We start from the raw sequence: 57,671 nt of genomic DNA, 5'->3' as shown, positions 1-57,671 counted from the left end.
GTCGAGCACCAGGGCGCGCCGACCGTCATCCTGGCGCAGACCGTCAAGGGCTACACCCTCGGCACGGGCTTCGAGTCCCGTAACGCCAACCACCAGATGAAGAAGCTCACCATGGCGGAGTTCCGCACCATGCGTGACGTCCTCGAACTCCCCATCCCGGACAGCGCGCTGGAGGGCGGCCAGGTGCCGTACTGGCGCCCGGCCGACGACTCCCCCGAGATGGTCTACCTGCGCGAGCGGCGCGCGGCCCTGGACGGCCCGGCCCCCGCCCGCAAGGTCGTCCCCAAGCCGCTGCCGATGCCCGCCGACAAGGCCTTCGACGCGCTGAAGAAGGGCTCCGGCAGCCAGGAGATCGCCACCACCATGGCGTTCGTCCGGCTGATCAAGGACCTGATGCGGGACAAGGAGACCGGCAAGCGCTGGGTCCCCATCGTCCCCGACGAGGCCCGCACCTTCGGCATGGAGTCGCTCTTCCCGACGGCCGGCCTCTACTCCCCCAAGGGCGCGACGTACGACCCGGTCGACCGCGATCAGCTGCTCTGGTACAAGGAAGCCAAGGACGGCCAGATCCTCAACGAGGGCATCACCGAGGCCGGTTCGCTCGCCGACTTCACCGCCGCCGCGACCTCGTACGCGACGCACGGCGAGCCGATGATCCCCTTCTACATCTTCTACTCGATGTTCGGCTGGCAGCGCACCGCCGACCAGTTCTGGGCGCTGGCCGACCAGTTGGGCCGCGGCTTCGTCATCGGCGCGACCGCCGGCCGTACGACGATGACCGGCGAGGGCCTCCAGCACGCCGACGGCCACTCGCACCTGATCGCCTCCACCAACCCGGCGGCGCTCTCCTACGACCCGGCCTTCGCCTACGAGGTCGCGGTCATCGTCAAGGAAGGTCTGCGCCGTATGTACGGCCCGGACGCCGAGGACGTCTTCTACTACCTCACGGTCTACAACGAGACCAAGGTCCAGCCGGCCATGCCGGAGGGCGTCGAAGAGGGCATCCTCAAGGGCCTCTACCGCTTCAACGAGGGCGCCAGGCCCGAGGCCGACAGCCCGCAGCTCCAGCTGCTGGCGTCCGGCACCGCCATCCACTGGGCCCTGGAGGCGCAGCAGCTGCTGGCCGCCGACTGGGGTGTGGCGGCGGACGTGTGGTCGGCGCCGTCCTGGACGGAGCTGCGCCGGGACGCCCTGGAGTGCGATGCCGCCCGTCTGGACGGCGAGGACCGCATCCCGTACGTCACCCGTGCCCTGGCCGGTGCCCCCGGCCCGGTCGTCGCGGTCAGCGACTGGATGCGCGCGGTCCCCGACCAGATCGCCCCCTGGGTCGAGCAGGACTGGACCTCCATCGGCACCGACGGCTTCGGCCTGTCCGACACCCGCGAGGCGGCCCGCCGGCACTTCGGTGTCGACCCGCAGTCGGTCGTCGTCCAGGCGCTGGCCGCGCTCGCCCGCCGCGGCCAGGTCAAGCCGGAGACCGTCAAGGAGGCCAAGGAGCGCTACGGCCTCTGATTCACGGGCCGCGCCGCGGCCTGTGACACGCGGGCGGTGGCAGACCGCCCCTCGCCCCTCAGGGGCACCCCGATCTCCCGTGCGGAGGCCACCTTCCCGCGCCCGGGGCCTCCGCACGGGAACCCACCACCGGCCCGGCCGACCATGCCCTGGCTACGGCCGGGCCGGGCTTTATCGTTCGCGGTTTGCCGTTCGCCGTTCGCCGTTCGCGGTTTGCGGTTTGCGGTGGGCTGGGGCCGGTGCGCCTACGGGGTGTGGGTGGGGGGCCGGAGGGGACGCCCGGTAATCCGTCCTCGGCGCGGGCGGCCCTGGTCCCAGAGGTTGGGAGCCCCGTTGTTCGCTCCGGTCCTGCGGGCGGCTCACCGGACATCCCCTCCGACCGCCGTACGTGGGCGGCTCTCCCGCCGTACCGATCACCGTCACCAACCCATGCGGCACCCCTTGGCAGGGGGCAGCCCGCAGATTGGTCGCGGGCCGAGGTAGGTCTTGACGGACGGTGTCACCGGGCCGCAGTCGGCAACGCTGAACGGTTGGAGGGGATGTACCGGGGCCCGCCCGCAGGACCGGAGCGAACGCCGGGGCAATCAATCGCACGCAGCCGCGTCGCCCGCGCCGAGGACGGGTCCCGGTGCGTCCCCTCCGACCCCCGCGGCAACCACGCAACCCGCAACACCCCAGCCCCCACCAACCCGCACAGCCCCCGAAGCAAGTGACGGATCGGCCGCGCCACGAAGGGGCGCGGGGAACGGCGCGCCCAGCCACAACCGCACCCGCGGACGCAGACAACCCATTGTCAGTGCCCCCCGGCATGATGGGGACATGCGTGCTGCGCGGCTGATCAAGATGGTGCTGCTGCTCCAGGCGCGGCCGTCGATGACGGGGGCCGAGCTGGCGCGGGAGTTGGAGGTTTCCGAGCGGACGGTCGCCCGGGACGTCCTCTCGCTCTCCGAAGCGGGGGTGCCCGTTTACGCGGACCGTGGCCGGGCGGGCGGCTACCGCCTCATAGGCGGCTACCGCACCCGCCTCACCGGCCTCGGCCGCAGCGAGGCGGAAGCGCTCTTCCTGTCCGGCGTGCCCTCCGCCCTGCGCGAGATGGGGCTCGCGGACGCCGCCTCCGCCGCCCGGCTGAAGGTTTCCGCCGCCCTGTTGCCCGAGCTGCGGGACGCCGCGACGGGCGTCGCCCAGCGCTTCCATCTCGACGCACCCGCCTGGTATCAGGAGCCCGAGACCCCCGCCCTGCTGCCCGAGATCGCCGACGCCGTCTGGGACGACCGCCGGGTCACCGCCCGCTACCGCCGCAAGGACACCGAGGTGGAGCGGGAGTTGGAGCCGTACGGCCTCGTGCTGAAGGCGGGGGTCTGGTATCTGGCGGCGCGTACGGAGGGGGATTTCCGCGTCTACCGGGTCGACCGGTTCGCCGCCGTGGCGCTCGCGGAGCGTGACCGGGCCTCCGGAGCCGAGACAGCCGGGGAGCGGTTCACCCGTGATGCGTCCTTCGACCTCCCGGCGTTCTGGGCGGAGCGGGCGGCGCAGTTCGCCCGGTCGATCCTGCACGAGGAGGTGGTGCTGCGGCTCTCCGCGCGCGGCGTCCGCCAGCTGCCGTACGTTACCGAACGCGCGGCGGCCCGCGAGGCGATCGCCCGGGCGCAGAGCGCGGGCGGCCCCGACGAGCGGGGCCGGCTGACGGTCACCCTTGCCGTGGAGTCCGCCGACGTCGCCTACGCCCAGCTGCTGGGGCTCGGCCCGGAGGGCGAGATACTCGCGCCCCCCGGACTGCGTGCCCAGTTCGCCGCGGCCGCCCGGCGGACGGCCGCGCTGTACACGTGACCGGGGGGCCGAGCGGCCTCGCCGAAGCCCGGTGCGGCTGCGCCCCAAAGGGGCGCGGGGAACCGCGCGACCAGCCACAACACACCCGCGGACGCCGGCCGGCACCTCTTGGCTCGGCACCTCCCGCGGAACACGCAGGTCCCAAGGGCCCAAGACCGTCGCCGCACCCCGCAGGGGTTAGCGGTAGTCGGCCGCGCTCCCGTCCTTCCCGCCGAAGACCACGTCCGCGAAGTAGCCGAAGGCGTCGGGCCGGGAGCCATCGGTGTCGGTGAAGTCGTACTCCTCCGCCAGCTGTCCGCTGGAGAGCGACTGACCGCTCCAGCGTGCCTTGTCCGGGTCGGCGGCCAGCGCGCGGACTCCGCGGCCGATCAGGGCCGGCGACTCGGCGATGGCGAAGTGCGGTTCCTTGGCCACCGCGTCGCGCCAGGTTTCCTCCGTCACCCCGAAGTGGTCCAGCATCTCCTCGGACCGCAGAAAGCCGGGGGTGAGCGAGACCGCCGTGCCGCCGTACTCCTTCAGCTCGGCGGCGAGGCCGAAGGCCATGCGGTGCGGGGCGTTCTTGGTGAGGTCGAAGCAGAGGTTCTCGCGGTAGGTGCGGTTGAAGGTGTCGGTGCCGTCGGTGACTTCGATGACCAGGCCGCCGGGCCGCCGGATCAGCAGCGGCAGTGCGTAGTGGCTGGTGATGACGTGGGTGTCGATGCCGAGACGGAACATCCGCAGCCCGTTCTCCAGGTCGAGGTCCCACAGCTTGGTGTTGAACTCGAGCAGCCGGTCACCGCCCCAGACACTGTTGACCAGCACATCCAGCCGTCCCTGCTCCCGGTCGATGCGCTCGGTCAGCCCCTTGACCTGCGCCGGGTCCAGATGGTCGGTCGGTACGGCGATGCCGATGCCGCCCGCGGCGGTCACCAGCTCCGCGGTCTGCTCGATCGTCTCCGTGGGCCGGCCGACCTCGCTGGTCCGCTCCCGGGTCGTCCGCCCCGTCACATAGACCAGGGCCCCGGCCCGGCCCAGCTCCACCGCCATCGCCCGCCCGGCGCCCCGGGTCGCCCCGGCGACCAGCGCCACCCGTCCCGCCAGTTCTTTCTGTCCGGTCACGTACGCCACTCCTCGCTGTCAGGTGCCTTGCCTCTGCACGGCGACCCTGACAGCGATACCCGACACCTTCTGTCCGGATTCAGCGCGCACTGCACGGCAATCCGTCCACCGGTTACGGATGCGGCGCCCGTACGCTCCCCCCGCTCCGCAGCCGCCCGATGACCTCCGCCGGGGTGTCCGGCCCGGCCGGCGCGGCGAGAGTGCCCTCCGCGGCGGTGGCGCGGACCCCGCCCGTGGCGTCGAGTCCGCCGACGTCCTGGCTGCCGGCCGCGAGCAGATACCACCTGCCGGACTTCGCCCGCCAGTGGATGTCCCCCACCACATCGGGCCCGAAGCGGCCGCAGGCAGCGGTGTTCACGGCCCGTCCGGCGATCCGGCCGGGGTCGGCCGGGCGCGCGGCGGGCGGTACGAACCGCAGGGTCGCGCTGCCGGGCCCGCGCCAGGTGTCGGCGCGGGTGCACACCCAGGTCGCGCTGCCGCCGTCCTCGGGGAGCCGCTGTTGCGCGAACTCCCAGGTGTTGATGGTCCGTACGCCGGTGCCCCGCAGCGACCCGAGCGAGCAGGCCGTACGGGCCCAGCTCCGCAGCGCGGGAGCGCCGGTCGCCTCGCCCGGCGCACCGGCCGGTGCGCCGGGCGAGGGCGGGGGCCCGGAGGTGAGAGAGACGGGGGCGAGATCGTCGAGGTCGGCCACCAGGAAGGCGGCGTTCCGGCCGGGCGCCACGATCCGCGTCGAGGGCCGGAGCTGGGCCACCGGCCAGCGCCCGCAGCCGGCGCCCGCGGGGGGCGGGATCGGGATCCGGTCGGTGACCCCGTCGGGGGCGACGTGCAGCCCGTGCGGCGGGGCGGCCGGCGCCAGCAGATCGCGGGTGGTGATCTCGGAGATCCACGGCGCGAGCAGATAACGCATCCAGCCGTTGCCGCGCCCGATCACCAGCGCGGCAGCGGTCGTCAGATCCGCGCCGTCGACCCGGGCGAAGTGCAGTGTGGGCGTGGCGTCTTCGGGCTCGGCGTAGCGCACCAGCCGCTCCCCGTCGTGGAGGACCACCACCATGACGTTGTCGATCAGGCCCGCGTACAGCAGCTGCGGCGGATGGCCGGGCGGCCGGGTGGAGGTGTCCGCGGCCGCCGTGATCCGGGTGTCGGGGGGCGGCGTCGCCCAGACCCGCAGCGCCCGTGCCAGCAGTTTCCGGTCACCGGCCTGCCGGCCGCGGACGGGCCAGGCGGTGAAGTCGACCCGGGAGGTGTCCGTCCACTGCTCGTTGGGGGTGCGCAGCAGCCGGCCCGGGTCCAGCGCCTGCAGCGCGGCGGTCTCGGCGCGCCCCGCCCGGTCCGCCGTGCCGGGCCAGGCTCCGGCCACCGCCGCGCCGATCGCGAGCACGGCCGCCACCGCGGCCACCACCCGCACCCGCTGCCGGCGGCGCAGCAGATCCGTCGGCCGGGTCTGCACCATGCACGGGTCGAACTCCCCGGAGCTGAGCAGGGCCGCCGCCCCGGCGCCGGTCTCGCGGTCCAGCTGCGCGGCCGCCCGCTGCGCCGCGTCCGGGTCCTCGGCCCCGGCCCGCGCCAGCACGGCGCGCGCGGCGTCCTCGTCCAGGCCTTCCAGGTGCCACAGCCCGAGGGCGGCCCGTACCGCTGCCGGGGCGGCGGACAGCGCCTGGTCCAGGGCGAGTTCATCGGCGCCGCCGGCCCGCGGGAAGAGCCGCAGCCCCCAGACGAGGGGCAGGGCCGGCAGTCCCCGGACCGGCTGTGCCTCGTACGCCAGCGCCAGTCGCAGGGCCCGTTGCCGCACCAGGTCGTAGCCGGACTCGGGAGCCGGGCCGCGCTGCGCCGGCAGCCCGCCGTCCGGGCGGCGCAGCCGGGTCCGGGGCAGCGCGCGCTGGACCAGACCGTGTGCGGTCAGGACCCGGCGGTGGCGGCCCGTCGACGGGGGCAGTACGAGGTAGGTGAGGCGGACGAGCCGTGGATAGTGCTCGACGATGGCCGCCTCGGCCCGTTCGACATCGGCCCGGGTGCGTTCGTCCATGGGCATGGCCTGGAACAGCCCTTCGCGAAATGGGGGATATACGGTCGTTTGCCGTTGCACGCCTTCCAACGAGTGATTCTTGGGACGGTCACAAGACGGATCACCGACCGGGGTGCGCGAGCGGCGATCCGAACACCCCGTCACCCTTCCGGACGGCCCGTCATCATTCCGGATAACGACCCCCTCGCATCCGGGGTACTCCGCATGCGCCGGGCGCCGGCAGGGCAGATGCTGGAGCGGTGATGGACGAGACGGAGTTCTGGGAGCTGATCGACGGCTCCCGCGAGGCCGCTGAGGGCGACCCCGAGGAGCAGGCCGACGCACTGGTCGAGCGGCTGCTCGGGCTCGACCCGGACGCCGTCGTGGACTTCGCCCGCCACTTCGAGGCCCGCTACAACCGGGCGTACTCCTGGGATCTGTGGGCCGCCGCCTCCGTGATGCTGGGCGGCGCCAGCGATGACGCCTTCGACTACTTCCGCTGCTGGCTGATCGGCCAGGGCCGGGAGGTCTTCGAGGGCACGCTGCACGACCCGGACCAGCTCGCCGAGCTGGTGGACGACTTCGACGAGACGGTGGACGGCGACGCCGAGGAGCTGGGCTACGCGGCCGACGAGGCGTACGAGCAGATGACCGGCGGGGTGATGCCGGACCTGGAACTGCCCCCGCCGCCCCGCGAACCGCTCGGCACCTACCTCGACTTCGACGACGACCAGACCATGGCGGAGCGCTTCCCCACCCTCTGGGACCGCTTCAAGCCGTAGGGGCGTGTCGCGGGCCGGTGGCGGCATCCGGCCAGGGGTGCCGCCACCGGCCCGCCGCTGCGGGCAGTATGGCTCCATGCGGATCGCGATCACCGGCTCGACCGGACTCATCGGCACGGCGCTCGTACGGTCCCTGCGCAGCGGGGACACCTCCCGGGCCGGGGGCCCAGGGGGAGGCCATGACGTCGTCCGGCTCGTACGGCGTGCGCCCACGGCCCCCGGTGAAGTGCGCTGGGACCCCAAGCGGCAGGAGGTCGACACGGCGGGGCTGGCCGGCTGCGAGGCGGTGGTCCATCTGGCCGGCGCCGGGGTCGGCGACCACCGCTGGACGGCCGCCTACAAGCAGGAGATCCGCGACAGCCGGGTACTGGGCACCCGGGCCATCGCCTCTGCCCTCGCCGCCATGGACACCCCGCCGCGGGTCTTCGTGTGCGGCAGCGCGATCGGCTACTACGGCGACACCGGCGACCGGCGTACGGACGAGAGCGCGCCGGCCGGCCACGGGTTCCTGCCGGAGGTCTGTACGGCCTGGGAGGACGCCGCGAAGCCGGCCCAGGACGCGGGTATCCGTACCGTCTTCGCCCGCACCGGTCTGGTCGTGGCGCGCTCGGGCGGCGCCTGGGGCCGGCTCTTCCCGGTCTTCCGGCTCGGCCTGGGCGGGCGGCTCGGCGACGGCAGCCAGTACTGGAGCTTCATCTCCCTGGACGACCACATCGCGGCGCTCCGCCATCTCCTCGACACCGAGGACCTGGCCGGGCCGGTCAACCTCACGGCACCGGAACCGGTCACCAACCGCGAGGTGACCGCCGTGATGGGCAAGGTGCTGAACCGCCCCACGCTGTTCTCCGTCCCGGCGCCGGTGCTGCGGACCGTCCTCGGCGAGTTCGCCGGTGACGTGCTGGGCAGCCAGCGGGTCATCCCGCAGCGGCTGCTGGACTCCGGTTTCTCCTTCCGCCACCCCCGCATCATGGAAGCGGTCCGGGCCGCCGCCTAGACGTCCAGGGCGAGACCCGCCCGGCCGCCACCGCAAGCTGTGACCAAGGGCCCTCCGGCACGCCCCGGAAACCCCTGTCGCACGGGCCGCCCCCTCCCTGCCCGTCACCTCACACACTCGACTCGGCATCTCTCGCAGCTGTACCGGGCATGACACTCGGTGCCGCCATTTGGGACCGACCTCGGGAGGGGCAAGTGCTGCGCACCGCATCGGCCGTGGACGTCGTCATCGTGGGAGCCGGCCCGGCCGGACTCGCCGCCGCCCGCCATCTGACCGGCGTAGGAGTGTCGGTCACCGTTCTGGAGGCCGCGCCACGGATCGGTGGCCGCTCCGTCACCGACCCTCTCGACGGCTTCCGGCTGGACCGCTGCGCGCGGCCGCTGGCCGTCTCCGCAGCCGAGCTGCGCCGTACGCCGGGGCTCGGCGAGCTGACACTGCGTCCGTTCGCACCCGGTCCAATCCTCCACAACGGCCAACGGGCGCAACGCATCAGCGCACCCCGGAGCACCAGGGGCGCCCTCGCCGCGGCACGCGCCCTCTCGCGCGCCGACCGTCGTACGGAGCGCCGGACGGACCGTCAGGCGGGCCGTCACGCGGGCCGCCAGACAGGCCGTCTCACCGACCGGTGGGGCGAGCAGGACACGGACCGGCGTACGGACCGCCGCGCCGACCGCGCCGCCGTCACCTCCGTCACTCCCCCGGCCTCCGCCACCCACGCCCCGCCCGCCGACCGCCCGATCCGCGACGCCCTGGCGGGCCGCCCCGCCTTCCCGCCGCGCGCCCATGACGCGCTGCTGCGGCCCCTGCTGGGCGCGCTGCTGTGCGATCCGCAGCTGCGCGGCTCCAGCCGGGGTGCCGCGGCGGCGCTGCGCGCCTACGCCGAGGGCCGGTTGTGGCTGCCGGCCGGCGGCGCCGCAGCCGTCCCCGAACTGCTCGCCGCCGCGCTGCCACCCGGCACGGTCCGTACGTCCGTGCAGGTCACCGCCGTCTCCACCACCGGCGTCAGCACCGCGGAGCACGGCCATATCCCGTGCCGGGCGGTACTGGTGGCGACCGGCGCACGCGAGGCGGCCGAGCTGCTGCCGGGACTGCGGGTGCCCGCCTTCCACTCGGTGACCGTCCTGCACCACACCGCGACGGTGGCCCCCGGAAGCCGCGGCGCGGCGCTGCGCGACACGGCGCTGATCCTGCCTACCGACGGCCCGGTCGCCTACACCTACGTCGCCGGCGCGATCGACCCGTCCCGTACGCCGCCGGGCCGGTCCCTGATCACCACGGCCGTGCACGGGGCCGCGGCGGCGCTGCCGGTGTCCGTGCTCGACCGGACGGTCCGGCCGCAGCTCGACCGGATCTACGGCGCGCACACCGCGGACCGGCAGCTGCTGACCGCCCATCACGACCCGTACGCGGTCCCCGCGATGCCCGCACCGTACGACCCGGAGCGCCCGGTGCGGGTGCTCGCCGGTCTCTATGTGTGCGGCGACCACCGCGACACCAGCACGCTCCAGGGCGCCCTGAACTCGGGACGGCGCGCGGCCCGCGCCGTCCTCCAGGACTTCGGCCTGCCCGCCCTCACGACGGAACCGGACACCCTGCCCACGGCGGCCTGACCTCCGGGCCCTGGGGTGCCCCGGGGCCCGGCCGGGGGTCACCCCAGCGCCGCCACCCGTTCCCGATACCCCCGGACCGCCGCCGCGTCCCGGTACGGCTCCAGGCGGCGCTCGAACTCCCGGACGTACTCGTGGGCCCGTACGGACCGCATCTCGGAGGCCTGGAGCGCGGCCTCGGCGCCCAGCGTGCAGGCCTGCTCCAGCTCCCCCAGGCCCAGCCGCGCGGTCGCCAGCACCACCCGGCAGAAGAGCCGGCTGCGGGCGAAGCCGGCCGCGCGCAGCTGGAGGGAGCGTTCGGCGTGCTGGGAGGCCGCGCGGTACTGCTGGAGATCGCGGTGGCAGTGCGCCAGTTCGTCGGCCAGCTGCGCCTCGTCGAAGAAGCGCGCCCAGTACGGGGTGTCGTCGCCGGGGCGGGCGGTCTCCAGCGCCCGCTCGGCGCGGGCCAGCGCCGCCGTACAGGCCCGGACCTCGCCCAGGACGCCATGTCCGCGGGCCTCCGCGGAGTGCAGCAGCGCCTGCACCGTGGGCGGCGCACTGCTGCCGATGCCCTGCTGGGCGACGCGCGCCAGCTGGACGGCCTCCCTGCCGTGCCCCAGATAGACGGCCTGCCGGCTCATCGTCACCAGGACGTAGGACCCGTACGCCCGGTCGCCGGCCGCCTGGGCCAGCCGCAGGGCCTGGACGAAGTACCGCTGCGCCAGACCGTGGGCCGCGATGTCGTACGAGGTCCAGCCCGCCAGCCGGGTCAGATCGGCGGCGGCGGCGAACAGCCGGCGGCCGGTGGCCTCGCCGTAGGTGCCGCGCAGCATCGGCTCGGCCTCGTGCTCCAGATAGCGCACCAGGGCCTGCCGGGCGTGGCCGCCGCCGTAGGCGTGGTCCAGCGCCCGGAACAGCTCGCCGACCGAGCGCAGCGCCGCGATGTCACCGGAGGTGACCCGGGAGCCCTGGGTGCGGTCGACCCGGTCGTTGCGGCGCTGGCGCGGCACCGTGACCCGGCCCTGTGCGGGCACCCGGCCCGCGCCCTCGGGCTGGGCCGCCTCACCGCGGGCGACGCGTTCGTCGGCGCGGCCGATCAGCCAGTCCCGGCTGGGCACCACGAGCCCGGCCGGGGTGAAGGCGATCTTGCGGAGCTCCGCGTGGCTGCCGGAGTCCTTGCGCCACAGGCCGCTGACGATGTCCACCGCCTCGCTGGGGGTCGCGGCGAATTCCAGTCCGGCGTACACCGGCGCGCAGGCGTCCAGGCCGAGGTCCTGTGCGGACAGCCGGCGCCCCAGCCGGCGGGTGAACACCTCCGCGATGAGCGCGGGGGTGGTGCCTCTGGGCTGCTGGCCGCGCAGCCAGCGGGTCACCGACGTCTTGTCGTAACGGAGGTCGAGGCCGTGCTCGATACCCAGCTGATCGACGCGTCTGGCCAGCCCGGCATTGGAGAATCCGGCCTCGGCGATGAGCGCGGCGAGCTGGCGGTTGGGCGTGTGGTGCGGGGGTCGTTCCGTCATCAGCTTTACCGGTCTCCTGCCTTCCGGGCCGCACTGCCGGGTTCGGCGGACCCTGTCCGGCATGCTCATCGCCCTTGTGGAACGGCGTGAATGTAACGGCCTTCGGCGGCCCATTCGCGGCCCTGTGACCCGCGTTCATCCGATCGTGTGAGCAGGGACGCACCGGCCGGGACAGCGGCCGCCTGCGGGGACCGGGCACGGCGGCCGTACAGTGGCATGGGCGCGAAGTGGCATCAACGTTGCAGCAAAGTGCAACAGAGGTTCGAAGAGGAGCTGCCGTGACTGCGATCTCTCGGGGGGAGACCCCCGCACCCGAGGGGCTGCGCTTTGTGCATCTGGGCTTCGGCGCCGACGCCGTGGAGTACACATCTGCCTGGCAGGAGCAGCGCCGGGTGCATACCGCCCGGTTCGCCGACGAGGTGCCCGACACCTGTCTGCTGCTGGAGCACCAGGCCGTCTACACCGCCGGACGGCGTACCTCCGACGACGAGCGCCCGCTGGACGGGACCCCGGTTGTCGACGTGGACCGCGGCGGGAAGATCACCTGGCACGGGCCGGGCCAGCTGGTGGGCTACCCCATCCAGAAGCTGCCGCGCCCGGTTGACGTCGTGGCCCATGTCCGCCGCCTCGAAGAGGCACTGATCCGGGTCTGCGCCGAGTTCGGCGTCACGGGCACCCGGGTCGAGGGCCGCAGCGGTGTGTGGGTGCTGGGCGACCCGGTCGAGGAGCGGGCGGCCCTGGGCGGGCTGAATCTCGACTTCGACCCGCGGGTCACGGACGAGCTGTTCGACCCGCGGCTGAACGGCCCGGAGTACGCGCCGTCCAACGCCGGCCAGCGCCGTGAGGACCGCAAGCTCGCCGCGATCGGCATCCGCGTCGCCAAGGGCGTCACGATGCACGGCTTCGCGCTCAACGTGAACCCCGACAACACCTCGTTCGACAAGATCGTGCCGTGCGGCATCCGGGACGCCGGTGTCGCCTCCCTGGCCAACGAGCTCGGCCGCGAGATCACCATCGCCGATGTACTGCCCGTCGCCGAGAAGCATCTGCGGGACGTCCTCGAGGGCGCCGAGCTGCTCCCCCGCGCGGTCTGACCGGACGGCCGCCGACCATGCACCCCGGAGACCACCGGGAATGCAACCCCGCCATACGGGGTTGCACCGCACGTAAAGACGTGCGAATCAACGGGCGTACCCTGGTGTACGCCGAAGAAACGAAGTCGTAGGGAGCCGGACGTGTCCGCAGTCGCACCCGACGGACGCAAGATGTTGCGCCTGGAGGTCCGGAACAGCCAGACCCCCATCGAGCGCAAGCCCGAGTGGATCAAGACCCGGGCGAAAATGGGTCCCGAGTACAACCACCTCCAGGGCCTGGTCAAGAGCGAGGGTCTGCACACGGTCTGCCAGGAGGCGGGCTGTCCCAACATCTTCGAATGCTGGGAGGACCGCGAGGCCACGTTCCTCATCGGCGGCGAGCAGTGCACCCGCCGTTGCGACTTCTGTCTGATCGACACCGGGAAGCCGCAGCCCCTGGACCGCGACGAGCCCCGCCGGGTCGCCGAGTCCGTGCAGACCATGGGCCTGAAGTACGCCACGATCACCGGCGTCGCGCGCGACGACCTGGACGACGGCGGCGCCTGGCTCTACGCCGAGACGGTCCGGCAGATCCACGCCGCGATGCCCGACACCGGCGTCGAGCTGCTGATCCCCGACTTCAACGCGGTCCCCGAGCAGCTCGCCGAGGTCTTCTCCTCCCGCCCGGAGGTGCTGGCCCACAACGTCGAGACGGTCCCGCGGATCTTCAAGCGGATCCGCCCCGGCTTCCGTTACGAGCGCTCGCTGGAGGTCATCTCCAAGTCCCGCGAGGCCGGTCTGGTCACCAAGTCCAACCTCATCCTGGGCATGGGCGAGGAGCGCGAGGAGATCAGCCAGGCGCTGCAGGACCTCTACGACGCGGGCTGCGAGCTGATCACGATCACCCAGTACCTGCGACCGACCGTGCGCCACCACCCCATCGACCGCTGGGTCAAGCCCGCCGAGTTCGTGGAGCTGAAGGAAGAGGCCGAGGAGATCGGCTACGCGGGTGTCATGTCCGGCCCGCTGGTCCGCTCCTCCTACCGCGCCGGCCGCCTTTACCAGCAGGCCGTCGAGCGGCGCGAGGTCGAGGCGTCCAGTCAGGCGGTTTGACGCTCCCGGCGCGCCGTCTTGTGAAACGTGGCACATGCTGAGGACGCGGCCCGCACTCCCCCAGGACGGGGGGCGTGGGGGCCGCGTCAACGTTTCATTGGTGTTTGACCGGCAGGTCATCCGTTGGTAACACCTTTCGGTGACGATGGATGCACGCACCGCTCCCGCACCTCACTCCTGCTTCTCCGAACAGATCAGAGGGAGTCACCCACCATGCAGGCCGCGCCGCTCCGCGCCACACCCGCCAGCCCCGCTCTCCCGCTCCCCTCGGTCACCGGCGCCCTGCGTGCCGTCGAGGCCGTCCTGATGCGTGGCGGGCAGCGCACCGCCCGCCGTAACGCCTGGACGTCCGTCCTGGAGGACCGCCGCCGCGCCAAGGACCGCCACGAGGCCGAGTACGTACTGGAGGCCGCGGCGACCCGGCGCCCGCACGCCACGTAAACTTCGCTGTATGGCGAGGAAGGCAAACTCAGACGGCGCTGCCGGCGCTGAGAACACCGGGCGGCTGAAGCAGATCGCCCTGACCTACAAGATGACCCGTCGGGTCGACTCCAAGGTCGGTCTTGTCGTCGCTGGTGTAGGCATCGTCGTATTCGGCGTTCTCCTTGCCATCGGCTTCGCGATCGGCCACCCCATCTACGCGGGGATCCTGGGCTTCGTCCTGGCCTTCCTCGCGATGGCGATCGTCTTCGGACGGCGCGCCGAGCGAGCTGCCTTCGGGCAGATGGAAGGCCAGCCCGGTGCGGCCGCCGCCGTGCTGGACAACGTCGGCCGCGGCTGGACGGTCACCCCCGCGGTGGCCATGAACCGCAGCCAGGACGTGGTCCACCGTGCCGTCGGCAAGGCCGGCATCGTGCTGGTCGGCGAGGGCAACCCGAACCGTCTCCGTGGCCTGCTGGCCGCCGAGAAGAAGCGGATGGCGCGTACCGTCGCCGACGCCCCGGTCCACGACATCATCGTGGGCGACGACGAGGGCCAGGTGTCGCTGAAGAAGCTCCGTACGACGCTGCTGAAGCTGCCGCGGGTGCTGCCCGGCGCGCAGGTGACGGCCGTCAACGACCGGCTCAAGGCGCTGGGCGACCTGATGAGCAACATGCCGGTCCCGAAGGGCCCGATGCCGAAGGGCATGCGGATGCCCAAGGGCGGCGGCAAGATGCGCTGACCGCCCGCCGGCCGCACCTACACCGGCCGCCGGACCGACACCTGACCGCACGACGACGCCCCGGGCCCTTGGGCTCCGGGGCGTTTCGTATGCGGTCGGTGGGCGGCAGGCCCGCAGGCGGTGCGAATGCGGCGAGGGGTGCGCGCGGCCGGGGGCTGGTGCGCGCTGATGGGGGCTGAGGCGGGGCCCTCGTAGAGCTCTACGGGAGCTCTTCGGGCTCTACGGCCACGCCACCGGGCCCACGACGAGCCATCGGCTTCCCCGGTACGGCTACGGCGTCCCGCCCCTCACAGACGGACCTGTACGGCACGTGCGAGGCGATCGTGCAGCCCCCGCCCGTCCCGGTCCCACACCACCGCCGGAATGACCACCACCAGCAGCACCGTGCGCAGCACGACCCGCGGCAGCGAGATCCGGCCACCGCCCTCGGCGATCACCCGCAGGCCCAGCAGCCGCTTGCCCGGGGTGAAGCCGACCGTGCCGACCGTCAGGACGCTGAGCACCGCGAAGACCACCAGCGCCCAGTTGCTCGCCGCCTGCGCCCTACCGCCGCTGAGCAGGCCGTACGCGATGAGCAGGCACAGCGCCCAGTCGATGAAGAGCGCGGCGAAACGCCGCCCGGGGCGCGCGATCGAGCCCGGCCCCTCCTCCGGCAGCCCGAGCTGCTGCCCGCGGTGTCCGAACTCGACACCCATGTCCTCGGCTGCCGCGCGGGGCCCGGAGATCCACGATCCGATTGCTCGCCTGTTGTCCACCCGACCACGGTACTGCGACCGCATACGTTCCCTTCCCGGAGGGCCGGTCGGGGCGGGGGCGGCGGGCCGCACGGACCGCGCGCGAGGGGCCGTCCGGGAGGCGCGGTCCAGAAGGGGGCAGGACGGCTCGGCGGGCCACCGGCCGGGACGGCGGCAGCGGCCGCCCGGAACGCCCCTCTTTGGCGCACACTGGGAGGTAAGGGCGGCCGCTGCCGGTTAACCTCGGCGAAACAAATGGGTCATGCTTGGGAAATCCCGCCTGCCTATGGTCGGGCATCGCGCCACCGCACATGGTCGCGTTCCGAGTAGCAATCCCGCGTCCGCCGACCGGTGACCGGGCTAGGAGGAGTTGGATGTTCCAGAACGCCGACGAGGCCAAGAAGTTCATCGCGGACGAGGACGTGAAGTTCGTCGACGTCAGGTTCTGCGACCTGCCCGGTGTGATGCAGCACTTCACCATCCCGGCAAAGGCGTTCGACCCGGCCGAGGAACTCGCCTTCGACGGCTCCTCGATCCGCGGCTTCCAGGCCATTCACGAGTCCGACATGGCGCTGCGCGCGGACCTGTCGACGGCTCGCGTGGACCCGTTCCGCCGCGACAAGACCGTCAACATCAACTTCTTCATCCACGACCCGATCACGGGCGAGCAGTACAGCCGTGACCCGCGCAACATCGCCAAGAAGGCCGAGGCCTACCTCGCCTCCACCGGCATCGCGGACACCGCGTTCTTCGGCCCCGAGGCCGAGTTCTACGTCTTCGACAGCGTGCGCTTCGAGACCGGCGCGAACCAGTCCTTCTACCACATCGACTCCGAGGCCGGCGCCTGGAACACCGGCTCGGAGGAGAACAACCGCGGCTACAAGGTCCGGTACAAGGGCGGCTACTTCCCGGCCCCGCCGGTCGACCACTTCGCCGACCTGCGCGCCGAGATCTCCCTGGAGCTGGACAAGGCCGGCCTGGAGGTCGAGCGCCAGCACCACGAGGTCGGCACGGCCGGCCAGGCGGAGATCAACTACAAGTTCAACACGCTGCTCGCCGCCGCCGACGACCTGATGCTCTTCAAGTACATCGTGAAGAACGTCGCCTGGCGCAACGGCAAGACCGCGACCTTCATGCCCAAGCCGATCTTCGGTGACAACGGCTCCGGTATGCACGTCCACCAGTCCCTGTGGCAGGGTGGCGCGCCCCTCTTCTACGACGAGCAGGGCTACGCGGGCCTCTCGGACACCGCCCGCTACTACATCGGCGGCATCCTCAAGCACGCCCCGTCGCTGCTGGCCTTCACCAACCCGACGGTGAACTCCTACCACCGCCTGGTCCCCGGCTTCGAGGCCCCGGTCAACCTGGTCTACTCGCAGCGCAACCGCTCCGCGGCCATGCGTATCCCGATCACGGGCTCGAACCCCAAGGCCAAGCGCGTCGAGTTCCGCGCCCCGGACCCGTCCTCGAACCCGTACCTCGCCTTCTCCGCCCTCCTCCTCGCGGGCCTGGACGGCGTCAAGAACAAGATCGAGCCGGCCGAGCCGATCGACAAGGACCTCTACGAGCTCGCCCCCGAGGAGCACGCGGGCGTCCCCCAGGTCCCGACCTCCCTCCCGGCCGTCCTCGACGCCCTCGAGGCCGACAACGAGTACCTCCAGCAGGGCGGCGTCTTCACCTCCGACCTGATCGAGACCTGGATCGACTACAAGCGCACCAACGAGATCGCCCCGATCCAGCTGCGGCCGCACCCGCACGAGTTCGAGCTTTACTTCGACATCTAAAAAGCAGGGTTGAGTAACCCGGAGCCAGGCACCGGAAACCTGCTGTGAGCTGGGAGAACGCTGCTCAGTGGTTCCCACTTTTCCTGGCTGGTTTCCAGGTGCTGGTGCACCGGGTGTGCACCAACAGTTTCAATTCCTGACCGACAATCAGATGCGAGAGTGAGGGCCGCCGCCTCCGGCAAGGAGGTGGCGGCCCTCACTTGCGTGTGGAGTCATCAGCGTCCACTCAGAGGACCTCTTGGTCTCCTGGCAATGGGCCGGGTCGCTGATCTGGCCTCGGCTGACCGTTAGCGGACGCGTGCACCGCCGCTACGAGCGCTGCCTGATCGCGGCAGGGGCGCCGCTGAGCTGAGTCGACGGGACTTGTCCAGGGTCTTGTTCATCGCCTGGAAAGCCGCACTCCTGGCATCGGGTGGCACCCGCGGGTGCGTGTCGAGGCGACGGTCGTGGCGTGATGACACAGGCCGGGGCCGGGACGTCATTTCCGAGCCGAAGCCCAACTCCCGCGGCAGCCACTCCCACTGGGTCCCCGTGAGCGGCACGAACAAGATCCCTGCAGACACGCACGAGCGTCCAGCGGCCATCGGCCGGGTTCCTGGTCCGTTGCTGCCGGGACCGGCGGCAACGGCCCCCCTCGCGACATGAACGCCCACGGGATGTGCGCTTCGGTGTGGGAGCTTGCGCACGGGCCGAGGTGGGTGTGTGAGGCAGCTCACGCCCGGGGGCTGCATAGCGGGACGTGGGTCAGTGCCTTTGTAGGGGTGTAGGCGAGTGATCGAGGCGAGGGACGGCGTTGATGGGGCAGTTGCGGGCCGATGCGTTCGACCGGTTCGTCGCGGCTCGTTGGTCGGCACTGCTTCACCTGGCGCATCTGCTCACCGGTGGAGATCGGCATCGGGCCGAGGATCTGCTGCAGGAGGCGCTGGTCAAGCTGTGGTTCGCGTGGCCGAGGGTGGCAGAGCAGGCGCCGGAGGCGTATGTGCGCCGGGTGCTGGCACGTGCGGCGGCGCGCTCGGCGCGACGTCGCTGGTGGGGCGAGCGTCCGGTGGAACGGTTGCCGGAGCTTCCCGAGGCCGGCGATGTGGCCGCTGCCGTGGAGGAACGGACTCGGTTGGAGGCGGCGTTGGCATTGCTGCCGGTGCGACAGCGCGCCGCGGTGGTGCTGCGCTATTACCAGGACTTGTCCGAGGTGCAGGTTGCCGAGGCGCTGGGGTGCCCGGTGGGCACCGTCCGGTCCCTTACGTCACGGGGCGTGGCGCGGCTGCGGCAGCTCCTGGGTGACGCCATCGAGCCGGTGAAGTGAAAGGAGACATCATGGAAGACTTCGAACACGAACTCGCGCGGATGATGCGCGATACCCAGGCAAACACCCCCTTTGAGGATCAGCACCGGCAGCGGCTGCAAGCTGGGGTCCGTGCCCGTCGGCGTGCCCGGACGGTCTGGGTGGCCACCGGCTCGGCGCTGACGATCGCCGGGCTCGGCGTCGGGTTGGAAGTCCTGCCGAGCGCTTCCGCTCAAGGCGGGCCCACCGTTCCTCATCACCAACCCACCTCCACGACCGCGCCGGTCCCCCTTCCGACCCGCACCTGCACGACCGTGCCGGTCCACATTCCGACCCACACATCGACGACCGTGCCGGTCCCGATGCCCACCCGCACCTGCACGACCGCGCCGGCCCCGATCCCGACTCACACCTCAAAGGCCAAGTAGCGCCGGCCACGGTTCGGACCATGGCGGTTGAGGAGCGGACGGTAACGGCGGGAACCGAGACCAAGGCGGGGGGATCTTGGAGCGGCGGGCATCGACCCGCTGGCGGAACAGCCTGACGCCAAACTGACAGCGCGCCCGGGATGGAGGAGATGGAGCGGGAGCGTCGTCAGTACGCTTCGAAACTCGCCGCTCACCTGCGCGGCTCCGTTCGGCGGCGGCACCGGGTCGAGGAGCGCCTCGCCCCATGCGAGCGCTGCGCCGCACTGCTGCTGGAGCTTCGAGTCGACCACCACCGACCGCCCGCCGACCGGCAGACCCGCGAGCCGACACCGGTGAGATCCGCGTACCCGCCGGGTCGGCTGCCCACGCCGCGACCAGGCCACCGGGCCGCAGCGGGTCAGGGCATTACCCGAACCAACTCGCCGTCGACATCCACATGCCGGGCACCTGCGGAAGCAACTATCTGACGGAAGACGATCTCCAGAATCTCCACATCAGCAACAACGACGCTGCCAGAGTGCCTGTTGGCCCCACCGCAATCGGGCAGAGCCGTTATTTCACAGACAACCAGCCATTGAGCGGGTCCCGCCGGCGAAGGCGCCAACCAAGAGATCGCCATGCGATGCCGCTACCAAAGACGTGCCGGCGCACGAGCTCCATGACTTCACGTCAGTCTTTGCTGCACTCAGAAAGCTACTCCTGGCCAGCGATGACAGCTGCCTGCAACTGGAATGTTGAGGCGCATTCAGATCGACAGAGGTGATTGATGTCAGCCCGCGAAGATAACCGCGGTCGACCCAACTCCTACCCATGCGCCTTACCTGACCGATTGCTTCGGAAGCTGAATGACTGCACCTCAGCGAGCCGTCACCAACGGGTGTTCCGACCACTGGGGTGGCAGCAACTCGGCGGGCAAGGGAAGCCGGGAATCAGTGCAAACACCTATCAACTCGAGAGATTAAGGACGACTTGAAAAGTGCCTGCCGTATTCGTGAGGGTATTCAAAGAACCCGGCCTTCGCAAAAAGATACTCTTCACGCTTGGAATCTTGCTTCTCTATCGGTTGGGGCAGAACGTTCCAGTCCCTGGGGTGGATTATCGGAGCGTTACGCAGTGCATCAAGGCGGGCGGCGGCAACGACGGCCTCTTCAGCCTGATCAACATGTTCAGCGGTGGTGCGCTACTGCAGCTCACCATCTTCGCCCTGGGGATCACGCCGTACATCACGGCGAGCATCATTCTTCAGCTGCTGACGGTGGTCATTCCGCGCCTGGAGGCGCTGAAGAAGGAGGGCCAGTCGGGCACCGCGAAGATCACCCAGTACACCCGGTACCTGACGCTGGGCCTGGCGGTGCTTCAGGGCGCCGCCCTTGTAGCCAAAGCCCAAAGCGGTGGGCTCTTCCCCACCTGCCAGGTCCGCAACCAGATCGTCCCGGACACCTCGGTCTTCCAGACCTCCGTCATGGTCATCACCATGACCGGCGGCACCGCCCTGGTGATGTGGCTCGGAGAGCTCATCACCGACCGCGGCATCGGCAACGGCATGTCAATCCTGATGTTCACCTCCCTCGCCGCCAGCTTCCCGGCCAACCTGTGGGGGATCAAGAAGTCGGGTGAAATCCTGGGCGGCTGGGGCGAGTTCGCCATCGTGATCGCGGTCGGCCTCTGCATGGTTTGCCTCGTGGTCTTCGTCGAGCAGGCGCAGCGCCGGATCCCGGTCCAGTATGCAAAACGAATGATCGGCCGCCGTTCCTATGGCGGCACTTCGACCTACATCCCGCTGAAGGTGAACCAGGCGGGTGTAGTTCCCGTCATCTTCGCCTCATCGCTACTTTCCATCCCCAGTTTGATCGATCTCGGCGGTAACTCATCGTCAGGGTGGGCCCGGTGGATCGCCACCAATCTCGCCAGGGGTGACCAACCGATCTATCTGACGCTTTACTTCCTGCTGATCGTTTTCTTCGCATTCTTCTACGTCGCCATCTCCTTTACCCCCAAAGAAGTTGCCGACAACATGAAGAAGCATGGCGGGTTCATCCCCGGTATCCGGGCTGGACGACCCACGGCTGACTACCTGGGCTACGTGCTCAACCGGATCACCTGGCCGGGAGCGCTCTACCTTGGGCTGATCGCCCTTGTGCCCACAGCGGCACTGGTGCTGTTCCACAGCAGCGATTTCCCGTTCGGCGGCACAAGCATCCTCATCATCGTGAGTGTCGGATTGGAGACCGTGAAGCAGATCGAGAGTCAGCTCCAGCAACGCAATTACGAAGGGTTTCTGCGCTGACTCGGATTGCCCTGGCCGCAATGGCCACCGCAGCCAGTCGCACTTCGGCCTTGGAAGCAGCGGAGTTCTCGAGGTTCCGAGGAAATCCGGTGGGCTGCCCGGCTTGCTCCAGTCATGATCTGTTCATGGATACCTATCTGGAGACCGATCGCCTGGTCCTGCGGCGCTTCACTGCCGATGACGCCGACCTGCTGATCGAGCTGGACAGCGACCCAGCGGTGATGCGCTACCTGACCGGCGGCCGGCCCACCGCGCCGCAGGTCGTCCGAGAGCAATACCTGCCGCGCATCCTCGCCGGCTACGAGCGGTGGGACGGCGCACTGGGGCTCTTCGCCGCGCACGAAAAGGACGGCGGTGCATTTATCGGCTGGTTCCACTCCCGTCCACAACCAGAGGGCCCGCTGGACGAAGTCGAACTCGGCTACCGGCTGCGACAGGCGGCATGGGGCAAGGGCTATGCGACCGAGGGCTCGCGAGCCTTGCTGGCGAAGGCATTCACTGAGCTCGGTGTGCGCATGATCTGGGCCGAGACGATGTCCGTGAACCACGGTTCGCGCAACATCATGGAAAAGCTCAAGATGACGCTCACGGACAACATCCCCACCCCCTCCGACATGGAGATGATCGAGGGCTCCGTGCACGGGGGCGTCCGGTACGAGATCACCAGGGAGCAGTGGAAGCAGTAGTAGCCCTGGTTTGCGCGGCATCGAGTCATCAGGCAGTCAGCCGCCGCCGGGTGCCGGTCTCACCGGCCAACGGCCGAGACTTCCCGAGCGGTTGCCTCCCCCTGGGGCGAAGGCAACCGCTCGTTGTGCGTCTCTGTGGGGGCAGTCTGCGGAACCGGTCACTTCCCGCTGGCCCGGATCGCCGTCAGTCCTTTATCCGTAGGTCCGTAGACCTGGTCGTTGTCGGCCCAGAAGGCTACGGGGGAGGTCCATGAGGCGGTGCTGCCGCTGAATTCGTAGGTCCAGTGGGCTTTTCCGTTGTCGGTGTCGAGGGCCCAGAGTTGGGCCTGGGCCCAGAGGTAGAGCTTGTCGGCGGTGCACTGGAGGGCGAGGACTCCGGAGCGGAGGGTCGGGAGGGAGCCTGCCCAGCGTACGGTGCCGGTTTTGGCGTGGAAGGCGTAGACGAAGAGGTGGCCCTGGTAGTCGGGGCCGGCGGCGTAGACGGTGGCGCCGTCGGGTGCGGCCGCCACGGCGTGGAAGATCCTGCGGTCGGGGGAGTGCCAGGCCTCCTGGCCGTTTGTCGCGTCGACGGCATAGAGGCGGTCGGACAGGTAGAGGAAGTTGCCGCCGGCTGAGCAGTGCGGGCCATCGTGCCAGGAGACGCTGAAGATGTCGTTGCCGTGGCCGGAGGTCTGGCCGCCTCCTGGGACGGGCTGTTGCCACTGGGGCTTGCCGCGGGCGTTGATGTCCAGTCCGGAGAGCTTCGGGGCGCTCCCGTCGGGGTTGCTGCTCGTCCACAGCAGGCGGGTACCGGACGACGGGACTTTCAGGGAGTTCTGTCCCAGGGTGGCGCTCGCGACGGTGGTCTCCCAGCGGATCTTTCCGGTCGCCTGGTCCACGGCCCAGATGAAGCTCTTTTGGGAGAACGGGTCCAATCCCTTCGACTGGCCGGAGCGCAGCTTTTCGAGTTGGGAGCGCAGCTTCTTCATGTCGGAGGAGAGGTTGCTGCGCGACATCGTGCCGGTGACGTAGACCGTGTCGTCGAGCGTCCCGGGCAACCACGCGGTGGCCACTTCGGTGTCCGGCCCGCCGGTGGTCCAGGCGACCTTGCCGGTGGCGAGGTCCACGGCCCGCAGTACATGGGCCGGTTCAAGCACCCAGCCCGTCCGGCCGCGCATCTTCGTCTGCCCCACGGCGAACGCCCTGCCGTGGCCGACGGCGACGGGGCAGCCGCCCATACCGGCGGTCATCTGGGTCGAGAGGTTGTCCAGCGGCCCCCACTTGGGGCGGCCTGCCCGGTCGAAGGCCCAGAGGTGCTTGCCGCTGACGGCGACGACCGTCCCGTCCCCGCCCGTCACCTGGGTCAGCGGTTCGGTGAGGGGCGCCGTCCACAGCGGGGTCGCGGCGGTGCGGGTGGCGAGCGAGCGCGAGGGGTCCTTGAGGGAGCGGGCGGCCGACGGTTTCCCGTCGGCGCGGCCGTCCCACAGCGACAGGGCGAGCGTCGTGCCGCCGCCGGCCAGCGCCACGGTCCCGCCGGCCAGGCCGAGCAGAAGCTTGCGGCGGGTGGGCCGCGGGGCCGGGTCCGGAGCCGGTGGCGCGTCCGGGAAGCCCGGGACGGGTGCGTACGAGGGTTGCGGCCACCCCGGCGCGGGCGTCTGTCCGGCGGCCGGGGAGGGCCAGGCCCCGGGGACGGACAGGAGTTGTGTGGCCGGGGTCGGTGCGGCGTCAGCATCGTCGGGCAGCGCGGGCAGGCGTTGCGTCGGGCCCGGAGCGGACGGCTGGGCGGGCGCCATGACCGCGGACGCCTCTTCGATCGCGGCGATCAGGACCGGGGGCAGCCAGCCTCCCGGTGCCGCCGACTCCGCTTCCCGCTCGATGAATTGGACGACCTGTCGCGGCGTCGGACGATCGGTGGGGTCCTTCGCGAGGCAGGCCGCGACCATCAGGCGCAGCCCGTCCGGTACCGCGGACAGATCCGGCTCGTCGTCCACCACCCGTTTCAGGACGTCCGGGACGCGGCCCGTGCCGAACGGACTCGACCCGAGCGCGGCGAAGGCGAGGGTCGCACCCAGCGAGAACATATCGCTCGCCGGGGAGAGCGGTTCCCCTTTTCCCTGCTCGGGCGACATGTACGCGGGTGTGCCGAGGACCACTCCGGTGGTGGTCAGCGCGGTCCCCTCGGCGGCTCGCGCGATGCCGAAGTCGATGACGTACGGCCCGTCGAGAGCCAGCAGCACGTTCGCGGGTTTCAGGTCCCGGTGCGTCAGTCCCGCGGCGTGGATGGTCACCAGCGCCTCGGCGATGCCGGCCGTCAGGGCCCGTAACGCCGTCTCGGGCAGCGGGCCGCCGATCGTCACCGCGCGGTGCAGGGAGATCCCCGGTACGAAGGCCGTCGCCATCCACGGCACGGCGGCGTCCGGGTCCGCGTCGACCACCGGGGCGGTGAAGGCACCGGACGCGGCCCGCGCGGCCGACACCTCGGCACGGAACCGGGCGCGGAACTTGGGGTCGCCGGCGAGTTCCGGGCGGATCAGTTTCACTGCGACGGTGCGGCCACCGGCCGACCGTCCGAGGTAGACCGATCCCATGCCGCCCGATCCCAGGCGGCCCAGCAGTGTGTAGGGGCCGACCCGGGGCGGGTCCGAGGGGTCCAACGGCTCCATTCTCAGGCTCCGTTCGCATGCAGTGCGGCGACTGTCGTGGCCGTCGGGTCCGAGAGGCAGAGGCGGCCGTCACCGGCTGTCCACGCCAGTTTCGAGGGATCGGTTCCCTTCATGCCGGTGTACTTCCAGCGGGGTTTGCCGTTCGACGGGTCAAATGCCCACACGACGGAGTCCGCACCCATCCGGTACAGGTTTCCGTCGGCACACAGGAGGCGGGCGCCGAGGGACCGGGAGTCCTTGGAGTCGGCGGGGATCGGCACCTTCCACCGCGTCCGGCCGGTCCCGCTGTCCAGGGCGCCCAGTGAGTAGCCGTGGTCCTTGTCCTGCCAGAGGGCGTACAGGACGCTTCCGTCCTTGTCGGTGGCGATGCCGTCGCCCCGGAGGGACATCGGGACGGCGTCCGGAACCTCCCACACGCTCTTTCCGGTCGCCGCGTCCAGCGCCGACATCCGGCCGCCGCCGTCGACGAGGACGAAGTGCCGCCCGGCGGCGTCGACGGTGTGCGGCTCCACCTTCTTCGACCACGCGACCTCGCCCTTGGCGTCGAGCGCCCACAGCCGGGTGGTGCTCGCGAACAGGGCGCCGTCACCGCGCTGCGGCAGGGCCGAGAAGATGAGATCCGCGCCCTCGCCGTGGAACCAGGAGGTTTTGCGGGACGCGAGGTCCAGCGCCCAGACGTGGTAGCCGGCGGGAGTCGGACCGTGGTCCTTCCCGTCCCCGAAGCCGATCAGATACGCCGTGCCGTCGAGAATGCCGCAGAAGCGGAGCACTCCCTGGGTGTGGGGCCGGTCCAGCGTCGCTGTCCAGGCGGCCTTCCCCTTGGCCAGGTCGATGGCGAGTACGGCGTTCCGCATCTTCATCGACTTCATCGCCATCCCGGCCACGTACAGGTGGCCGTCGTCCACCGCGGCGATGACATTCGGCAGCGAGCCCTGAACCGAGAAGGCGATGCCGTGGTCGGCGCCGTTCACGGTCCACTTCGTACGGCCGTCGTCGTCGAGCCCCACGACCTTCTCGAGGGAGGGGCACACCACCACGCCGTCGGTCGAGATCACCTGCGGGCAGGTCGCGGGCTGTTTCATCTTCCAGGCCAGGGTCGCCTCGGGGACATCGTTGCCAGAGGGGCGGGGGCCGCTGCCCGACCCGTCCTTGGCCTCCCCGGAAGCGCTCAGGGCCAGCCCGAGCCAGGTGCCCGCGCCGGCCACCGCGAGCGTTCCCCCGGTGAGCCCGAGGAGCAGCTTTCTGCGCCCCAGCCAGGGGCGGCCCGACGGGGACTGCGAGCCACCCGCATCCGGACCGCCCGCATTCGAACCGCCTGCATTACCGCCCGGCTCCGGACCGCCCAGCTCCGGACCGCCCGCATCCGGACCGCCCGACTCCGCCGGGACGGGTTCCGCCGGCCCGGAGGCCGGAGCGCCGAGGGCCGGGGTGACGTGGGTGAACGGCAGGGTCGGCGGGGGTTCGGGCAGGGTCGTCATGACGGCCCGCACGGCGATGATGTCGGCGGCGACCGCGTCCGGGAGCCAGCCGCCCGACGGGACGGGGTGGCCCTCCCGCTCGACGAACTCGGACACCTGGCGCGGGGTCGGCCGGTCGTCGGGGTCCTTGGCCAGACAGGCCGCGATCAGGTCCCGGAGCCCCGCCGGGACCGCGCCGAGGTCCGGTTCGGTGTGCACGATGCGGAACAGCACCCCCGCTGCCGCACCCGCGCCGAACAGACTGTCGCCGCGTGCGGCGAAGGCAATCGCCGAGCCCAGCGAGAAGGTGTCGCTGGCCGAGGTGAGCGCCTCCCCCACCGCCTGCTCCGGCGACATGAACGGCGCCGAGCCGATGATCGCGCCGGTGGACGTCAGGGCCGTGCCGTCGACGGCCCGCGCGATCCCGAAGTCGATGACGCGCGGCCCGTCCAGCGCCAGCAGGACGTTCGCCGGTTTCAGATCCCGGTGGATCAGCCCGGCGTCGTGCACACTGGCCAGCGCCTCCGCCACCCCGGCCGTCAACGCCCACAGCACGTTCTCGGGCAGCGGACCCCGTGTGCCCACCGCCTGGTCCAGCGATACGCCGACGACGAAGGTGGTCGCCATCCACGGGATCTGAGCCCGCGTATCGGCGTCCACGACCGGGGCCGTGAAGGCCCCGGAGACCAGCCGCGCCGCCTCGACCTCGCGCTGGAACCGGTCCCGGAACGCGTCGTCCCGCGCCAGATCCGGCCGCACCACCTTCACCGCGACCGTACGGCCCCGGGCCCGGCCGAGGTACACCGCGCCCATCCCTCCGGCACCCAAGCGGCCGAAGAGCGTGTAGGGCCCGATCTGCCGCGGGTCCGCGGCACCGAGCTGCTTCATCGCATCCCCCTTCAATGAGCCTCCACAGGCTACTGCCGGATCCGCGGGCACCCACCCTGATTCGGATCAACCCGTCCGGCCCAACGGGCGGTGCTTTTCCGGCTGTTGGGGACGACGGCTCGCCGCTGGGCCGGAGCTACGCACCCTCCGCCCGGGGTTGACCCCGGCGCCGCTTCCCCTGCCTCCGACCCGCCGTGCGGGTGGGCCTGCCGGGAGCCGTGACCTGCGAGGGGCGGGCGGAGGGCGGACCCGGGCGCTCGGGCGGGGACCTCCCGGCGGCCGGGCACACCCACCCCCATAGCAGCTCAACTCTCATGCCACAACGCCTTGTTGACACCGCCACACGGGTCGCTCCACCATCTGAGAGCAGTCACATCGGTCTCACACCGAAACACGGGGGAAGTTGCATGAAGATCCTTTCCAGGGCCGTATTACGCGGCCGGACCGCCGCACTCGCCGGCCTCGCCGCCCTGGCCGGAACACTCGGAGTGTTCGGACCGGCCGTGCCCGCCGCGCAGGCCGCGGCCCCGCCGCCGCACTTCGCGGACGGTTTCGGCCTCACGGTGGTCGGCCAGCCGAAGTGGGCGGACGACAGCAGGCGCACGTTCACCTTCAAGGTGAAGTCCGACCAGGTCCCGGCGTACTCCGTGCTGCCGGGTCAGGTCTCGGGCGAGCACACCGTCATGGTGACCCTGCCGACCGGGTACGACGGCGCTGCCGCCACCCGCTACCCGGTGAACTACACCCTGCACGGCGCCCCGGAGTACCCCGACGCCCCGCGCAACAAGGCCATCACCGAGCAGGCGACCGAAGGCGTTCCGCTGATCACCGTGACGCCGAACGGCAGTGGCCGCGGCTGGTACTCGAACTGGGTCAACCCCGGCGGGCTCGGCCGTCAGAACTGGGAGACCTTCCACCTCGACCAGCTCATCCCGCTGGTCGACGCCAACCTGAAGACGGTCCCCGGCAAGGAGGGCCGGGCGGTCTCCGGCCACTCAATGGGCGGCTTCGGGGCGTTCCACTACGCCGAGCACCGTCCGGAGCTGTTCAGCTATGTGGGCAGCTTCTCCGGCGACCTCGATCTGAACCCGGAGATCCGCGCCGCCGTCGTCGGCAGCGAGCTGATGCCGGCGTACGGCACACCGACCGTCGCGGCCGACGCGATCTTCGGGTCGCCGGTGTGGCCCCTCGACGGCGTCTGGAACGAGCAGAGCCCCGCCCAGCACGTCAAGGCGCTGCGCGGGATGGGCGTCGCGATGTACGCGGGCGACGGCGGCAACCTGACGGTCGACCCGGTCCTGGCCGTGGCCGAGAACCGGGTCAGGCAGACGGCCGTGACGACCGCCGCCAACCTGACGGCGGAAGGCATCCCGTACCGCTTCGCCGACTACCGCGACGGCAGCGCGTGGGGCAAGGGCTGCAACGGCAAACACAGTCAGCAAGCCTGCCTGCAGGCCGATATGAACGACTTCGTGAAGTTGATCATGAAACGCTTCGCGCGCCCGTGACCGTCACCGCGGGTGGACCGGCGCCGCTCCTTGAGGCAGGAGCGGCGCCGTGACCGGCCCGCCGCCGGCCCGGCGCGAGGGCCTGACGCATCACCAGGAGGCTCCGACGCACCCCCACGAGGGCCCGGCGTACCACCCGGCAGGCGGGACCACCGGGCACGGGCCGCCCCGGGCCCACACGATCGGACCGGTGACCACCGGACACCCCCCGCGGTCGAGCTTCGATACCGCGCTGGACGACGACGCGGACCGGCTCGCGAAGTCGCTCCGCACACAGTGGCGGGAAGAGGAGAAACAGCGGAAGATCCGGGACCCGATCGCGCTGCCGGTGCGCTGGCAGGCGGCGTCCGATGAGGTGATGGACCACTGGGCCAACATCTGCCGTTGCCCGGCCGGAGTCGCTCCCCGCCCGCCGGTCCTGGCCGGTCAGCTGGACGAGATCGTGCGGGTCCATCACCGGATTCCCTCCCGGCGGCTGGTGGTGCTGGGCCGGGCGGGATCGGGAAAGACGACCCTGGCCCTGCGGTTCGTGCTGGATCTGCTGGCGGCCCGGAGCAGCCCCGCCGACCCCGTTCCGGTGATCTTCAGCCTCGCGTCATGGAACCCCACCACCACGACACTGCACCGCTGGCTGACCGGTCAACTGGAGCGCAACCACCCCCGTCTGGCCGGGAAACGCGACCGCCCCGGCTCGGCCAGGGCTGCATCCGACGCCTCGACACGGGCGGAAGAGCTGATCGACAACGACCGCATCCTGCCCGTGCTGGACGGGTTCGACGAGATCCCCGCCCTTCTGCGCCGTCCCGCGCTGACAGCGCTCAACGACACCGATATGCCCCTGCTGCTGACCAGCCGCCGCACCGCGTACACCACCGCCGTGAAGGGCGCCAGGGCCCTGACCTCCGCCGCGGCCGTCGAACTGATCGACCTGGCCCTGACCGACCTGGACCACTGTCTGCCGCGCGGCACGCGCAAGACGGCCGCCGCCTCGACCGCGTGGGATCCCGTCCTGAGTCATCTGCGCAAGCACCCTCAGCACCCGGCGAGCATCCGGCTCGCCACGGTGCTGAGGACTCCGCTGATGGTCATGCTGGCCCGCACCATCTACAGCGACGCCCCGGACCGCGACCCCTGGGTACTGCTGACCGACGAGTTCAGCAGCACCGATGACCTTGAAGATCACCTGCTGGACCACTTCATCCCGACGGTCTACCGCGACCGGCCCCGCGCCCACCGCACACGTGTCCCGCACCTGCTCGGCCACCTCGCCCGGCACCTGGACCAGCTCGACACCCGCGACCTCGCCTGGTGGCAGCTGGGCAGCACCCTGCCCCGCTGGTTGCGGATGTGCCTGATCGGGCTCGTGGCCGGTCTGGCCTTCGGGCTCGTGGACACGCTGGTGCTGTGGTTCTCGTTCTGGTACGCGGGACACGGACTCGTTACGGGACTCGTGAAGGGGCTCCTGAACGGGCTCTCGTTCGGGTTCACGTCCGGGCTGGGCTTCGGTCTCGTGTACGGGCTCAGATACGGGCACGGGGCGCGTGAGCCGTCACGGGCACGCGTGCGGCTTCGCGGCGGCACGAAGGAGATGCGCAAGGAGTTCGTCTTCAGGCTGGCGATCGGACTCGTGGGCGGGTTCGGCTTCGGGTTCACGGCCTGGCTCGTGGACACGCTCGTGCTCGGACTGACGGGACCGGACGGATACGGGCTCATGACCTTGCTCGCCCACGGGTCGGGAGTCGGGCTCCGCGCCGGGCTCCCGTACGGCCTTGCCGTGGGGCTCACCTTCGCGCTCACGGCCGTGCTGGAAACCCCCGTCGACCTCGAAACCGCCGTCGGCCCCCACGACCTGTTGCACACCAACCGCACGACCACCCTCTTCCATCTGCTGATGTTCGGGCTCTTCATCGGGCTCGCGGGCGGGATCCTGTGCTGGATGCAGGAGTTCAGGATCATCGACTGGATCCTGTTCGGCGTCGTGGGCTGGCTGGGCGGTGGGCTCGCCTACGGACTCAGCCTGACGGCGTGGGGCCAGTGGGTGACGCTGTCCCGCATCTGGCTGCCGCTGACCGGGCGGCTGCCCTGGGCGGTGAGCGCCTTCCTGCGGGACGCCCACCGGCGCGGTGTGCTGCGCCAGGCCGGTGCGGTCTACCAGTTCCGCCACGCCCGGCTCCAGGAGCACCTGGCCCGCGGCTCCCGGACGGCAGGGTGAGACGGTGTGGTGCGTCCCGGCCGGGTCCGGCCGGTTCGGTGCTCTCGCCCCCGCGCTCCCATCGCGCCCCCCCCGAGGCAGACTGGCGATATGCCTGAATTGCCGGAAGTTGAATCGCTCGCCCGGTTCCTCGCCGACCACCTGGCCGGCCGGACCGTCGAGCGGGTGTATCCCGTCGCCGTGCACGCACTCAAGACCTATGACCCGCCGGTCACCGCGCTCGAAGGGGGAGCGTTCGCGGGGGTGACGCGGTACGGGAAGTTTCTCGATTGTCAGGTCGGGGGGCTGCATCTGGTGCTGCATCTGGCCCGAGCGGGGTGGGTGCGGTGGAGCGACAAGCTGCCGGCGGTGCCGCCGCGGCCCGGGAAGGGCCCGCTGGCGCTGCGGGTACGGCTCGCCGGACCGGACGGGGCGGGGTTCGACGTGACCGAGGCGGGGAGCCAGAAGCACCTCGCGGTGTATGTCGTACGGGATCCGCGGGAGGTGCCCGGTGTGGCGCGGCTGGGGCCCGATCCGCTGTCGGCGGACTTCACCCCGGCGGCCTTCCGGGCGCTGCTGGAGGGGGAGCGCCGCCAGATCAAGGGCGTACTGCGCGACCAGAGCGTGCTGGCGGGGATCGGGAACGCCTACTCGGACGAGATTCTGCACGCCGCCCGGATGTCACCGTTCAAACTGGCCGCGAAGCTCTCCGAGGAAGAGGTGGAGCGGCTGTACGCGGTGATCGGGACGACGCTCCAGGAGGCGGTCGAGCGGTCCCGGGGGCTGGCCCTGAAGGACCTCAAGGCGGAGAAGAAGAGCGGGCTGCGGGTGCACGGGCGGAAGGGCGAGCCCTGCCCGGTGTGCGGGGACACGATCCGCGAGGTGTCGTTCAGCGATTCGGCGCTGCAGTACTGCCCCACCTGCCAGACGGGCGGTAAGCCCCTCGCGGACCGGCGGCTGTCCCGGCTGCTGAAGTAGACGAGCAGGGGACGGCCGCCGGTCCGCACGGGTGGTCAGCCGCCGGAACCGTCGGACGCCAGCAGCTCCCGCAGTTCGGCCACCGCCTCACGGAGCCGGTCGGCGAAGACCTGCATCGGGCCGGCGACCGCCCGCGGGGTGCTCAGATAGACGTGGAAGCTGTCGGGCAGCAGGACGTAGGCGACGCCGATACAGCGGCTGCTGGTGGAGCCGAAGCCGAAGTACTGGATGTGCGCGGACGGGGCGGAGCTGGTGCTCAGGTAGTCGTCCCGCATCGTCAGCCAGCCCGGTGTCCGGTAGAGGGCGGGCTGCTCGGTCACGCCGAGCTCCGCCCCGCGCCGCCGCTGGATCAGCTCCAGCTCCCACAGATGCTGCTCGGGTGCCTCGCCGGCCTGGCACTCCTTGGCGCGCGCCACATGCTTCCCGGCGGCGGCCCGGAACGCGGCCCGGCGTGCGTCCGCCGAGGCCGCCGGGTCCTCCATCGCGGCCACGAACGCCTGGATCTCCGGGGTGACGACACGCATCGCCTCGGTCCGGCCGCGCCGCCACTGGCGGGTGGCGATCGACTCGTAGGTGGCGCCGAGGTGCCCCTTGGCGCGCTGATGGGCCAGCTGGTAGGCGAGCTGGACGAACGCGTCCGGCGAGGCGCCCAGTGCCTTGGCGGTGGTGCTGCCGAAGTCGTCGAAGGCGACGGTCCGGGTGGCGGTGGCCGCCCCGTACTCCGCGAAGGCGTCGGCGGCGGAGCGCACCTGAGCCCGGAGGGCGTCGTCCAGCTCGAAGACGACCGGCTCCAGGGCCGGGAGTCCCTGGGAACGGGCCCCGGAGCGGCGGGAGTGTTCCTCGGCCGGGGTGCTGAGCAGGGCGTCGGTGAAGCTGAGGATGGTGGTCCCGTCCAGCTCGCAGTGCTCCACGTTGATGCCCGCGCGGCCGTCGGCGAACACGATCAGGGACACGGCCTTGTCGAACCAGCGGTTGCCGCGGTCGCCGTACAGCAGCTGGTCGCAGGCCTCCTGGGTGTCGGCGGGGGCGGAGTCCTCCAGGCAGACGCAGAACAGCGCGGTCTCGATGTCGTCCAGCGCGTCCGCGTTGCGGGGGTGGTGGGCGCGCAGGGACTCCCGGGCGGCGGCCCACTTCGCGCGGGCCATGGTGGTGAGGTGGCCGACCGAGGTGCCGGCCGCGGCCGGTTCGGCCCCGGCCTTCTGCACGGCGCGCAGTCCCGCTTCGAGGTCGTCGAGGCTGTGCGGGACGCCGTCCGCGCCGAGCACCTCCATCCGGAACATGGTGCCGCGGTGGAACACCACGATGTGCCGGGCCCCGGACGGGCCCGGCCAGGCGCCGGTGTAGGGGCTGCGGACGGTGTCCTGCTCCGCCCCGGGGATCCGGGTGGCGGAGAACAGGTACTTGTTCTGCACCATCGACTGGGGCACGCCCCGCTGCACCACCGGCGGGATGAGCTCCTGATCGAGCCGGCTTTTGTAGGCGACGGCGCCGGCGATGAGTCCGGCAGCCCGTTCCACCTGTGACTGCGGCTGCCCGGGGGCGGGGTCCTGGAACAGGAAGAAGAAGTTGGCGTTGAGCGCGATCCGGTCCCGGCGGCCCAGGTAGCGGTACGGCCAGAAGGTGTCGAGCCAGCTGTGGACGCCCTCCGTGGCGTCGTACTCCTCCAGTGCCGTCTGCAGCACCCGGCCGGGGCCGCCGGGGCGGAGGAAGGCTGCCACCTCCGCCTCGGTCGCCGCCCGCTCGTCGGCGGTCAGCAGCGGCGCGCACCAGGCGAGGAACCTCTCGCAGCTCGCTTCCAGCGTGGGCAGCGGCACCCGCGGGAGGCTGTCCTCCTGGGCGAAGGTCGTCATGGCGGCCCTTTCCTGACGGTTATTCAATTCTGCTCTCTCGATTCGGATCGTGGGGACCTGTGCTGTCACTCGTCCATGGTCGCGCCGTCACCCACCGTGTCCACCCCTTTGTGGAGGGCGGAGCGGGGGACGGTCCGCGGCGACGGGGTGTCCGTGCCGCCCGTCAGTCCAGCAGCCGGTCGCCGCGGACGGCCCGGCCCTCGGCGGCGGTGTGTGCGGGCAGTACCCGGCCGAAGAGCTGCCGGGTGCGTGCCACGCTCCCGATGACGCCGGGCCGCTCGCTGTAGGCGAAGATCGCTGAGTGGCGCGCGGTCCCGCCGCGCACCGGACTCACCCGGTGGAGCGAGTAGCGGCCCTTGAACAGCTGCAGGTCGCCGGGGTGCAGCGGGAGGCGCCGGATCAGCCGTTCACCCCGGCCGTCGAGGACGTCCCGGACGTCACCGAAGTGCTCGTCGTGCGCGGAGCGGATGTTCGGGCAGTACTCGAAGATCCCGCCGTCCTGGGCCTGCCGGGTGAGCATGCTGACGGTGAACTCGTTGGTGTCGAAGTGCCAGGGGTGCTCCATGCCGGGGGCGACGACGTTGAGCACGAGCCCGGAGAGCGGGTCCGCCAGCTCGTGCAGCCGCGGCAGTCCGAAGCAGCGGGCGAGGAAGTCCTGGAAGACCGGCTCGGAGTAGAGCCGGCTGATGAGGGATTCGGCGGGGACGCGGTCCCGTGGGACGAAGGCGTTGCCCCGCTGGAAGGTCCGCCGGCCGGGGTGGTCGGCCGGCAGCGCCGAGTCCACCGCGATGTTGTAGACGTTGACCGTCTCGACGTCGTAGTGCGCCTGGGGGGCGATGGCGGCGCACTCCTGCTCCAGCGCCGTGCGCAGCGCCGGGCGGATGAAGTCCGGCAGCACGGTGCAGCCGAGGGTCAGGAGTTCGTGCCGGGCCCGGGAGATCACGGCCTGTCCCCCGGCACTGTCGGGTTCCGGCAGGGGGTACCGGTCGGTGTCGACCACCTGGTCGAGCGTGAGGGCTTGCGCAGTGCTCATTCGATCCTCTCCACATGCGGGCAGACCGTCGTGAGCCGGATGCCGCCCGCGGCCGCGCGGTCCCGCTGCGGACGCCCCCTCCAGGCGGTCCCCGCGGTCCGCGCGCCGTCGGGGCGCGCCCCCGGCTCGTCGGCAACTCCTTTTGCAGCAACTCCACTGAGGAGCAGCACAGTTGAAGCTCCCACAGCGCCGCCGGGTTGTCTGTGACACGTCGCACTGCGCGACGCGGTAACTGCGATCCGTGCGGTGGGGAGCGGGGCGCCGGCGGGCGGCGGAGTCGTCTGCGTCACGTTTTTTGCAACTTGTTGCATAACTCTCGCCGGCTGGTCTACAACTACTGCCACGACCACCGCGCCTGGAGGCCCCCCATGAGCCAGTACCCCCACCTGATGAGCCCGCTCGACCTCGGGTTCACCACTCTGCCCAACCGGGTGCTGATGGGGTCGATGCACATCGGGCTGGAGGAGGCCGAGAACGGCTTCGCGCGGATGGCAGCCTTCTACGCCGCCCGCGCCAAGGGCGGTGTCGGCCTGATGGTGACCGGCGGTATCGCGCCGAACGACGCGGGCCGGCCGTACGAGGGCGGGGCCAAGCTCACCACCGAGGCGGAGGCGGCACAGCACCGGACGGTGACCGACGCGGTGCATGCGGCGGGCGGGCGGATCGCGATGCAGATCCTGCACTTCGGGCGGTACGCGTACCACGCGGACCTGGTCGCGCCGAGTGCCCTCCAGGCGCCCATCAGCCCCTTCGTGCCGAACGCGCTCACCGACGACGAGGTCGAGCAGACCGTCGAGGACTATGTGCGGGCGGCGGAGCTGGCCAAGTCCGCCGGGTACGACGGCGTCGAGATCATGGGCTCCGAGGGCTATCTGATCAATGAGTTCATCGTCGGCGCGACCAACCAGCGCACGGACCGGTGGGGCGGCTCGTACGAGAACCGGATGCGCTTCCCGCTGGAGATCGTCCGCCGCACCCGGGAACGCGTGGGCACCGACTTCATCCTGATCTACCGGCTCTCGATGCTGGACCTCGTGCCGGGCGGTTCCACGCTGGAGGAGGTGGTCACCCTCGCCAAGGAGATCGAGGCGGCCGGGGCCACCATCATCAACACCGGCATCGGCTGGCACGAGGCCCGTATCCCCACCATCGTGACCTCGGTGCCGCGCGGCGCCTACACCTGGGTGACGAAGCGGCTGATGGGCTCGGTGAGCATCCCGCTGGTGACCAGCAACCGGATCAACACCCCCGAGGTCGCCGAGGAGTTGCTCGCCGACGGACGCGCCGACATGGTGTCGCTGGCCCGGCCCTTCCTCGCCGACCCGGACTTCGTCGCCAAGGCGCGGGACGGCCGGTCCGAGGCGATCAACACCTGCATCGGCTGCAACCAGGCCTGCCTCGACCACACCTTCAGCGGAAAGATCACCTCCTGTCTGGTCAACCCGCGGGCCTGCCACGAGACCGAGCTGGTTCTCTCCCCCACCCGGCGGCGCAAGCGGCTCGCCGTGGTCGGCGCCGGGCCGGCCGGGCTCGCCTGTGCCGTGTCCGCGGCCGAGCGCGGCCACGACGTCACCCTGTTCGACGCCGCCGCCGAGATCGGCGGCCAGCTGAACATCGCCAAGCGGATACCGGGCAAGGAGGAGTTCGACGAGACCCTGCGCTACTTCCGTCACCAGCTCGACGGCCACGGCGTGGACGTGCGGCTGAACTCCGCCGTCGCGGCCGCGGACCTGGGCGGCTACGACGAGGTCGTGGTCGCCACCGGCGTCACCCCGCGCACCCCGGAGATCGAGGGCATCGACCACCCGAGCGTCGTCAGCTACCTCGATGTGCTGCGCGACGGGGCGCCGGTCGGCGAGCGTGTGGCGATCATCGGGGCGGGGGGCATCGGCTTCGACGTCGCCGAGTTCCTCACCGATGCCGGCGATGCGGCGAGCCAGGACCCGGAGGCCTACTTCCGCGCCTGGGGCGTCGACACCGCGTACGGCGACCGGGGCGGGCTGCGCGCGCCCGAGCGGCCCACGACCGCGCGGCAGGTGCATCTGCTCCAGCGCAAGCCGTCGAAGGTCGGCGCCGGTCTCGGCAAGACCACCGGCTGGATCCACCGTACGGAGCTGCGGCACCGGGGCGTGACCATGGTCGCCGGGGCCGCGTACGAGCGGATCGACGACGAGGGCCTGCACCTCACGGTCGACGGCACCGCCACCACGCTTCCCGTGGACACCGTCGTGCTGTGCACCGGGCAGGAGCCGCGCCGGGACCTGTACGAGGAGCTGCGGGCCGAGGGGCGCGCCGTGCATCTCATCGGCGGTGCGGATGTCGCCGCTGAGCTGGACGCCAAGCGCGCCATCCAGCAGGGGACGGAGCTGGCGGCGGCCCTGTGAGCCGCGGCGGCGACCGGGGCGTGGCGGGCGGCGCGGGCCCGCCGGCCCCGGCCGCCGCGACCTAGGATTCCCCCATGTCACTGCCGCACGCGATCCTCACCGCCCTGCTGGAGAAGCCGTCGTCGGGGCTGGCGCTGACCCGGCGGTTCGACCGGTCGATCGGCTACTTCTGGTCGGCCACCCATCAGCAGATCTATCGCGAGCTGGGCAAGCTGGAGCAGGCCGGGTTCATCCGGGCGCTGCCGAGCGCGCAGCCGTCCCGGGGGCAGAAGAAGGAGTTCGAGGTGCTGCCCGCGGGCCGCGCCGAGCTGACCCGCTGGGCCGGTGGCGAGCAGGACTCCAAGCCCATCCGGGACGCGCTGCTGCTGCGGATGCGGGCCTCGGCGGTGGTGGGGCGGACCGGTCTCGATGCGGAGCTGCGGCGCCATCTGACGCAGCACCGGCGGCAGTTGGCGGAGTACCAGGAGATCGAGGACCGCGACTTCGGGGCGGCGGCGGATCCGGAGGACCGGTTGCGGCGGCTGGTGCTGCGGGCCGGGATCGGGCTGGAGACCTTCTGGGTGGAGTGGCTGGCGGAGGCGCTGGCGGAGGTGACGGACATGGACGCCGCGACGGCCCCGGGGGACGGCGCGGACGCCTGAGCCGCGCCCGCGGGCCCGGCGGGGAAGCGCACGGAGCGGCCGGCCCCGGGGAAGTCCCGGGACCGGCCGCCCTGTTGATGCGCCGGGGAGCCGTCAGCAGTTGTCGTAGATCAGGGCGCGCACCAGACGGCAGGTCGTGTCGGACGGGGCGTGCACCCCTATCTCGGCCGCGGTGCTGCGGATCCTGCGGTTGTGGGCCTGCTCGGGGCGGTAGACGCCGGTGTCGAGCAGGGCGATGGCCAGCCGCATGGCCTTCAGGCGGCGGTTGTGCGATTCGTACCGCTCGCGCGGCCATCCGGCGGGCAGCGGCTTCTTGGGCAGTGGGTGGGCCGGGAGAGGCTTCGTCATGAGTGTGGCAGCGGCCATCGGCGACCTCCTGGAGCGTTGGAAAAACCCTCACTGACTGGTTCCCATTCTACTGGCCACCACTGACAAAAGCCCCTGGCCAGGAGGGATTTGAAGGCGGAAGAAGGGACTTGCGGCAGGCGCGGGAAGGGCCTTGCGGCAGGCGCGGGAAGGGCGTTGCGGGAGGCACGGGGAGAGCCTTGCCGGCCGCCTCCGGTCAGGCCGCGGCGGCCAGGGCGCGCAGCTGCGTTTTGTCCGGCTTGCCGACGGGGGTGAGGGGGATGGCGTCGACGAGGTGGACGACGGCCGGGGCGTACAGGGCGCCCTGGTGCTCGGTGACGAAGGCACGCAGGACGGCGGGGTCCGGCCGGTGGCCCGGGGCGGGGACGACCGCGGCATGCACCTCCTCGCTCTCGTCCGCCCCGCGCACCCCGTAGACGGCACAGTGGGCGACCGCCGGGTGGGTGTGCAGCAGGTCCTCGACCTCCGCCGGGTGGACATGGCCGCCGACGACGATGATCAGGTCCTTGACCCGGTCGACGAGGTAGAGCCGGCCGTCGTCGTCCAGCATGCCGACGTCACCGGTGCGCAGCCAGCCGTCGCCGGGCAGCGCCTGCGCGGTCAGCTCCGGCTGCTTCCAGTAGCCGGCCATGACCCCGGCGGACCGTACGTGGATCTCGCCCCGCTCCCCCGTCGGCAGGTCCCGCCCGTCCGCGTCGCGGATGGCCAGCGTCACACCGGGCATCGGGCGGCCGACGGTGATCCGGCCGCCGGGCCCGGCGCGGAGATGGTCCTCCGGACGGGCCTCGGTGATCGTCATCGCCTCGGACATGCCGTACACCCCGAACAGCACCGGGCCGAAGACCTCGGCGGCCCGCGCCAGCCGGGAGGGCGAGGCCGCGCAGCCGCCGTAGGTGATCCGGGTGAGGGAGCTGAGATCGGTCGCGGGGAGGGTGGGGTCGTCGAGGAGGCGGTAGAGGAGCGGGGGCAGCAGCCAGAGGTGGGTGATGCGGTCGTGTGCGACGGCGGCGAGGACGGCCGTGGGGTCGAAGGTGCGGTGCAGTACGACGGTGCCGCCGGCCGCGAGGGTGACGTCGGCCAGGACGCCCGCGAGATGGGCGAGCGGGGTGCAGGCGAGGAAGCGGGGCGGGTCGCCGGCGGCCTCCATGCGGCGGTGCAGGATCATCCCGGCGTACGGGGCGTGCGCCATCCGCACTCCCTTGGGGATGCCGGTCGTGCCACCGGTGTGCCGGATGCACCAGTCGTCCTCGGGACGGGCGGCGCCCGGCACCTCGGGAGTGGCGGGGAGGGCGGCGCAGGCGGCCAGGAGGTCGGGGCCCAAGCCGCCGGCCGCGGGCTCCTCGCCCAGCGTCATGACGTCGGGGGCCGGGCCCCGGAGGTGGCCGAGCAGTAACCGTGCGGTGCCGTGGAGGGCCGGGTCGACGAGGAGCAGGGCGGTCTCCGCGCTCTCCACGATCCGCGCCAGGGTCCCGGCGGCCATACCGTCGTAGAGGAAGACGACCCGGGCGCCGAGGTGGTTGGCGGCGTAGCGGGCGGCGAGCACCTCGGGGCGGTTGCCGCTGAGGAGAGCGACGGTCCGGCCGCGGCCGATGCCCCGGCCGGCGAGCACCGCCGCCATACGGTGGACGGTGTCGTGCAGGGCACCGGCGGTGAGCGCGTCGCCGCCGTCGCCCGTGGTCAGTACGGCCCGGGACGGGTCGCGGGCGAGGACGGCGAGAAGGGCGTCGGTATAGCTGGTGAAGCCGGTGGCGGGCGTCATGGCGTGGGGCTCCCTGGGCCGGTGCGGGCGGGTGACGGTCCTGACGCTACGGACCGCCGCTCATACCCTCCACGACCAATTCCGCCATGTAGTCATGTCCCTTGAGGCATGAGCGGGCTCAGCTTCTCCTCCGCCGCCGCGAGGATCTCGGTGACCCGGAGGCCGAAGTGGACATCGCAGGCGTTCGGCAGACCTGTTGCCACGGCGGCGAGCAGGGCGTCGACGGCGCGGTGGTAGGCCGGTTCGGGGCCGCCCAGGCGGCGGGGCAGGGTGGTGATGCCGGCGGTGCCGCGGAGGGTGACCTCGACACCGGCGGCCGCGGCCGGCGCGGCCAGGCCGACCGTCGCCGTACTCGCCGCCCCGCTGCTGTGACGCATCGTCAGCAGCACCGTGTCGGCCGGGCCGCGGATGGCGGTGACCGCTTCCGCGTCCCCGAGGACCGGCAGCAGCACCGACAGCGCATGCGGACCGACGTCCCACAGACCGCCCTTCGCCCGGCGCCAGGGCGAATCGGCGTACGGACTGGAGCTGTCGTCGGCGAAGACCGAGCCGAGCCAGTCGGCGTGCGCGGTGAACCAGCCGCCGGCCGCGGCCTGGGCGGCGATCCACTCCCCTTCCTCCGCCCCGAAGCGCGCGGTGAAGAACACCACCGAGGCGACCCCCGCACGGTCGGCGGCATCGGTGAGGGCGCGGGCCTCGGGCACCGAGGTGGCGACCGGCTTGTCCAGGAGGAGGTGGCGGCCGGCCTCGGCGGCACGGACCGCCAACGGGGCCTGGACGGCCGGCGGCAGGGCGAACGCGACCGCGTCGCAGCCTGCGAACAGCTCGTCGGGGGTGTCGTACGGGCGGCTGCCGTGGACCTGGGCCAGCGCCGCGGCGGCCTCCGGCCGGCGCCCCCAGATACCGGTGAGCTCGACGCCGGGGTGCGCGGCGAGGGCGGGGGCGTGGACGCTCCGCGCCCAGGGGCCGGTGCCGAGGAGTCCGATGCGCGGGGTCGTCATGGGGCCAGTCTCTCGCGGGGTGCGGGGCGGGCCGCCGATTTCGCCGCCCGTGCCGTGCGGTCCCGCCGGGGCCGGCGACGCCCGCGTGCCGGACCGGCCGTAATCCCCGTGCCCCGCCCGCCCGGCCGGTGTTACGTTGCACCGGCCGGCCGCGGGACTCCGGTGCGACTTCCGGACCTGCTCTGCAAAGCAACGATTCGCTGCTCGTGCCCCCATTCCCCGGCCGGCATCCGACGACGGACGGGGGAGGGCCGCGTGCAGAGCTCCGCGGATCTGGTGGCGGCCGAGGACGTACTGCTGTTCGTGCATGCCGCGATCACGTCCACCGGGCAGCGGGAGTTCCACTCGGGCGCGCAGGAGCAGCAGCTGTCGCTGGACTTTCTGCATGCGTACGTACGCATCAACTACCGCCCCCTGTATGCCGCTTCGCTGGCGCTGGACATCAACGACCACAATGCGGCGCTGATCGTGCGCGGGCTGCTGGAGACGGCGGGCGAGGCGACGGCGCAGGAGCGGCGCAGCGAGGGGCGGCTGATCGCGGCCCGGCTGGCGCGGCTGCCGGCGCCCCGCGTCTACCGTCTCTTCCGTGCGCTGCGCGCCGCCAAGGTCAACAACCGGCGCACCCGCGCGATCATGCGCGACTGGCTCGCCGCGCGCCCGGACCCGGCGCTGGACGCGGTGAAGTACCGCGCCGGCCTCAAGTGCGCGGCGCGGCATGCGCATCTGCCACTGACCGGCGGGCGTGGCGGCGAGCGGAAGGGCGGCGACGGCGAGCTGGGCGACTTCCTCTTCGCGCCGGGCCGCCGCACACGGTTCGACACCCCGCTGCTGGACGCCTGGCGGCGGGCCCACTACGAGCAGGGCGCCCTGTACGAGCTGCCGTTCACCGTCGCCGAGGGGTTCGCCGCGAAGCACGGCATCGGCCGCCGCGCCTTCCTGGAGCGCATCGCGCCGCGGATGACCCGGCTGGAGCGGCTGCGGGTACAGGAGTCGGCCCGTGCGCACCGCGCCGAGGTGCCCACCGATCTGCGCGGGATGCCGCTGACCCGGCTCGCCTCGTACGTCCTCGGGCTGTCGCTCGACGACCGGGCCGCGCGGCGCGCCGAGCTGACCGGTGCGCTGCGGTCCGCGGCGCGGCGTACGGCGGGGGCGCGGGCCGGGACCTGGGGCCGGGTGGCCGCCGTCCTGGACGACAGCTTCTCCACGACCGGCTCGCGGCAGAAGCGGCGCCGTCCGCTGGCGACCGCGCTGGCCTGCCACTTCCTGCTGGAGGCGCTGGCGGAGTGCTATCTGCCGCGGTGGACGTCGGGGCGGCAGGACGCGCTGCTCGCGTACCCCTACGGGCCGACGCCCCTGGGCATGCGGCTGCTGGAGGCACTGGAGGACGCACCGGAGCGGCTGGTGATCGTCTCCGACGGGTGGGACAACGCCCCGCCGGGCCTGGCGGGCGAGGTGCTGCGGATCTGGCGGACCCGGCTCGACCCGGAGCACCGGACCTCCGTCGTGCATCTCAACCCGGTCTACGACGCCGAGGACTTCGCCGTCCGGCGGCTGGCCGCCGCGGTGCCGACGGCCGGGGTGCGCGATGCGGAGGACCTGCCGGCGCTGGTGCAGCTCGCGCGGTTCGCGGAGGGCCGTACGGGCCTGGCCGAGCTGCGGGCCCATCTGGACGACCGGGTGCGGCAGTTCCTGGCGGAGGAGACCGACGAGGCGGGTGTGACGGCATGAGCAGGCTGGATCTGAGCGGGCTCACCGTCCGCCCGGCGCAGGTGTGGGGCGCGGTCCGGCTGGTCCCGCTGGTGCGTGCGGAGCCGGTCGCCGGTCTGCGGCTGCACCGCGAGCTCTACGAGGACGGGCCGGCGACGGTGCGGGCCGACGGCCACACGACGTACTCCACCACCTACCTTCCGCACGGCTTCGTGGCGGACTGGACGGGGGACGGATCGCCCGCGGCCTCCTACGGCTCGCAGTTGACCGAGGGGCGCGGCCCGGTGGCATGTGCGCCACTGCACTTTCCGCGCAAACTCGCCCAGAAGCGACGGGGCAAGGGCCGTCCGTCCGGCGGCTCCTCGGGCACGCTGCGTTTCCTGCCGCTCCATCTGGCGCTCGACGGCTATCTGGCGCTGCATTTCGGCGGTCCGTCGATCGTGTGGGAGGAGTGGACCCGCCGGGCGGTGTACGACGGGCTCACCCCGCGTGCGGAGCGGGCGTACCGGGGCGAGGCGGTGCCCGGTCTCGACGACGCGCTGCGGGTCTTCGAGATCCATCCGGGGCAGTGCGGGGTGCTGCTGTATGTGGCCGACGCCCTCGCCGCCGCCTTCGTGGTGCCGCATCCGGACGACTACCGGGCCCTGCACGCCTCCCTGCTGCAGGACCTGTACGGGGAGCTGCTGTACCACTACGCCCTCTACGGCGGGCCGGTACCGGAGTTCACGACCCGGATCGCGGCGGAGTACATCACCTCGCTCGCCCAGCTGCGGTCCGCCGCCGAGCGGCGGCAGCAGGAGTGGGCGGCCCAGCATGCCGGCCTGATGGCGGGCGAGCTGCTCGACGATTCCTACGACGTGCGGGAGGTGTACCGGATGGGCCGGTTCCGGCTGTCGCGGTTCCTGCCGCCGTTCGCGCTGCACCGCACCCAGCACATCGGCGAGACGATCACGGACGAAAAGGGGCGGGTCGCCTATCTCAAGACGTTCCGGCTCTCCGAAAAGCAGGTCCGGCGCGGCCATGTGCTGCACCGGCTCGCGGCGCACGAGTGGCATCTCGGCCGCACCGCGGAGGCGATGGGGATCACCGTCGAGGAGCTGGCCCGCCGGATCGGACGCCTGGGCTTCGAGGGGCTGCTGAAGCAGCACGCCTGAGGTCTGCGTCACACCGAAAAAGCGGGAAGGCAGCCCTATCAAGGCAAGTAATCGCAGGCTCGCAGCGTAGACAACCTTGGAAAAGCCTGGATGTCCGGCTCGGTAACCTGTGGTTCACAAACGGGCAACGGACGAGAAATGGCGCGTTGCGAGAGTGCGTGAGTACGCCCGCACCGTACCCGCACCGACCGTGAAGAGGACCCCGTGACCATCAAGGCCGAGTACATCTGGATCGACGGCACCCAGCCGACCGCCAAGCTCCGCTCCAAGACCAAGATTCTGGATGGGGGTCCCTCCCAGGCCTTTGGCACTGGGGGAGGCAGCAAGCTGCCGCGGTGGGGCTTCGACGGTTCCAGCACCAACCAGGCCGAAGGTCACGCCTCGGACCTCGTACTGGAGCCGGTGTTCAGCTGCCCGGACCCGATCCGCGGCGGCGACCACCTGCTGGTGCTGTGCGAGGTGCTGCACACCGACCTCACCCCGCACCCCTCCAACACCCGTGCGCTGCTGCGTCCGGTCGCGGAGAAGTTCGCGGACCAGGAGGCCATCTTCGGCATCGAGCAGGAGTACACCTTCCTCAAGGGCGACCGCCCGCTCGGCTTCCCCGAGGGCGGCGGCTTCCCGGCTCCGCAGGCCGACTACTACTGCGGTGTGGGCGCCGACGCGATCTTCGGCCGGGAGATCGTCGAGAAGCACCTCGACCTGTGCCTGGCGGCGGGCCTGGGCCTGTCCGGCATCAACGCCGAGGTCATGCCCGGCCAGTGGGAGTTCCAGGTGGGCGCGCTGCCCGCGCTGGAGGTCTCGGACCACATGTGGGTGGCGCGCTGGCTGCTGCACCGCGTGGCGGAGGACTTCGGTGTCACCGCGTCGCTGGAGGCCAAGCCGGCCAAGGGCGACTGGAACGGCGCGGGCGCGCACACCAACTTCTCCACCCGGGCGATGCGCGAGGGCTACGACGCGATCATCACCGCCTGCGAGGCGCTGGGCCAGGACGACAAGCCGCTGGAGCACGTCCGCCAGTACGGCACCGGCATCGAGGACCGTCTGACGGGTGCGCACGAGACCGCCCCCTGGGACGCGTACTCCTACGGCGCCTCGGACCGTGGCGCCTCGGTGCGCATCCCCTGGCAGGTCGAGGTCGAGAAGAAGGGCTACATCGAGGACCGGCGGCCGAACGCCAACGTCGACCCGTATGTGGTCACCCGGCTGATCGTGGACACCTGCTGCACCGAGCTGGCGCGCCGCGAGCAGGTCTGACACCGCCGGAAGATCTGACATCGCCGGAAGAGCGGTACAGCGGGTGAGCGGGGCCGGGCCGGAATGGTCCGGCCCCTCCGCATGCCGGGGCGGCGCCGTCCCTCCGCCTGCCGAGCGCTGCGGCCCGCGGCGGACGCGACGGCTCCGGGCCGTTTGTCAGTGGCGGCTGGCAGGCTGAGGGCATGCTTGCGATCACCGTCACGACCGAGACCGGTCCGGTCCGGTACCGCCCGGCCGCCGGGGAACTCACCGGGCTGCTGCGCCGGATCGGCGCCGACGACGACCATTTCGTGGTCGTCGGGCGCTGCCCCGACGAGGCACATGTCTATGTGCAGACCTGGCGGGACGGCGACGGGCCGTTCCAGGTGGAGTACCGCGACGGCGCGCCGGAGCGGCACTTCCGGGCGCACAGCGACGACCCCGAGCGGGTCGTCGAGGTCTTCCTGGACTGGGCGCGCGGCGGGGAGACCTGGCGTACGGCGCTCGACTGGCAGCCCGTCGATCTGTACGCGACGCCCGGTCTGGCCCCGGAGACCCGGGCGGCCGCCGAGGAACGGGCCCGTCAGGGCATCCGCTCCGGTTTCCGGGACTTCGCACAGATCGCGCAGGACGTCTGTGACTCCTTCGACCCCGAGGGCACCCCGGTTTCGCCGGACGAGGCACGGCGGATCGTCGCGGGCCTGTGGGAGGAGCGGCTCGCCGAGCAGGCGGGGTGGCCCGAGGTGACCGACGCCGACCGGGTCGCGCGGGCCTTCGCCGCGCTGGACTCCCAGGGGCTGACCGCGCGGATGCACTTCAGCTGCTGCAGCAACTGCGCACCGGGCGAGATAGCGGCCGAACGCGCCGACGGGGACCGGGGCTTCGTCTTCTTCCACTACCAGGACACCGAGTCGGCCGCGGCGGGCCACGGTCTGGCGGTCCGGTACGGCGCCTATGCGGAGGACGGGGAGGCTTCCGGGGCGGACCGCGCCGAGGTCGGGCGGGCGGTGGCGGCGGCGCTCTCCGCGGCGGGGCTGCCGGTGGAGTGGGACGGCGATCCGGACCGGGTCATCGATGTCTCCCCGCTGGACTGGCGCAAGCGACTGCCGGCGGGGGCCTGAGATGCCGAAGGCCGTAGCGCGGATCCTGCCCGGAGGTCTTCTGCGGCGTGCCGCTCCGGGTGTCCGGCGCGCCACCGTGCCCTGGGCCGCGCCGCTGTACGTCGGCGCCGTACAGCTCGGTGCGTACGCCACCGCGCGACTGCCCGGCCGGCGGCGCACGGAGCTGCTGCGCGCGCACTCCACCAACGTCGCCAATCTGCGGGCCGGCCGGTGGCGGACGCTGGTCACCAGCGCGGCGTTCGTCGAGCATCCCCTGCCGGTGCCGTACGGCGCCGCACTGCTCGCCGCCCTCGGCACGGCCGAGGTGCGATGGGGCGTCCGGCGCGCGGCAGGGGTGTTCGCGGCCGGGCACATCGGGGCCAGCCTGCTGGTCTATGCGGGCCTGCGGGCGCGCGGCCACGGCCGTCCCGCCCACGGGCCCGTCGAGCACACCCCGCCGGACGCGACCGCGCAGGCCGTCGACGTCGGGGCCAGCTACGGCTTCAACGCCACGGTGGGCGCCCTTGCCACGACCGTCCCGCACCGGGGCGTCCGGGCGGCGGCGACGGCCGGTCTGCTGACGCTGGCGGCCGTTCCCGTGCTGCGCCGCGGGCGGACGTTCACCGACGCCGGGCATCTGGCGGCCCTGGTGCTCGGAGTGGCGATGGGGGCGGGGATGCGCAGCGGGACGGGCGGGGACGGAGCGGGAGCGGGCCAGGCATAGGGGGCGGAGCGCCGCGCATCGGATTCCGGCCATGGCCCTCCCCCGCTGCGCGGTCGCCAACTCCGGTGCGGAGAGGCCGAGTCGGGCCCGGATCGCCGCTGCTCACGGCGCCGGTACGGGTCCAGCGCGGCGCAATCGCGTCACAGCACACTCCGCACGAGGGACAGAACACCGACCGTCTGGTTCAATAGGGCCATGGCCAGCCTCACCGACACCGCGACAGGTCGCAGCGACCTCGAGCCTTTCTGGCCCTCCCGGCAGGCGCACGCCTTCGACCGTCTGTGTTGCCGCGCGCACTGAGCGCGGGCCCGCACACGCCTCACCGACGCCGTTGACCGGCGCCTTTAGCCCTGCCCGCGCGCATGACGTCCCCGACGCCCCTCTGCGCGAAAGAGCTGACCCCTGATGACGAACCTCCGTACCCTGACCGCCGGTTCCGCGACGGCTCCCCTGCCTGCCGCTCCCGCACCGCACGCCCACCGCCACCGGCTGCGCGCCGTGACACCCGACGAGACCCTCCCGTCACCCGCCACCACCCCGGACGCAGTCGCCGCGCACCGGACCGCCGCTTCGGTCGCCGAGCTGCTGGACTCCGGCGCGACCTGGCTCCCCGCGCCCCCGCACAGCCTGCCCGCGCTGCCCGGCCACCCGCCGATGGTCGGCTATCTCGTCCTCGTCCCGGCCGAGCAGGCCGCCGCCACCGCTCCGCAGCCGGCCGCCGGGCCCGAGGCGCCCGCGACGGCCGGCGACGCGCTCGTACGCATCGACCCCGAACAGCGCACCGCGCAGGTCCAGGACCGGCCGCTGGACCTGACCTACCTCGAATTCGAGCTGCTGGCCCATCTGGTCGCGCATCCGCACCGGGTGCACACCCGCGACCAGCTGGTGACCACGGTGTGGGGCTACGGGCACGTCGGTGACGGCCGCACCGTCGACGTCCATGTCGCCCGGCTGCGCCGCAAGTTGGGCGCCGAGCACCGGTCGTCGATCGTGACGGTGCGGCGGGTCGGCTACAAGTACGTGCCGAGCATCTGAGGCCGGGTCAGACACCCTCCTGCCGCCGCCGCAGGCCCGGCCGGGCGGGGAGCCGCTCCCCCGCCCGGCCGGACGCCGCTCCCGCACGGGGACCGCAGCGCTTCGGCGTACCCCGGTCCGCGGTGGCGCCCCGCCGGTGCAGATATCCCGCACCGCATGCCGCCGCCAGCCCGATGCCGGAGACCAGCAGCATCCCTTTGGCCGGGGAGTCGGTGAGCGCGGCACCGCCCAGCCCGCCGAGCGCCGCGCTGCCCAGCGCCCAGATGCCCGCACCCACCGCGTCCAGCACCACGAAGCGGCGCAGCGGGAAGCGGACACTGCCCGTGGACAGGGCGGCGACCACCCGGCCGCCGGGCACGAAACGGCCCGCGATGATGAGCAGCGCGGCGTTCCGTTCGACCCTGGCGCGGGCCCTGAGGTGCCGGGCCCGGCCGCGCTCACCGCGCAGCAGCCGGGCGCTCGCGCGCGGGCCCGCGTACCGCCCCACGGCGTAGCCGAGACAGTCCCCGGCCAGCGCCCCGGCCGCCGCGACACCCGCCAGCAGGGCGAGCAGCGACGGGTCGGGGCCGATGAGCACGGCGACCAGGACGACCGTGGTCTCGCTCGGCATGAACGGCAGCAGCGCATCGAGACCGGACACCAGCAGAACGACCAGCCACAGCCAGGGCGAGCCCAGCATGCCCTGCAGGGGCGCGGACAGCTGGTCCAGCTGCTCAAACATGGGCCGGAGCGTCCCGCGACGGGGCGTGCGGCACCGGCGCGGCGGGCCCAGGCGCGGCGGCCGGCCGCGCCGCGCCGCTGCCCGTCGCCGCCGTCACCGGGCGGCCGCCCAGTGCCGCCCGGGCCGCCAGCGCCGCCAACTCCCGCCGGTCCAGGCCCCCGTCCCACGGCGTCAGCGCCGGATGGGCGGTGACCCGTACGGTCAGGGCACGGGCGGCGAGCACCCGGCGCAGCGAGCCCGCGAAGGTGTCCTCCCCGCAGAACGCGGCGACCGTGCTGGGCAGGCCCTGCTGGGTGTAGCCGAGGGTCACCGGACGGACCGGCGCACCCGCGTCGAGGGCGGCCTGGAAGGTGGCCCGGCGGAAGGTGCCCGCCTCGGCCGTGCACCAGGTGGTGGCCTGCGGGAAGACCGCCACCGACCGTCCGGCGCCCAGCAGTTCGGACACCTCCCGCACGGTGTGCGGCAGCCGGCGGGGGTGAGTGCGGTCGATGAAGTGCGTACCGGCTCGGCGCGCGAGGCCGCCGACGACCGGCCAGCCGCCGACCTCGCGCTTGGCGAGCAGGGTGACCGGTTCGACGGCCAGCAGGGCGAGGATGTCGAGCCAGGAGATGTGGTTGACGACGACGAGGGTGCCGGGGCCGTCCCCGACGGTGAGCGGGGCCGCGCCCTCGACGTGGATACCGAGCGCGTCGAGCAGCGCGCGGGCGTGGGTCCGCAGCCGTCCCGGCTCGGCCATCCGCTCGCCGTCCGTCAGCGCCCGCCGCACGCTGCGGGCGAACGCGGCGCCGCGGCGGGCGATCTGGGTCGCCGGTACCCGCGGCAGGGCGTGCGCCGCGCAGTCCGGGGTGCAGTCGGACCGGACGTCGAAGGGGCCGTTCACCGCTCCCCCAGGAAGTAGCGCCGGTAGCGGTCGCCGAGCCGTTCCATGTCCAGGACAACGAAGAAATCGGCGACCTCGAACTCGGGGTCGTGGGCGGGCGCGCCGCAGATGACGGCGCCGATGCGCAGATAGCCGCGGAGCAGCGGCGGCAGCTGGGCGAGACTGGGGCGCTCGGGGACGGGGAGCGTGGTGTGCCAGGGGTGGTGCGGGGTGACCTGGAGCTCGGGCGGTGCGGCGTAGCGGGTCCGGCCCAGTTCCCAGGCGTGAGCGGCGGCGGTGCCGCCGTCGGCGAGCGGGACGGAGGCGCAGCCGGCGAGGTAACGGTGGCCGGAGAGCAGGGTGTAGCGGGCCAGGGCGGCCCACATCTGGGTCATGACCGCGCCGCTGCGGTGCGCGGGGTGCACACAGGAGCGGCCGGCCTCGATGAGGGAGGGGCGCAGCTCCGCCAGGGCGCCGAGGTCGAACTCGCCGTCGGAGTACAGCCGCGGGCTGCGGCCGGGCGGCAGCAGCCGGTAGGTGCCGACCACGTCGCCGGTGGCGGTGTGGGTGACGATGAGGTGGTCGGCGAGCTCGTCGACGGCGTCGATGTCGTGGCCGGCCAGCGGGGAGTGCAGGGTCGCGCCCATCTCCCCGGCGAAGACCTGGTGGCGCAGGCGTTGTGCGGCGCGGATCTGTGCGCGGGTGTCGGCGATCTCCGCGGTGTAGCCGGGGTCGGCGGGGGCGGCGGGGGCGGCTGCCGGTGCGGGGGTCGAAGCGGTGCGGGGGACGGCGGCGGACGCGGTCGATGCCATGCTCATGAGAGCCCTCCTTGGGGAGTGGGGAGGCTGTGGGAGTCGACGGGGCGGTGGAGACGGCAGGGGCCAGTGGGGCTGCGGCGGGCGGTGCGCTTCACGGTGGTGCCGGGTGCACCCCAGCCGGGGACGTAACCCCATGACCTGGCCCTTCTCTACGCGGCAGACTGTTCCCGGGTCCGACGGCCGGGCGCGTGAAGCCCAGGGAGCGAACGGATGAGGGTCCGCAGAACACTGGTCGCCGCGGCCCGGGGCTGGGGCGCGCGCTCGCCGCGGAGCTGGGGCCGGTCACGCTGTTCGTGCTGATCGTGGCGTCGCCGGCGCTGATCGTCGTCGGGGTGGGCCTCCTCACCACGCCGGTCGTGCTGTTCCGGGCCCGGGGGTATGCCCCTCTGCGCCGGGTGTGGGGCCACGACCTGGCCGGGTGCGGATTCCCGCGGCCTACCGTCCGTTCCCCGCCGGTCCGGCGTACGGGCCGGTCGGACAGGCGCGGCGGTGTGCGGGCACGCTGCGGGATCCGGCGACCTGGCGGGAGCTGCTCCGGCTGCCGGTGGATGCCACGGCGGGCATGCTGCCGGTGGATGCCACGGCGGGCATGCTGCCGGCGCTGCTGCCGCCGTCGGAGGACGAGGCCGGCGGGTGCCGGCGGTGCCGGCCTACTTGGACTGCGGCTGACCGGCCGTTAGCGTGCCCTGCGCACGGGACCGTTGTGAGCACCGAGCACTGGGGGCACACGTGAGCCGACCGTCACGACGCGCACTGTTGGGAACCGCCGGAGCGATCGGCGCCGGGGCGGCGTTCGGCGGGGCCGCCCCCGCTGCCGCCTCCGGGGCGCCGCCGTCCGCCCGGCGCCAGGAGCGGGAACCCGCGTACGACACCGCACCGGCACGGGCGGCGCTGGCCCGGCTGCTGCCGCGGCACGCCGACCAGTTCGCGCTGGTGCCGCTGGCCCCGGACGGCGACGGCGACCGCTTCCGGGTGACGGGCCGGACCGGCCGCATCACGGTCTGCGGGACCACTCCCGCGGTGCTGCTGACCGGCGTCAACTGGTACCTCAAATACACCTGCCGGGCCCATCTGTCGTGGGCCGGCGGCCAGGTGGAGCTGCCCGCCCGGCTGCCCGCCCCGGCCGCCCCCGTTGAGCGGGCCACCTCGCTGCCGCACCGCTTCGCCCTCAACGACACCCACGACGGCTACACCGCCCCGTACGCGGACTGGCCGCGCTGGGAGCGGCTGATCGATGCACTGGCGATGCGCGGGGTGAACGAGGTGCTGGTCACCCCCGGCACCGAGGCCGTCTACCACCGGCTGCTGACCGGATTCGGCTACTCCGACGCCGAGGCCCGCGGCTGGCTCCCGGCACCCTCGCACCAGCCGTGGTGGCTGCTGCAGAACATGAGCGGCTACGGCGGCCCCACCAGCCCCGAACTGATCGCCAAACGAGCCGAGTTGGGTCGCAGGATCACCGGCCGGCTGCGCGAGCTGGGCATGCATCCCGTACTTCCGGGCTACTTCGGCACCGTCCCGGACGGTTTCGCCGCCCGCAACCCCGGGGCCAGGACCGTCCCGCAGGGCACCTGGTCGGGCCTCAAGCGCCCCGACTGGCTCGATCCGCGCACCGAGGTCTTCGCCGCCGTCGCCGCCGCCTTCTACCGCCACCAGGAGCAACTCCTGGGCCCCGCAGACCACTTCAAGATGGATCTGCTGCACGAGGGCGGCGACCCCGGTGACGTGCCGGTGCCGGACGCCGCCCGCGCGGTCGAGAAGGCGCTTCGCACCGCCCGCCCCGGTGCGACCTGGGTGATCCTGGGCTGGCAGGACAACCCGCGGCGCGCTCTGCTGGACGCCGTCGACCGCGACCGGATGCTGATCGTGGACGGCCTCAGCGACCTGGACACGGTCACCGACCGGGAGCGGGACTGGGGCGGGGTGCCGTACGCCTTCGGCAGCATCCCCAACTTCGGCGGCCGCACCACCCTCGGTGCCAAGACCCACATCTGGGCCGAGCGCTTCACGGCCTGGCGCGACAAGCCGGGCAGCCGGCTCGTCGGGACCGCGTACATGCCGGAGGCCGCCGAGCGCGACCCGGCCGCGTGCGAGCTGTTCGGCGAACTGGCCTGGCGGGAGCGCCCGGTGGACCGCACCGCGTGGTTCGACGGCTATGCCGACCTCCGCTACGGCGCCCCCGACGACCACGCCCGCGCCGCGTTCGCCGCGCTGCGCACCAGCACGTACGCGATCTCCAGCAAGGACGGCCGCCCGCACGACTCGGTCTTCGCCGCCCGCCCGAACCTGGCCGCCCGCTCCGGCACCGTCTACGCCACCCACACCCCGGCCTTCGACCCGGCGGCCTTCGACACCGCGTTCGCCGCGCTGCTCGCGGTCCGCCCCGCGCTGCGCGGCAGCGACGCCTACCGCCACGACCTGACGGACGCCGCCCGGCAGGCCCTGGCCAACCGGTCCTGGCAGCTGATCGGGCAGCTCCAGGACGCCTACCGGCACAAGGACCGGGACACCTTCCGTGCGCTGTCCGAACTCTGGCTGCGGCTGATGCGGCTCAGCGACGAGGTCACCGGCGCCCACCGGCAGTTCCTGCTGGGGCCGTGGCTGGCGGACGCCCGGGCCATGGCGGCCGGCCCCGAGGAGGAGGCGCGGCTGGAGCACAGCGCCCGGGCGCTGATCACCACCTGGGCGGACCGGGCCACCGCCGACGGCGGTTCGCTCGCCAACTACGCCAACCGCGACTGGCACGGCCTGATCGGCGAGGTCCATCTCCCGCAGTGGCAGGCGTATCTGGACGAGCTCGCGGACGCCCTGGCGGCGGACCGGCCGCCGAAGACCTTCGACTGGTACGCCACGGAGGAGCCCTGGACCCGCGCCCGCACCAGCCATCCGCTGCGCCCGACGACCGACGCGTACCGCACCGCGCGGCGGGTCCACGACACCCTCGCCAAGGCCCCCTACCAGGGCACCCTCACGGTCACCGCCGACCCGGCCGCGCTGCCGCCGGGCGGCCGGGCCACGGTCACCGCGGCGCTGCGCAACGTCAACGGGCTGCGGGCGACCGGCCGGGTGGACTTCGCGCTGGCCGGTGTCGAGGCCACCGCGTCGGGCCCGGTGTCGCTGCCCTCGGTCCCGCCCGGCGGCACCGGCCGCGCCCACTGGCGGGTCACCGCCCCGCCCGGCCCCCTGGAGACCCCGCTGCGTCCCCTCCCCTACGACCTCACCGTCGACTACGGCCCGCAGGGCGCACCGCGGGTCCGTACGGCACGGCACGGCACCCTGTTCGTGGCGGGGCCGCTGGACCCGGCGCTGCGGACGGTCACCACCAATGCGGCGGTTTTCGGCCAGTTGGACGACCGCTTCGCCATCCATGGCGCGGGCGCGGACCTGTGGAAGGCCACCGCCGAGTTCGGCGCGGTCTACCGGCCGGACGCCCTCACCGCCGGCGGCGCGGTCACCGTCGAGGTGACCGCCCAGGACCCGACCGGCCCCTGGGCCCGCGCCGGCATCGTCGTCCGCAACCGCCTCACCGCCTCCGCCCCGGGCTCCGCGGACGCCCTCGGCTTCCTCAATCTGTCCGTGACGCCCGCCAACGGCGTGGTGCTGTCCTACGACGCCAACGGCGACGGCACCCTGGACACCTACCGGCGGCTCACCGGCATCACCGCGCCCGTACTGCTCCGGCTGACCCGCGGCAAGGACACCGCGGGCTCCGGTACCTACACCGGCGCCTGCTCCACCGACGACGGCGCGACCTGGCGCGAGATCGCCACCGTCACCGTCCCCGGCGCCGCCGCCCGGCAGGACACCGGGCTGCACCAGTCCGCCGCCAACTCGGCCACCGGGGACGGCGGGACGGCCGCATTCCGCCGCTGGAAGCTCGCCTGAGCGCCGCGTACGCTGAGCCGGGAACGGACCACGAGCGAGGGGATCACGGTATGAGTGCCGCAGCTGAGAAGGAGTGGCTCTACGCCCTCGACATCTCCGACGCCACCTGGCAGCGCGCCCCCGGCGACTCCGAGGAAGCCGTGGAGATCGCCTTCCTGGAGCGGGGCGCGGTGGCCATGCGCAACTCCACGGACCCCGATGTGGTGCTGCGCTACACCGAGGCGGAGTGGCGGGCCTTCGTCCTCGGCGCACGGGACGGGGAGTTCGACCTCCAGCGCTGAAGCCGCCGGTCCCGGCAGCCTCCACCGGCCCTCCCGGCCGCCCCTCGGGGTACCGGGAGGGCCGGTGACCATCACAGGATTCACTCGTTTCACCGAACGTGAAGCAGCAGCAGAAACAGCAGCAGGCGACACCCCGGCGCCCGGAGCGCACCTCCCCCGGCAGCGTCGAGGACTTCGGTGACGTCATCGACGTCGAGCAGGCCGAGGCGGCGCTGGTGGAGCACTACCCCCGGCTGGTCCGGCTGGCCTATCTCGTACTGCCGCCCGGCCAGAGCCGCAGCCGCCGGGTGCTGTCCGCCCATGGAGTGGTGCAGCGGGCCCTGCCGCGCCAGCGCAGTTCCACCCGCGGGCTCGGGCTGCCCGCCCAGCGCACCGGCGCGGACGCGGCGATCGACCCCGGCTACGCCTTCGTCCGGCTGCGGGTCCTGCGGGCCGCCCTGGCCGGCGGGCGGACGCGCCGGTGGCTGCCGCTGCCGCCGCTGCTCCCCCAGGTGTGGGGCCTGCGGCTCTTCCCGCGCTCCGGCGGCGCCGATGAACTGGCGCTGGACCAGGCGCTGTCGGCGCTGTCCGGGCCGGGCCGGGCGGCGTTCGTGCTGCGCGATCTGGAGCGGCTGAGCGCACCGGAGACCCGCCGGGTGCTGGAGGCGGCCGGGGTGGCGCACCCCCGGGAGGCGCTGGACGAGGCGGAGCGGGCCACGACACCGGCCGGCAGCCGGGACCGTTCGCTGCTGGAGTCGGCGGAGTTCGACCCCTGTGCGCTGCAGGCCAGGCCGACGGATCTGATCCGGCGGCGGCAGCACGGCCGGGCGCTGCTGGCGGCGGGCGCGGCCGTGCTGGTGTGCGGGGCGCTGCTGGGGATGCCGGGCGAGGGCTGGGGCCCGGACGGCGCCGCCGCCCCGCCGTATGCGCAGAACGCCGCGGCCGAAGCGGCCCTGAACCCGGGCAAGTTGACGGTGACCCCCGCGACCGCCTGGAAGAACGCCGCCCGGCAGGACTTCTCCGCCTGGCCCGCCCGCGGCGACCGGATCCACGACCGGGCGCTGCTGCGGCGGGCACTGGCCGTGTGGGCCAGGCCGGGGGCCGGGGTGCAGGTCTCGGCGACCCCCGGCACCCCGGCAGGCCCGGCGGCCGGTCCGGCCCAGCTGCTGTTCGCGGGTGCGGTGAACCACGCCGTGGTGGTGCTCTTCCACGACGGCCTGCGGGTGGTGCGCTATGCGGAGGCGGCGGACGGCGAGGGGCAGAGCGACGGCACGGGCGCGGCGCTGGACTTCGCGCGTACGGACGGCGCGACGGCGGCTTCGGCGAGTGCGCTGGTCGTGAGCCGTACGCAGGGCAATGTGCGCTATCTGACCGCCCCTTGGGTGAAGTCGGCCCGGCTGGTCGACCTGGTCAAGCCGGAGGCGGTGGACCAGCCGGTGACGGTCGGGGCGGGCGGGGTGACCGACCCGGTGCCCACGACGCAGCCCACCGCGCAGTGCACCACCTGGCCGGCGCTGCGGATGGGCGGCCGGCTGCTGACCGACCTGGGGGAGCTGATCCCGGCGCGGCTGACGTACGGCAGCCCGCGCAAGCCCGGTGACGTGACCACCCCGAAGGCCCGCACGGCGTGGGCGCGTACGGCCTGCCAGCTGGCCGTGGTCCGCGGCCAGGGGGTCCGTGCGGTCAACTCCTGGGAGTTCGCCCGGCAGCCGCTGCCCGGCGGCGCGGGCACCGCTGCCTGGCTGTGCACCCGCGCCGAGACCTGGCGCGGGCCGGGCAGCCGGACGATGGCGCAGATCCAGACGCCGGCACCGGCCGGCCGGCCGTATGCACCGGGCACGGTCGCGGCGCGCGCCGAGGGCGGTACGGCCTGCGGGCCGCGGGCGCCGCGGGCGCTGGCCGGGGTGCTGTGGAAGGCCGCCGACAAACGCTGGTGGCTACTGGCCGCGGGCAGCAGCCAGGTCACCTCGCTCACGGCGACCGGCGGGGTCCCCGGCCAGATGACCGGACGGCTGCTGGCGGTCCCGGCGAAGGCGGGCCAACGGGCGGAGCTGACGGGCCGACTGGCGAACGGGCGGCGGATCGGGGCGCTGGGCTAGAGGGTCTCCGGCCTAGAGATGCACGCGCTCGGCCCGCCGCGGCGAAGGACGGGCCGCCGCCGCTCGCTCGTCGGCGGTGGCCAGCCAGAAGTACAGTGGCGGCAGGGCGAGTTCGAGGACGGTCAGGGCGGTCTGGAACTCCTGCGGCGATCCGTGGACGGCCATCGACAGCAGTCGGCCGAGGCCGCCGAGCAGAAAGATGCCGGCGAGCCACCGCACCGCCGTGGCCGGGATCGGCGACTGCCGCGCCGCCCATATCCAGGCGAGGCCGTAGCCGAGGAAGACCGCCCCGTAGTACCGCTCCCGGCTGTCGACGGTGGCGCCCGCCGAGCCCTCCCCCGGTACCGAGTCGATGCCGAGGGCGAAGTGGAATGCGCCGATCGCCACACAGGCGGCGCCCATCGCCAGCGCCAGCCACTTGAGAAGTCCGGCCATGGCCCGGTCTCCTTTCCCCGTTAGTAGATGCCTGTCTACTGGCCGGGAACGTACGGCCGTTACTGGACAGGTGTCAAGTAACCTGTGGCCATGCCCCCACGCCGCAGGCTCGACCCCGCCGAGCGCCGCAGCCAGCTGCTCGACACCGGAGCGCAGCTCTTCGCGGCGAAGCCGTACGACGAGGTGTTCATGGAGGAGATCGCCGAACGGGCCGGCATCTCCCGCGCCCTGCTGTACCGCTACTTCCCGAACAAGCGCGATCTGTTCGCCGCGGTCTACCAGCAGGCCGCGGACCGGCTGCTGACCCGCACGGAACTCGATCCGGCCCGCCCCGTGGGCGAGCAGCTGCGCGCCGGACTCGACGCACACATCGACTACTTCGCCGCGAACCGGAACACCGTGCTCGCGGCCAACCGGGTGCTCGCCGGGGACCCGGTGATCCAGACCGTCATCACCGACGAGCTGACCGAGCTGCGACGGCGGCTGCTCGACTCCACCGGGCTCGGCGACGGCCCCGGGGAGCCGGTGTCGGCGGCACTGATGGGCTGGCTGGTGTTCGTCCGCACGCTCTGCGTGGACTGGCTGACGCATCAGACGTTCAGCCGCACCGAGTTGCGGGAGATGTGCGTCGGCGCGCTGCTGGGCGCGCTGCGGCCGGTGATGGACCTCGACCGGCTGCTCACCGGTGACGAGGAGCGCCCCGCGGACTCCCGGCCCGCCCCCTGAGGTTTCCCCGTCCGAGGGGTACCGGCGCTCCTTACCTGTCAGTACATTGACGCCATGTCTAATACGGCCTCGTTGCGGCCCCAGCCGGCCGCGTCCGAGCACACCCCGCTGAAGGCCCGCAACGTCGCCTTCGACTGGGCGGACACCCCGTTGCACTGGATACCGGGCGACCCGTTCAGCACCCACACCATCAACGTCCTGCATCTGCTGCTGCCGGCCGGTGAGCGCTGGTTCGTGCACGTCTACAAGCAGGTGCTGCCGTACATCCGCGACCCCCGGCTGCGGGAGGACGTGATCGGGTTCATCGGCCAGGAGGCGATGCACTCGCAGGCGCACGACGAGGT

At 72.5% G+C, this 57,671-nt stretch carries 45 protein-coding genes (2 of these 45 only partly in view); 30 read left to right on the top strand and 15 right to left on the bottom strand.

Annotation, left to right across the window (positions count from 1 at the left end; translation table 11 throughout):
* Together aceE and SLV14N_RS28870 are read left to right on the top strand one after the other, a co-directional pair.
* On the top strand, positions 1–1,512 hold the 3' portion of the coding sequence (gene aceE, locus SLV14N_RS28875) for a pyruvate dehydrogenase (acetyl-transferring), homodimeric type (RefSeq protein ID WP_263271688.1). It extends 1,161 nt beyond the left edge of the window; the window shows 1,512 of its 2,673 coding nt (coding positions 1,162–2,673); its start codon lies off the left edge, out of view; its stop codon occupies positions 1,510–1,512.
* A gap of 819 nt (positions 1,513–2,331) precedes the next feature.
* Positions 2,332–3,339: a YafY family protein gene (locus SLV14N_RS28870; RefSeq protein ID WP_263271686.1), complete on the top strand. Its 1,008-nt coding sequence runs from the start codon at positions 2,332–2,334 to the stop codon at positions 3,337–3,339.
* A gap of 177 nt (positions 3,340–3,516) precedes the next feature.
* On the opposite strand, the gene SLV14N_RS28865 is transcribed toward SLV14N_RS28870, so the two are convergent.
* The gene (locus SLV14N_RS28865; RefSeq protein WP_263271685.1) at positions 3,517–4,437 is read right to left on the bottom strand and encodes an SDR family oxidoreductase; all 921 of its coding nucleotides are present in this window, start codon (positions 4,435–4,437) and stop codon (positions 3,517–3,519) included.
* Positions 4,438–4,549: 112 nt separating this feature from the next.
* A complete protein-coding gene (locus tag SLV14N_RS28860; RefSeq protein ID WP_263271683.1) occupies positions 4,550–6,460 on the bottom strand; it encodes a hypothetical protein in 1,911 nt (636 codons plus the stop codon).
* A gap of 242 nt (positions 6,461–6,702) precedes the next feature.
* Between SLV14N_RS28860 and SLV14N_RS28855 the strand changes: the two genes are divergently transcribed.
* The 3 genes from SLV14N_RS28855 (at position 6,703) to SLV14N_RS28845 (ending at position 9,825) form a co-directional block, all read left to right on the top strand.
* On the top strand, positions 6,703–7,221 hold the full coding sequence (locus SLV14N_RS28855; protein ID WP_263271682.1) for a DUF4240 domain-containing protein: 519 nt from the start codon (positions 6,703–6,705) through the stop codon (positions 7,219–7,221).
* Positions 7,222–7,297: 76 nt separating this feature from the next.
* Entirely contained in the window at positions 7,298–8,215 is a 918-nt protein-coding gene (locus SLV14N_RS28850; RefSeq protein ID WP_208684834.1) for a TIGR01777 family oxidoreductase, read from the top strand.
* A 194-nt stretch (positions 8,216–8,409) separates the two neighbouring features.
* Positions 8,410–9,825, top strand: coding sequence for an FAD-dependent oxidoreductase (locus SLV14N_RS28845; RefSeq protein WP_263271681.1), 1,416 nt, complete (start codon positions 8,410–8,412; stop codon positions 9,823–9,825).
* 38 nt (positions 9,826–9,863) lie between these two features.
* Here SLV14N_RS28845 and SLV14N_RS28840 read toward each other — a convergent pair whose 3' ends face one another.
* Positions 9,864–11,321: a regulator gene (locus tag SLV14N_RS28840; RefSeq protein ID WP_208684830.1), complete on the bottom strand. Its 1,458-nt coding sequence runs from the start codon at positions 11,319–11,321 to the stop codon at positions 9,864–9,866.
* 278 nt (positions 11,322–11,599) lie between these two features.
* Here SLV14N_RS28840 and lipB point away from each other — a divergent pair, with 278 nt between their 5' ends.
* The 4 genes from lipB to SLV14N_RS28820 all read left to right on the top strand — a co-directional run bounded on the left by lipB (position 11,600) and on the right by SLV14N_RS28820 (position 14,669).
* Positions 11,600–12,415, top strand: a complete 816-nt coding sequence (lipB, locus tag SLV14N_RS28835; RefSeq protein WP_127150488.1) for a lipoyl(octanoyl) transferase LipB — start codon at positions 11,600–11,602, stop codon at positions 12,413–12,415.
* A 141-nt stretch (positions 12,416–12,556) separates the two neighbouring features.
* Positions 12,557–13,507, top strand: coding sequence for a lipoyl synthase (gene lipA / locus SLV14N_RS28830; RefSeq protein ID WP_208684828.1), 951 nt, complete (start codon positions 12,557–12,559; stop codon positions 13,505–13,507).
* Positions 13,508–13,720: 213 nt separating this feature from the next.
* Entirely contained in the window at positions 13,721–13,948 is a 228-nt protein-coding gene (locus SLV14N_RS28825; RefSeq protein ID WP_018090134.1) for a hypothetical protein, read from the top strand.
* A gap of 10 nt (positions 13,949–13,958) precedes the next feature.
* A complete protein-coding gene (locus tag SLV14N_RS28820; RefSeq protein WP_208684826.1) occupies positions 13,959–14,669 on the top strand; it encodes a DUF4191 domain-containing protein in 711 nt (236 codons plus the stop codon).
* Between the two features lie 287 nt (positions 14,670–14,956).
* Here the strand turns inward: SLV14N_RS28820 and SLV14N_RS28815 are convergent, their stop codons facing one another.
* On the bottom strand, positions 14,957–15,424 hold the full coding sequence (locus SLV14N_RS28815) for an RDD family protein (protein WP_263271680.1): 468 nt from the start codon (positions 15,422–15,424) through the stop codon (positions 14,957–14,959).
* Positions 15,425–15,777: 353 nt separating this feature from the next.
* On the opposite strand from SLV14N_RS28815, the gene glnA reads away from it, so the two are divergent.
* The 5 genes from glnA to SLV14N_RS28790 all read left to right on the top strand — a co-directional run bounded on the left by glnA (position 15,778) and on the right by SLV14N_RS28790 (position 21,870).
* On the top strand, positions 15,778–17,187 hold the full coding sequence (gene glnA, locus SLV14N_RS28810) for a type I glutamate--ammonia ligase (protein WP_018090137.1): 1,410 nt from the start codon (positions 15,778–15,780) through the stop codon (positions 17,185–17,187).
* A 796-nt stretch (positions 17,188–17,983) separates the two neighbouring features.
* Complete coding sequence (locus SLV14N_RS28805; RefSeq protein WP_208684824.1) at positions 17,984–18,490, top strand: SigE family RNA polymerase sigma factor; 507 nt, start codon at positions 17,984–17,986, stop codon at positions 18,488–18,490.
* Positions 18,491–18,501: 11 nt separating this feature from the next.
* Complete coding sequence (locus SLV14N_RS28800; RefSeq protein ID WP_208684822.1) at positions 18,502–18,897, top strand: cellulase; 396 nt, start codon at positions 18,502–18,504, stop codon at positions 18,895–18,897.
* Positions 18,898–19,873: 976 nt separating this feature from the next.
* Complete coding sequence (secY, locus tag SLV14N_RS28795; protein ID WP_208684821.1) at positions 19,874–21,184, top strand: preprotein translocase subunit SecY; 1,311 nt, start codon at positions 19,874–19,876, stop codon at positions 21,182–21,184.
* A gap of 125 nt (positions 21,185–21,309) precedes the next feature.
* Positions 21,310–21,870, top strand: coding sequence for a GNAT family N-acetyltransferase (locus tag SLV14N_RS28790; protein WP_263271679.1), 561 nt, complete (start codon positions 21,310–21,312; stop codon positions 21,868–21,870).
* A gap of 158 nt (positions 21,871–22,028) precedes the next feature.
* On the opposite strand, the gene SLV14N_RS28785 is transcribed toward SLV14N_RS28790, so the two are convergent.
* Complete coding sequence (locus SLV14N_RS28785; protein ID WP_263271678.1) at positions 22,029–24,512, bottom strand: PQQ-binding-like beta-propeller repeat protein; 2,484 nt, start codon at positions 24,510–24,512, stop codon at positions 22,029–22,031.
* Between the two features lie 2 nt (positions 24,513–24,514).
* A complete protein-coding gene (locus SLV14N_RS28780; protein ID WP_263271677.1) occupies positions 24,515–26,857 on the bottom strand; it encodes a serine/threonine-protein kinase in 2,343 nt (780 codons plus the stop codon).
* Between the two features lie 407 nt (positions 26,858–27,264).
* Between SLV14N_RS28780 and SLV14N_RS28775 the strand changes: the two genes are divergently transcribed.
* The 3 genes from SLV14N_RS28775 (at position 27,265) to SLV14N_RS28765 (ending at position 31,534) form a co-directional block, all read left to right on the top strand.
* The gene (locus SLV14N_RS28775; RefSeq protein WP_208684813.1) at positions 27,265–28,365 is read left to right on the top strand and encodes an alpha/beta hydrolase family protein; all 1,101 of its coding nucleotides are present in this window, start codon (positions 27,265–27,267) and stop codon (positions 28,363–28,365) included.
* 190 nt (positions 28,366–28,555) lie between these two features.
* Complete coding sequence (locus tag SLV14N_RS28770) at positions 28,556–30,577, top strand: NACHT domain-containing protein (protein ID WP_263271676.1); 2,022 nt, start codon at positions 28,556–28,558, stop codon at positions 30,575–30,577.
* Between the two features lie 90 nt (positions 30,578–30,667).
* Positions 30,668–31,534, top strand: coding sequence for an Fpg/Nei family DNA glycosylase (locus SLV14N_RS28765; protein ID WP_263271675.1), 867 nt, complete (start codon positions 30,668–30,670; stop codon positions 31,532–31,534).
* Positions 31,535–31,569: 35 nt separating this feature from the next.
* Here SLV14N_RS28765 and SLV14N_RS28760 read toward each other — a convergent pair whose 3' ends face one another.
* Both SLV14N_RS28760 and SLV14N_RS28755 read right to left on the bottom strand, forming a co-directional pair.
* Positions 31,570–33,384, bottom strand: a complete 1,815-nt coding sequence (locus SLV14N_RS28760) for a choline/carnitine O-acyltransferase (RefSeq protein WP_208684807.1) — start codon at positions 33,382–33,384, stop codon at positions 31,570–31,572.
* A gap of 163 nt (positions 33,385–33,547) precedes the next feature.
* A complete protein-coding gene (locus SLV14N_RS28755) occupies positions 33,548–34,417 on the bottom strand; it encodes an arpA protein (RefSeq protein WP_208684805.1) in 870 nt (289 codons plus the stop codon).
* Between the two features lie 368 nt (positions 34,418–34,785).
* Between SLV14N_RS28755 and SLV14N_RS28750 the strand changes: the two genes are divergently transcribed.
* Complete coding sequence (locus tag SLV14N_RS28750; protein ID WP_263271674.1) at positions 34,786–36,801, top strand: NADPH-dependent 2,4-dienoyl-CoA reductase; 2,016 nt, start codon at positions 34,786–34,788, stop codon at positions 36,799–36,801.
* A gap of 74 nt (positions 36,802–36,875) precedes the next feature.
* Positions 36,876–37,442, top strand: a complete 567-nt coding sequence (locus SLV14N_RS28745) for a PadR family transcriptional regulator (RefSeq protein ID WP_093643227.1) — start codon at positions 36,876–36,878, stop codon at positions 37,440–37,442.
* 93 nt (positions 37,443–37,535) lie between these two features.
* On the opposite strand, the gene SLV14N_RS28740 is transcribed toward SLV14N_RS28745, so the two are convergent.
* From SLV14N_RS28740 to SLV14N_RS28730, 3 genes are all read right to left on the bottom strand, one after another.
* Positions 37,536–37,808 carry a hypothetical protein gene (locus SLV14N_RS28740; protein ID WP_127150522.1) on the bottom strand — a complete coding sequence of 91 codons (273 nt, stop codon included), beginning with the start codon at positions 37,806–37,808 and terminating at the stop codon, positions 37,536–37,538.
* Between the two features lie 196 nt (positions 37,809–38,004).
* A complete protein-coding gene (locus SLV14N_RS28735; RefSeq protein ID WP_263271673.1) occupies positions 38,005–39,567 on the bottom strand; it encodes an AMP-binding protein in 1,563 nt (520 codons plus the stop codon).
* A 92-nt stretch (positions 39,568–39,659) separates the two neighbouring features.
* Positions 39,660–40,568 (bottom strand): Gfo/Idh/MocA family protein, encoded by a 909-nt coding sequence (locus tag SLV14N_RS28730; protein ID WP_263271672.1) that lies wholly within the window; start codon positions 40,566–40,568, stop codon positions 39,660–39,662.
* Between the two features lie 255 nt (positions 40,569–40,823).
* On the opposite strand from SLV14N_RS28730, the gene SLV14N_RS28725 reads away from it, so the two are divergent.
* The 6 genes from SLV14N_RS28725 to SLV14N_RS28700 all read left to right on the top strand — a co-directional run bounded on the left by SLV14N_RS28725 (position 40,824) and on the right by SLV14N_RS28700 (position 47,524).
* On the top strand, positions 40,824–42,296 hold the full coding sequence (locus SLV14N_RS28725; RefSeq protein WP_263271671.1) for a hypothetical protein: 1,473 nt from the start codon (positions 40,824–40,826) through the stop codon (positions 42,294–42,296).
* Entirely contained in the window at positions 42,293–43,429 is a 1,137-nt protein-coding gene (locus tag SLV14N_RS28720; RefSeq protein WP_263271670.1) for a hypothetical protein, read from the top strand. Before SLV14N_RS28725 ends, SLV14N_RS28720 begins: the two co-directional genes overlap by 4 nt.
* A 204-nt stretch (positions 43,430–43,633) precedes the next feature.
* Positions 43,634–44,686 (top strand): glutamine synthetase, encoded by a 1,053-nt coding sequence (gene glnII / locus SLV14N_RS28715; RefSeq protein WP_263271669.1) that lies wholly within the window; start codon positions 43,634–43,636, stop codon positions 44,684–44,686.
* Positions 44,687–44,868: 182 nt separating this feature from the next.
* A complete protein-coding gene (locus SLV14N_RS28710; RefSeq protein WP_263271668.1) occupies positions 44,869–45,786 on the top strand; it encodes a hypothetical protein in 918 nt (305 codons plus the stop codon).
* 1 nt (position 45,787) lies between these two features.
* A complete protein-coding gene (locus tag SLV14N_RS28705) occupies positions 45,788–46,489 on the top strand; it encodes a rhomboid-like protein (RefSeq protein ID WP_263271667.1) in 702 nt (233 codons plus the stop codon).
* Between the two features lie 405 nt (positions 46,490–46,894).
* Positions 46,895–47,524: a winged helix-turn-helix domain-containing protein gene (locus SLV14N_RS28700; protein ID WP_263271666.1), complete on the top strand. Its 630-nt coding sequence runs from the start codon at positions 46,895–46,897 to the stop codon at positions 47,522–47,524.
* A gap of 7 nt (positions 47,525–47,531) precedes the next feature.
* Here the strand turns inward: SLV14N_RS28700 and SLV14N_RS28695 are convergent, their stop codons facing one another.
* Genes SLV14N_RS28695 through SLV14N_RS28685 form a run of 3 tightly spaced genes read right to left on the bottom strand, consistent with a single transcriptional unit; the run spans position 47,532 to position 49,922 of the window.
* On the bottom strand, positions 47,532–48,245 hold the full coding sequence (locus SLV14N_RS28695) for a DedA family protein (RefSeq protein WP_208684785.1): 714 nt from the start codon (positions 48,243–48,245) through the stop codon (positions 47,532–47,534).
* Positions 48,238–49,125 carry a 1-acyl-sn-glycerol-3-phosphate acyltransferase gene (locus SLV14N_RS28690; RefSeq protein WP_208684783.1) on the bottom strand — a complete coding sequence of 296 codons (888 nt, stop codon included), beginning with the start codon at positions 49,123–49,125 and terminating at the stop codon, positions 48,238–48,240. The genes SLV14N_RS28695 and SLV14N_RS28690 overlap by 8 nt, the downstream gene beginning before the upstream one ends.
* A complete protein-coding gene (locus tag SLV14N_RS28685) occupies positions 49,122–49,922 on the bottom strand; it encodes a GNAT family N-acetyltransferase (RefSeq protein WP_263271665.1) in 801 nt (266 codons plus the stop codon). The genes SLV14N_RS28690 and SLV14N_RS28685 overlap by 4 nt, the downstream gene beginning before the upstream one ends.
* Positions 49,923–50,651: 729 nt before the next feature.
* Here SLV14N_RS28685 and SLV14N_RS28680 point away from each other — a divergent pair.
* The 3 genes from SLV14N_RS28680 (at position 50,652) to SLV14N_RS28670 (ending at position 56,166) form a co-directional block, all read left to right on the top strand.
* A complete protein-coding gene (locus SLV14N_RS28680) occupies positions 50,652–53,807 on the top strand; it encodes an alpha-N-acetylglucosaminidase (RefSeq protein WP_263271664.1) in 3,156 nt (1,051 codons plus the stop codon).
* Positions 53,808–53,857: 50 nt separating this feature from the next.
* Positions 53,858–54,088 carry a DUF397 domain-containing protein gene (locus SLV14N_RS28675; RefSeq protein WP_018090162.1) on the top strand — a complete coding sequence of 77 codons (231 nt, stop codon included), beginning with the start codon at positions 53,858–53,860 and terminating at the stop codon, positions 54,086–54,088.
* Between the two features lie 98 nt (positions 54,089–54,186).
* Positions 54,187–56,166: a hypothetical protein gene (locus SLV14N_RS28670; protein ID WP_263271663.1), complete on the top strand. Its 1,980-nt coding sequence runs from the start codon at positions 54,187–54,189 to the stop codon at positions 56,164–56,166.
* A 12-nt stretch (positions 56,167–56,178) separates the two neighbouring features.
* On the opposite strand, the gene SLV14N_RS28665 is transcribed toward SLV14N_RS28670, so the two are convergent.
* On the bottom strand, positions 56,179–56,601 hold the full coding sequence (locus tag SLV14N_RS28665; RefSeq protein ID WP_263271662.1) for a DUF4345 domain-containing protein: 423 nt from the start codon (positions 56,599–56,601) through the stop codon (positions 56,179–56,181).
* Positions 56,602–56,691: 90 nt separating this feature from the next.
* Between SLV14N_RS28665 and SLV14N_RS28660 the strand changes: the two genes are divergently transcribed.
* Both SLV14N_RS28660 and SLV14N_RS28655 read left to right on the top strand, forming a co-directional pair.
* The gene (locus tag SLV14N_RS28660; protein ID WP_208684767.1) at positions 56,692–57,327 is read left to right on the top strand and encodes a TetR/AcrR family transcriptional regulator; all 636 of its coding nucleotides are present in this window, start codon (positions 56,692–56,694) and stop codon (positions 57,325–57,327) included.
* Between the two features lie 54 nt (positions 57,328–57,381).
* Positions 57,382–57,671: the start of a metal-dependent hydrolase gene (locus tag SLV14N_RS28655; protein WP_208684765.1), read on the top strand. 625 nt of this gene lie beyond the right edge of the window; the window shows 290 of its 915 coding nt (coding positions 1–290); the start codon lies at positions 57,382–57,384; the stop codon falls past the right edge of the window.

It is taken from the genome of Streptomyces sp. Je 1-4 4N24, assembly GCF_026239515.1.
In the GTDB taxonomy this organism is placed as follows: Bacteria; Actinomycetota; Actinomycetes; order Streptomycetales; family Streptomycetaceae; genus Streptomyces; species Streptomyces nigrescens.
Note: the sequence above shows the minus strand (reverse complement) of the source record. Positions and strands in the feature narration are given on the sequence as shown.

What these genes read in the sequence shown, in the direction of transcription:
- SLV14N_RS28790 (WP_263271679.1), top strand. Translation starts at nt 21,310, where the DNA reads ATGGATACCTATCTGGAGACCGATCGCCTGGTCCTGCGGCGCTTCACT.
- SLV14N_RS28705 (WP_263271667.1), top strand. Translation starts at nt 45,788, where the DNA reads ATGCCGAAGGCCGTAGCGCGGATCCTGCCCGGAGGTCTTCTGCGGCGT.
- SLV14N_RS28840 (WP_208684830.1), bottom strand. Translation starts at nt 11,321, where the DNA reads ATGACGGAACGACCCCCGCACCACACGCCCAACCGCCAGCTCGCCGCG.
- SLV14N_RS28850 (WP_208684834.1), top strand. Translation starts at nt 7,298, where the DNA reads ATGCGGATCGCGATCACCGGCTCGACCGGACTCATCGGCACGGCGCTC.
- glnA (WP_018090137.1), top strand. Translation starts at nt 15,778, where the DNA reads ATGTTCCAGAACGCCGACGAGGCCAAGAAGTTCATCGCGGACGAGGAC.
- SLV14N_RS28825 (WP_018090134.1), top strand. Translation starts at nt 13,721, where the DNA reads ATGCAGGCCGCGCCGCTCCGCGCCACACCCGCCAGCCCCGCTCTCCCG.
- SLV14N_RS28750 (WP_263271674.1), top strand. Translation starts at nt 34,786, where the DNA reads ATGAGCCAGTACCCCCACCTGATGAGCCCGCTCGACCTCGGGTTCACC.
- SLV14N_RS28745 (WP_093643227.1), top strand. Translation starts at nt 36,876, where the DNA reads ATGTCACTGCCGCACGCGATCCTCACCGCCCTGCTGGAGAAGCCGTCG.
- SLV14N_RS28755 (WP_208684805.1), bottom strand. Translation starts at nt 34,417, where the DNA reads ATGAGCACTGCGCAAGCCCTCACGCTCGACCAGGTGGTCGACACCGAC.
- SLV14N_RS28800 (WP_208684822.1), top strand. Translation starts at nt 18,502, where the DNA reads ATGGAAGACTTCGAACACGAACTCGCGCGGATGATGCGCGATACCCAG.
- SLV14N_RS28730 (WP_263271672.1), bottom strand. Translation starts at nt 40,568, where the DNA reads ATGACGACCCCGCGCATCGGACTCCTCGGCACCGGCCCCTGGGCGCGG.
- SLV14N_RS28695 (WP_208684785.1), bottom strand. Translation starts at nt 48,245, where the DNA reads ATGTTTGAGCAGCTGGACCAGCTGTCCGCGCCCCTGCAGGGCATGCTG.
- SLV14N_RS28740 (WP_127150522.1), bottom strand. Translation starts at nt 37,808, where the DNA reads ATGGCCGCTGCCACACTCATGACGAAGCCTCTCCCGGCCCACCCACTG.
- SLV14N_RS28665 (WP_263271662.1), bottom strand. Translation starts at nt 56,601, where the DNA reads ATGGCCGGACTTCTCAAGTGGCTGGCGCTGGCGATGGGCGCCGCCTGT.
- SLV14N_RS28735 (WP_263271673.1), bottom strand. Translation starts at nt 39,567, where the DNA reads ATGACGCCCGCCACCGGCTTCACCAGCTATACCGACGCCCTTCTCGCC.
- SLV14N_RS28660 (WP_208684767.1), top strand. Translation starts at nt 56,692, where the DNA reads ATGCCCCCACGCCGCAGGCTCGACCCCGCCGAGCGCCGCAGCCAGCTG.
- SLV14N_RS28700 (WP_263271666.1), top strand. Translation starts at nt 46,895, where the DNA reads ATGACGAACCTCCGTACCCTGACCGCCGGTTCCGCGACGGCTCCCCTG.
- SLV14N_RS28785 (WP_263271678.1), bottom strand. Translation starts at nt 24,512, where the DNA reads ATGGAGCCGTTGGACCCCTCGGACCCGCCCCGGGTCGGCCCCTACACA.
- SLV14N_RS28805 (WP_208684824.1), top strand. Translation starts at nt 17,984, where the DNA reads ATGGGGCAGTTGCGGGCCGATGCGTTCGACCGGTTCGTCGCGGCTCGT.
- SLV14N_RS28780 (WP_263271677.1), bottom strand. Translation starts at nt 26,857, where the DNA reads ATGAAGCAGCTCGGTGCCGCGGACCCGCGGCAGATCGGGCCCTACACG.
- SLV14N_RS28775 (WP_208684813.1), top strand. Translation starts at nt 27,265, where the DNA reads ATGAAGATCCTTTCCAGGGCCGTATTACGCGGCCGGACCGCCGCACTC.
- SLV14N_RS28710 (WP_263271668.1), top strand. Translation starts at nt 44,869, where the DNA reads ATGCTTGCGATCACCGTCACGACCGAGACCGGTCCGGTCCGGTACCGC.
- SLV14N_RS28760 (WP_208684807.1), bottom strand. Translation starts at nt 33,384, where the DNA reads ATGACGACCTTCGCCCAGGAGGACAGCCTCCCGCGGGTGCCGCTGCCC.
- SLV14N_RS28820 (WP_208684826.1), top strand. Translation starts at nt 13,959, where the DNA reads ATGGCGAGGAAGGCAAACTCAGACGGCGCTGCCGGCGCTGAGAACACC.
- SLV14N_RS28765 (WP_263271675.1), top strand. Translation starts at nt 30,668, where the DNA reads ATGCCTGAATTGCCGGAAGTTGAATCGCTCGCCCGGTTCCTCGCCGAC.
- SLV14N_RS28675 (WP_018090162.1), top strand. Translation starts at nt 53,858, where the DNA reads ATGAGTGCCGCAGCTGAGAAGGAGTGGCTCTACGCCCTCGACATCTCC.
- SLV14N_RS28860 (WP_263271683.1), bottom strand. Translation starts at nt 6,460, where the DNA reads ATGGACGAACGCACCCGGGCCGATGTCGAACGGGCCGAGGCGGCCATC.
- SLV14N_RS28855 (WP_263271682.1), top strand. Translation starts at nt 6,703, where the DNA reads ATGGACGAGACGGAGTTCTGGGAGCTGATCGACGGCTCCCGCGAGGCC.
- SLV14N_RS28870 (WP_263271686.1), top strand. Translation starts at nt 2,332, where the DNA reads ATGCGTGCTGCGCGGCTGATCAAGATGGTGCTGCTGCTCCAGGCGCGG.
- SLV14N_RS28685 (WP_263271665.1), bottom strand. Translation starts at nt 49,922, where the DNA reads ATGAGCATGGCATCGACCGCGTCCGCCGCCGTCCCCCGCACCGCTTCG.
- SLV14N_RS28720 (WP_263271670.1), top strand. Translation starts at nt 42,293, where the DNA reads ATGAGCAGGCTGGATCTGAGCGGGCTCACCGTCCGCCCGGCGCAGGTG.